Source organism: Moellerella wisconsensis ATCC 35017 (assembly GCF_001294465.1).
GTDB classification, from domain to species: Bacteria; Pseudomonadota; Gammaproteobacteria; order Enterobacterales; family Enterobacteriaceae; genus Moellerella; species Moellerella wisconsensis.
Genome location: NZ_LGAA01000002.1, coordinates 1 through 57,671, shown reverse-complemented (window position 1 = coordinate 57,671; position 57,671 = coordinate 1). Strand labels below are relative to the sequence as shown.

Genomic DNA, 57,671 nt, shown 5'->3' with positions numbered 1-57,671 from the left:
ACGCGGTGTATTGCCTATGTTGCGGGCGGTGATGATCCAGCGCCACATTGCCGAAAATTTATTATCAGCGCCAGAAGGTGAGCGCCGATTAATGGATTTAATGCATATAGGTGAATTACTGCAAGAAATGTCATTACAATTGGAAGGTGAGCACGCTCTAATTCGTTGGTTAGCTCAACAAATATCACGTCCTGATCCTCAGTCTGAACGCCAACAAATGCGTTTGGAAAGTGATAAACATTTGGTACAAATTAGTACTATCCATAAATCTAAGGGATTGGAATATAAAATAGTTTGGCTGCCTTTTGTATGCAATTTTATTCCACAAGCAAAAGCGCTGTACCATGACCGGCAAGATTACCGTACTTATTTCGATCTATCTGGTACTGAGAAAAATATTGAGTTGGCAGATGAAGAACGTCTTTCAGAAGATTTACGTTTGTTATATGTAGCTTTAACTCGCTCTATTTATCATTGTAGCGTTGGTATTGCGCCATTAATTAAGGGGAATCGTAAAAAAAGTGGCGATACTGATCTGCATTTATCTGCCATCGGTTATTTACTTCAGCAAGGTAAAGAAGGAGATATTGAACAACTCAATCGTTGTCTGGCTGAAATCCGCAGTGAATGGGTTGATGTGGCCGAAGTTAAACCACTCGCGATAAGAAGTATTGATTCTCTCAGCCCAGATCGTCAGCCATTAGCAGCTAGAAAATTTACACGGCAATTAAACTCTTATTGGAAAGTCACCAGTTATTCGGGGCTTAGCTATGGTGCGCATCAGCATGAAAATGCTAGCAGTGTTTCCGCGGAAGTTTTAGCAGATTCATTAGCGCCTAAAATGGATATCGATGCGCGCGGTGAAGCGCGAGAACTCGATAGCAGCGAGCAAGTGGCAGAGCAACAATTAACTGCGCATCAATTTCCTAAAGGCGCAATGGCGGGAACATTTTTACATAGCGTATTGGAAGAGGCTGATTTTCAGCAATTGATAGATGAACAATGGCTAGCAGATAAATTATTATCTGCGGGCTTTGACCCCATGTGGGCACCGATATTAAAAACCTGGTTACAAACTATTTTTAATACTCCTTTGAACGAGCAGGGATTAGTTTTATCGCAGCTGAAAGCTGAAGATCAACTTGATGAAATGCAATTTTATTTGCCGATAGATAAATTACTCACCGCGAATGAAGTCGATGAACTAACTCATTATTATGATCCACTCTCATCCCGTTGTCCGCCATTAAATTTTGATGTGGTACAAGGGATCTTAAAGGGATTCATCGATTTAACCTTTTATTGGCAAGGGAAATTTTATTTACTGGATTATAAATCGAATTATCTTGGCGATGGGGTTGAAGCTTATACCCGAGAGGCTATGGAAGAAGCGATGATTGACCATCGTTATGACCTGCAATATCAATTATATAGCTTGGCGCTGCATCGTTACTTACGTCAGCGTTTACCTGATTATAATTATGAACAACATTTCGGTGGCGTTATTTATCTATTTTTACGAGGCATAGATGCTGATTATCCCGGAAATGGTGTGTTCTATTATTTACCGGCTGCGGAGTTTGTCGATAAGTTAGATAGACTATTTAGTCAAGCGGAGGAAAATCAGAAATGCTAAAAATACTCTTCGATAAAGCTATCGATGAACATCTTTTTAGCGCGTTAGATGTGCAGTTTGCCCGCTATCTAATTAAAGATGAAAATCCAGTATTATTATTTGTGGTCGCCTTGCTGAGCGCTGAAACAATGACCGGGCATGTGTGTTTACCGCTAAATCGAATCACGTTAGTAGAGTTATTTTCTGGTCGTCATCCGGATATGGCTGAAAATTTTTGGCGTGCGATAGGGGAGCCGAACGAAGAAACTATTTATCAAACCTTATTGCAATGTGATGCGGTTTCATTGGCGTCTGAACAGCGTAATTCACCGTTAATATTATCGGGTAGAACGTTATATTTACAAAGAATGTGGTTGTATGAAAAACAGATAGCTGAGTATTTTTCTCTGGTAAATATTTCCACTGTCGATCAAGAGCAGATAGCGCCAGTATTAGAACAATTATTTGCTCCCGCAGGCGATGTCGCTCGCGATACTATAGATTGGCAAAAAATAGCCGCAGCGGTTGCAGTTACCAGTAAAACAGCGGTTATTTCTGGCGGGCCTGGTACCGGTAAAACTACCACAGTCGCCCGTATTTTAGCGGCTTTAATAAAACTTAAACCGACGGATTCAGCAGATTTTATTATTGAATTAGCAGCGCCAACGGGTAAGGCTGCCGCTCGTCTTACTGAATCTTTAGGCGCGGCACTGAATTATATTTCATTAACAGATGATGAGCGTCGCATGTTACCGCAACAGGCGAAAACATTGCATCGTTTATTGGGTGCGCAGCCTGAGAGCCAAAAATTGCGTTATCATCGTGATAATCGACTAGCATTAGATATTTTGATTGTTGATGAGGCATCCATGGTAGATATGCCGATGATGGCTAAATTGATCGAAGCTTTACCTGATCATGCGCGGGTGATCTTTTTAGGCGATAAAGATCAGTTGGCTTCAGTTGAAGCCGGGGCTGTATTGGGAGATATCTGCCGTTATGCTAATACGGGCTACAGCCGACAAAGAGCCCAGCAATTATCGCAACTGACAGGTTATGATCTGACACAACACAGTACAGATACTGGACCAGTTATTCGCGATAATTTATGTCTATTGCGCAAAAGTTATCGATTTTCAGCTAATTCGGGGATTGGACAACTCGCTTTTGCCGTCAATAATGGTAATGCTAAACAGGCAGAACGTATACTTAACAGTGGGTTAGACGATGTTATTAGCCACACACTAATGACCGAGCAAGATTACGCAGAATTGCTACTCTCCTCTGCTGAATTTTATCGCCAATATTTACTTAGTGTAAAAGCTAAACTCACGCCGGAGATAATCCTTGAACAATATAACCACTATCGTCTGCTTACTGCGCTACGAGAAGGTCCTTTTGGGATCAGTGGATTAAATGAACGTCTGGAACAATTGCTGCATCGACAAGGCTTAATTCGTCGCCCTATTAATCGGTTGAATAAGCACTATGAGGGTCGACCGATTATGATTTCGAGGAATGATAGCCCATTAGGATTATTTAATGGGGATATTGGTATTTTGTTGAAAGATAGCGATGGTCAATTGCGAGCCTATTTCCAATTGCCAGATGGTACGATAAAAGGCATCCAACCGAATAGATTACCGCAGCATGATACCGCATTTGTTATGACAGTACATAAATCACAAGGCTCAGAGTTTGAACATACGGCGTTAGTGCTACCGAAGGTTTATTCTCCGGTGATCACGCGTGAATTAGTTTATACAGCGATGACTCGAGCGAAAAATAAACTTTCTGTATATGCGGAACCGTGGATTTTACGCAAAGCGATAGAAACCCCAACTCAGCGTCGCAGTGGTCTTGCTGAACAGTTGCTACAATGTTCGGATGTATCGGCTGGGACTTCGAGTAATGGTTGCGCTTAATGGCTCTGATCGCGTTTATTATTAATAGATAGCTTGGATATCATTCATAAAATAAAAAGTTGCTACAGAACGCTAAACTCGGTTTTAGCGGGGCTATTATTTAGAATAACAGTTTAGAATAACTATTTGAGATGGTTGAATATTATTTACTCGTTTTCAACCAAATTAAAAACAGCTCAGTAAAGATTAAAAGGTCAATAATTATGGAATCAAATATCGCCTCATCGGCAGTGACAATCACCTTGAATGCCCGTTTAGAATCTGAACGCAGGATTGATCTGCAAGATGCGATTACTCAAGTTATGGAAAAGCTCGATAAAGAGATTTATGTCATTGGCGGTGAAACATTATTGTCTGAACACGGTGAACCTGAAAAGTGTAAGATCCAATTGGCTGTAGATGATGCTAATGGTGAAAATATTAGTTTAATTTTGCAGATGATTTCTAGCATGATCTCGCCAAAAGGTTCTAAATTACATATAAATAATGATGAAGCTGAAATTGAATTTGGTCATGAAGAAGGCTTAGCTATTTATATTAATGGCTCTGATTTGAGCGAAGATGTCTATCAAAATAGTGATATCAATGAAGTGATCGAGCGTTGTGATGAACTGATTGAAGATATCGGTACTATTCAAGGAACTTGGGACGGTTCAACTGAAACTGCATTGTATTTTTATGGTGAAAGTTTTGCAGCGATGGTGGAATTATTACAACCGTACTTAGATAGTGAACCTTTGTGTCAGAAAGCCCGTTTAGTGCAAATAGCTTAGCGCAACGAATAAAAAGCGCTAATTCAATGGAGAAAATAGCGCTTTTATAGCTGGATAAAGTAGATATGTGCTTACGATTAATTATTCTGTTGGTTGTAAATCTAATATTAAAATTTTAGAACGGCGTTGATAGTTATACAGTTCTTGTTTTTTTAATGGCAACATTTCTATTTCTGCGGGTTTAAATCCACGTTCTTGAAACCAATGAATACTGCGAGTAGTTAACACAAAGAGTTTTTCTAATCCTATTTGCTTGGCATGTGAGGAGATGCGATTTAACAAGACTTCTCCTCGGCAGGAACTGCGATAATCGGGATGAACTGCTACGCAGGCCATTTCACCCAATCCTTCCTCAGGATAAGGATAAAGTGCCGCACAAGCGATTGCTAAGTTATCTCGCTCAATAATAGTAAACTTATCTATTTCCATTTCTAGCTGCTCGCGAGAGCGCCTAACCAATATACCTTGTTGTTCCAGTGGCCGAATAAGCTCTAAAATTCCCCCGATATCATTAATATTGGCTCGGCGGATTTGCTCTGCACTTTCCATCACAATCTGTGTACCGATACCATCGCGAGAAAATAATTCTTGAATTAAAGAGCCATCTTCTTGGTAACTGAGTAGATGGCTACGGCGTACGCCACGACGACAGGCTTTAGCCGCACCTCGTAGAAAACGTACAGTCCCTGAATAATAATCGCCTTGAGATTCTAATTGCTGAATAAGATCTTCGGCTTCGTTCGGTAGTAATTCGGATAAAATATTACCGTGTTTGCCCATAACTCCTTGTGTGGAACAGAAGCCAATCAATTTTTCAGCCTTCATTTTGATCGCCAGTTGGGTGGCAACTTCTTCAGACGTTAAATTAAAGCTTTCACCGGTTACAGATACCGCAACTGGGCCAATGAGTACGATAGAGCCGTTATCTAGTTGACGATTAATCGCATCTTCATCAATTCGGCGGATCCGTCCACTATGATAATAATCAATGCCGTCATCAATACCTAAAGGTTGGGCAATAACAAAATTACCACTGACCACATTAATATGTGCGCCTTGTAATGGAGTATTATTCAGGCTCATTGATAAGCGAGCTGTGATATCTAATTGTAGCGCACCTGAAGCTTGTTTCACATATTCAAGCGTTTTAGCATCCGTGACCCGGGTATTTTTATGGTAAGTGGTTTTATAATTATTCTCTGTGAGAATACCTTCAATTTGAGGTCGAGCGCCATAAACGACAACAATCCGTATTCCAAGGCTATGAAGTAGGCCGATATCATTGACAATATTAGCAAAATTTTCATGGGCAATGGCTTCACCACCTAACATAATGATAAATGTTTTACCACGATGTGCGTTTATATAGGGAACCGAATGGCGGAATCCATCAACCAGTTCGGTGCTACGCTCTTTCATAAACACCCTCTCAAAGTGAATTTTTATTCGTAATTAATGTATTTTTATTCTTTTTAAGGGCAAATATCAAGCAAAAGATCTGATAAGTTTTGTAACATAACTCTGATAGGCCTTTACACATCTCTAGATTTTATTGTGTATTCTTAATGACAGTATGCTAATGATTGGTTAAAGTTCGCAGTCTGGCTGCTATAATTGGCCTTATTGATTATAAATTTCCCCTTTTCATCCGTTCTAGGTTTGGAATTATTTGATGAGTCACCAAGATCACAATCCGTCAAGGCGTCGCCTGTTACAAGGTGCAGCAGCGGTTATGTTGCTGAGTATTAGCCCTTTCGGTTTAGCGGCTGCTGCCAATATTGTTGCGGTACGTATATGGCCGGCTTCAAGTTATACTCGAGTGACACTGGAATCGAATATCCCGCTGAAATACCGTCAGTTTGCCTTAGAAAATCCTGATCGCATTGTTGTGGATTTGGAAGGCGTACAATTGAATAATGTTCTTAAGCAGATGACGAGCCAAATTCAAACTCGCGATCCCTTTCTAAAATTGGTGCGCGTGGGGCAATTTGATCCAAAAACGGTGCGCTTAGTTTTTGAAGTTAAAAGTAAAGTTAAGCCGCAAATGTTTACTATTGCACCGGTATCTGAATTTAAAAATCGCTTAGTTATGGATTTTTATCCGGGGCAGGGGGTGAGTACCACTGACGATCCATTATTGGCATTACTGGAAGATTATAATAAAGGCGATTTAGAAGAAAACTTGCCAATCGAATCGAAAAAACCGGGTAAAGCAGGAACCGATAGACCGATTATTATTATGATCGATCCCGGGCATGGTGGTGAAGATCCTGGGGCGATCGGCAAATATAAAACTCGTGAAAAAGATGTGGTTTTACAGATTGCTCGTCGCTTGAAAAAATTGATTGATAACGATCCTTCAATGCGCGCTTATATGACTCGCAACGAAGATATCTTTATTCCATTAACGGTCAGGGTGGCTAAAGCACGAAAAATGCAGGCAGATTTATTTGTCTCTATTCACGCCGATGCTTTTACTAATCGCTCTGCGCGTGGTTCGTCGGTGTTTGCTTTATCGACGAAAGGCGCGACCAGTAATACTGCGCGTTTCTTGGCTCAAACTCAGAATGAGGCCGATTTAATTGGTGGTGTGAGCAAAAGTGGCGATAAATATTTAGATCATACGATGTTTGATTTACTGCAAACGGCAACAATTAACGATAGTCTTAAATTCGGCGATGAAGTACTTAAACGCATGAAAAGCGTCAATAAATTGCATAAAAATAAAGTGGATCAAGCTGGTTTCGCGGTATTAAAAGCACCAGATATTCCCTCTATTTTAGTTGAAACTGCATTTATCAGTAATTTAGAAGAAGAGCGAAAATTAAAAACGGCAAAATTTCAGCAACAGATGGCCGAATCAATTTTCCAAGGAATAAAAGCTTATTTTCGTAATGGAGGCGATGTCGCACGCCGCCGCTAGTTGAAGCTTACTGTTTAAATCAGTGGTGATAATAAGCTTAGATAATATTGGTTTATGCTATTTTGCCACGGATGGTAATCTTATCGTTTAATTTATATATATTGAATTGCTATCACGCGATGGCAAATTCTATGTAACTTTTTGTATTATAATTATTACATGATTAATAGTTAGCATATTCTTATCCATCGTGAAAAACATTATTTGAATAAGCTAGAAACTGTATTTTTTAAGGGAATTATTTGGAATTATTCTAATTGAAAATATATTAAGAAGGGAAAATTGACTTACAAAATTGGTTGCGGGAGCTGGATTTGAACCAACGACCTTCGGGTTATGAGCCCGACGAGCTACCAGACTGCTCCATCCCGCGACTGATAATAATAACTAATAATATTTTTGGCAATGTGGTTGCGGGAGCTGGATTTGAACCAACGACCTTCGGGTTATGAGCCCGACGAGCTACCAGACTGCTCCATCCCGCGCCTGAAATATTATTTTACTCTATTTATTGCTTTACTGCTTCAGTTTTATCTACCGTGCTGTTATCTATCGTATTAATATATTGGTTGCGGGAGCTGGATTTGAACCAACGACCTTCGGGTTATGAGCCCGACGAGCTACCAGACTGCTCCATCCCGCGACTGATCTATTAATTACTTTAGCATATTACGGTATTTCTCTTTATTGTGTTTCTATTCAATTGAATTTTAGCACTGAATATATTGATACACAATATTGGTTGCGGGAGCTGGATTTGAACCAACGACCTTCGGGTTATGAGCCCGACGAGCTACCAGACTGCTCCATCCCGCGACTGATAGCGGGCACTATACTCAGGATGAGATCTGATGCAAGTTTTTTCGTTCATTTTTTTGATTTTTTTACGTAATTAGCACAAAAAACACACTTTACGCGTTTTTTTTATTCAATTGTAACCCTCGACTTAACAATTATTGTTGCCGAGTATTTTACTGATTTCTTTATGCTTGGCGGTTTGCTATTGTGCGCGACATCGTTAATACGGAGATAATTTCACATGAATTGCTGGCAAAAATGGTTAGTTTCTGGCGTGTTTCTATCTTTACTTGCAGGATGCCAGTCTCATCCCACGGATAAAGGTCAACAATATAAAGATGGCAAGCTAACGAAAGATTTACAGCAAGTCAATCAACTGAATGTTCAAGGGCGACCGATTAATGCGGCTGATTTTAATCAGCAGGTCAGCATGATTGAACAAATGTCGCCAAGATTATTCCGTAATAACAATGATACTTACCACGCGATTGAAAATTGGCTACAAGCAGGTGGCGATCCTGCTCAATTAGCGAATTTCAATTTATCAGCCTTTCAAATGGAAGGTGTTGATAATTATGGAAATGTACAGTTCACTGGTTACTATACTCCAGTTATCGAAGCACGCAGAGTAAAGCAAGGTGAGTTCCGTTATCCGCTGTATGGTATGCCAGCAAAAGGTAAAAAGCGTTTACCAAGTCGCGCCGAAATTTATAACGGTGCATTGAGCGATAGATTAATTTTAGCCTACAGTAACTCAGCCGTAGATAATTTTATGATGGAAGTGCAGGGGAGTGGCTATGTTAATTATGGTGATGGTAGCCCGTTAAGTTTTTATGGCTATGCGGGTAAAAATGGTCACGCGTATAAAAGTATCGGTAAAGTTTTAGTGGATAACGGTGAAGTACCATTAGCTAAAATGTCACTACAAGCGATAAGAGATTGGACTGAATCTCATAGTGAAGAAGAAGTTCGCCAGTTATTGGAACAAAATAGTTCGTTTGTTTTCTTTAAACCAGAAGCCTTTGTGCCTGTAAGAGGCGCAAGCGCGGTACCATTAATTGCTAAAGCCTCGGTTGCTGCAGATAAAACGCTGATCCCGGCGGGCACAACGTTACTGGCAGAAATTCCAATATTGGATAATAACGGCAAATTTACGGGTCGTTATGAAATGCGTATGATGGTTGCATTGGATGTTGGTGGCGCGATTAAAGGCCATCATTTTGATATTTATCACGGTACAGGCCATGATGCAGGCAGAATGGCGGGTTTTTATAATCACTATGGTCGCGTTTGGGTACTGAAAAAAAGTCCGTTAGCGATTAAATAGTTATAGCGATAATTAAGGTATTATTTTTCGATGCAAAATTCTCTTTCTGATGCATGGATGCAGCGCTTTGCGGGGACGGGGCGATTGTACGGCCAATTCGCACTATCACTTTTTGCTCAATCACATATCTGTGTCATTGGTATTGGTGGCGTTGGTTCATGGGCAGCAGAGGCACTTGCTCGCACTGGTATTGGTGCTATTACTCTTATCGATATGGATGATGTATGCGTGACAAATACTAACCGGCAATTACACGCATTGAAGTCAACTATTGGTCAGCCCAAAGTTGAAGTAATGAAACAGCGTATTTTAGCGATAAACCCTGAGTGTCGGGTTACCGTTGTCGATGATTTTATTACTGCGGATAATGCGGCGGAATTATTATCGGTAGGATTCGACTATGTGATTGATGCTATTGATAGTGTTAGACCAAAAGCGGCATTATTAGCTTATTGCCGCCGCTATAAAATTCCAGTAATAACCACGGGGGGCGCAGGGGGACAGATTGATCCGACACAAATTAAAGTGACTGATTTAGCTAAAACCATCCAAGACCCTTTAGCGGCGAAATTACGTGAACGTTTAAAATCAGATTTTAATGTGGTTAAAAATGGTAAGGGTAAATTGGGGATTGATTGTGTCTTTTCGACAGAACAATTAGTTTATCCTCAACGTGACGGCTCTGTATGCGCAGCAAAAAGTACCGCAGATGGCTCTAAACGGATGGATTGTGCTTCAGGCTTTGGCGCTGCAACAATGGTAACCGCCAGTTTTGGTTTTATCGCCGTTTCGCATGCCCTGAAAAAAATGCTGGCTAGAGCTGAACGTAATCGCTTGAAAAAATAAAATGATAGATAGGCGCAGAATATATGCGCCTATCACTTTCGTTGAGTAATGAGAAATCCAAATAGCCGGTGAGAGTTAATTTGTGCTGTTATTGATTTTCTTGGGCGATTTTTTGGATATATTGAATTAGTGCTTGGATCCCATTTAAACGTGAATCGCTCAGTTGCCCTGATAATCCAGTGGCTTGAAAAAACTCAGAGAAATCAATTGATAAAATTTTCTGTGGCGTTTGGTTTTCTATCGCTGTCAGTAATATAGCCAGTAATCCTTTGACAATTCTTCCTTCGCTATCACCAAAAAAGTGTAACGTTCCGTTTTGATTTAGTTGATAGCCAAGCCAAACTCGATTTTCACAACCTTTAACTTCTTGCGCTTGCTGGCGAGTGACTTCGTCTAATACAGGTAATTTACGGGCTAATTTGATTAATAAACGATATTTGTCTTCCCATGCAGATTGCGCTTGTAAGTCACAACGCAGATCTTCAAATGTTATCTCTGAGCCAAATGGGTGAGTTGCTGTCAACGAGGGCATAGTTTAGCTCCTTGATTCTTATAATTAATTATACTATTCATTTAATAATGATAGCGCTGATTTTAGCTCTGAGATAAATCGAATAATATCTTGTTGATTATTATAAGGCATAACAGAGATACGTAAGCAGCTATTTATTCCCATTGCATCCATTAATGGTTGAGCACAATGTTGTCCATGGCGTAATGCGATATTTTGCTCCGCCAGTAAAATGGCTAAATCGCTAGGATGAATATCGGCAAAATTAAATGATAGTAGCGGAGAGTGTGAACAACGATAGCTAATAAAACCGGGCAGCTGCTGCAATTGCTGTTCGGCATAATCGATTAATGAATTAGCATGCAATGCAGCATCTGATCGATGAATAGTTTCAAGCCACGCTAAAGTAGCAGAGAAAGCCAGAACACCCGCAATATTTGGCGTACCAGCTTCAAAACAATGAGGGATTTCTGCTGCAACAAAATTAGAAAAATCAGTTTCAATTAGCATTTTGCCGCCACCATGCCAAGGTGACATTTGAGCGGCTAATTGTGGTTTAATATAACACACTCCTAATCCGGTCGGTCCATACAATTTATGTGCAGAAAAAGCATAAAAATCAATGTCTAGTGCTGTAACATCAATTGAATGGTGAGCTATCCCTTGGGCGCCATCAACCACCATTTTAGCCCCTACTTCTCGAGTCAGTTGACGAATCGCTATGAGATCTGGCTGATGGCCTGTTACATTCGACATTTGGCTCACTGCGACGACCCGAGTACGCTGATTTAATAGGGGCTTTAGGCTATCAAGGCTAATATGATAATTTTGATTAATTGGCCATTTGATTACTGTTGCGCCGGTTTGCTGCGCTAGCATCAGCCAAGGGATCAAATTTGAATGGTGTTCTTGCTCGCTGACAATAATTTCATCGCCGGGTTGTAGTTGTTCTCTAAAATAACTTTGGGCAACAAAATTGATTGACTCAGTTGTTCCTCGTGTCCAAATAATGCTTTTCGCATCAACTGAGTTTATTAATCGGGCAACCTGCTGGCGTGCTAATTCATAATTTTGAGTGGTCTGTAATGCCACTTTTGATTGACCACGATGAACCGAACTACTGGCGTGCCTATAATAGTGATCAGTCGCTTCTATCATGGCAAGAGGCTTCAATGCGGTCGCTGCACTGTCTAGAAAGACGGTTGGGCTGTTTAATGCCGGAAAATGGCTTCTAAAATTAATAGCAGAGAAAGTACTCATTGCGCCTCATTAATAACTAAGATGATTCTTTTTGACTAAATTAGTGGTTTTGTTTCAATTGTAACCTGTTTAGCAGGGAAAGATATTGTTACACTTAGACATGTTTATTGGTACTATTAGTAAAATAGAAACAAAAAATTTAGTCATATTTGATCATTTTGCAATAAATTCATCCAATTTCCTATAGTTATAGAATAAGCGGTTTATAGAATATCAAATTGGATTATTTAGGCAGGGATGAATAGATCTCAATTCATAACATTTACCTGAAGATAAGATATTACGTTATTCTATTCATTTATCGTGGTTTTTTAGTTAATTGTCGTAAGTTATTTGAGTTTTATTTAGCTAAAAAAAAACACCGCCGAAGCGGTGTATTAAAAAATCACTATGGACAGACAGGGTAAATGTACAGGAAGTGAAAAAAAACAGTAGCATAGCTACAAAGTCTAGTATTACTAGACAACTTGCAAACACAACATCACAACCACAAAGCCAAAAGCTCCAAAGTAGCAAAACTTTGAAACTTTTCGTTCCGGCTTAGGAAGTGCGCATACTATAGGTATTTACTGGTATATCCTCAATGGACAAATTATAATGCTTCGGATAAAAAAAACTAATGTATCTAATTGGCCGGAATAGAAGCGATTATGTCTAAACGATTACCTCCCCTTAATGCATTGCGAGTATTTGACGCTGCTGCCCGTCATTTAAGTTTTACTAAAGCGGCAGAGGAGCTGTTTGTTACTCAAGCAGCAGTGAGTCATCAAATGAAAAGTTTAGAGGATTTTTTAGGGCTTAAATTGTTTCGCCGCCGTAATCGCTCATTGTTACTGACGGAAGAAGGGCAAAGTTATTATCTTGATATTAAAGAAATTTTCTCTTCTATAAATGAAGCGACCCGAAAATTACTCGCCCGTAGCGCAAAAGGTGCATTGACAGTAAGTTTGTCGCCTAGCTTTGCTATCCAATGGTTAGTTCCTCGATTATCGGGATTTAACCAAGCTTATCCTGGAATCGATGTGCGCATTCAGGCGGTAGATCGTGAAGAAGATAAACTGTCTGATGATGTTGATGTTGCAATATTTTATGGTCGTGGGAATTGGCCAGGTTTAAGGACAGATCGCCTATATGCTGAGTTTTTAATGCCAGTATGTTCGCCATCATTATTAACTGGAGATCACCCGCTAAAACAGCCGGGAGATCTCGCATTCCATACATTATTGCACGACTCTTCGCGTAGAGATTGGCAAGCCTATACTCGTATGCTGGAGTTGCAGAATATTGTGAATGTACAGCAGGGACCAATATTTAGTCATAGTGCAATGGTGATACAGGCGGCGGTTCATGGGCAAGGAATCGCGTTGACCAATAATGTGATGGCTAAAAATGAAATAGATTCGGGTCGATTGGTATGTCCTTTCAGTGAAGTACTCGTTAGTAAAAATGCTTTTTATCTTGTTTGTCAGGAAAATCAGGCGGAACTGGGAAAAATTGCGGCATTTAGGCAATGGATCCTCGCTCAGGCTGCTAGCGAACAAGAAAAATTAGGCTTTATCACCGGCGATCAAGAAACTACACTACCTGGGCAGTAATTAAAAAGATAAAACAGAAATAAAGGGTATTACTGTGAATAGTCGTTTGATGCTAATTTTTGCTGGGATCAGTGGTTTTTTTTGTGTGGCATTCGGTGCGGTAGGTTCGCATTTATTGTCGCCAGTCATGAGCTCCCATCAAATGGAGTGGATTGATACAGGTTTGCGTTATCAGATGATGCATACTGCTGCTCTAATGGCCCTTGGCGCCATTTTAATCCGTAAAGTTGTGCTTTGGTTTTACTGGTGCGGGATATTTTTCGCTATAGGTATTCTCCTTTTCAGTGGTAGCCTTTATTGTATGGCCTTATTGCAGGTAAAATACTTCGCGTATTTTACGCCGATTGGTGGAGTTTGCTTTCTGATCGGCTGGCTGTTAGTGGTTATCGGCGCTACGCGTCTAAGGAAATCGGCGTTACGCCATGAATAATAAAATTGCATTATATTGTCGCCAAGGCTTTGAAAAAGAATGTGCGTCAGAAATAACAGATAAAGCAAGTCAGAAAGAAATTTTTGGTTTTGCTCGAGTAAAAGAGAACAGCGGCTATGTCTTGTTCGAGTGCTATGAAGCTGGAAATGCGGATCGTCTTGCGAAAGAGATCCCATTTTCTGAGTTGATTTTTGCTCGTCAGATGATTGTAGTTGGCGATCTGTTAAAAGATTTACCAGCAGATGATCGTATTACTCCGGTTGTTGCTGCGCTAAAAACGCAAATAGAGCGTGCTGGTGAAGTTCGTGTTGAAGTTCCAGATACCAATGAAAGTAAAGAGTTATTGAATTTTTGTCGTAAATTTACGGTTCCACTGCGTAATGCATTGCGTCAAGAAAAAATATTATTAGCCAAAGAAAACCTGAAACGTCCGGTGATCCATGTATTTTTTATAGCTCCCGGTTGTTGTTATACAGGATATTCTTACAGCACTAATAACTCTACATTCTATATGGGGATACCGCGTCTGAAGTTTCCTTCTGATGCGCCAAGCCGTTCAACGCTAAAACTGGAAGAAGCCTTTCATGTTTTTATTCCTCACGATGAGTGGGAAGAACGTTTGGCCAGCGGGATGAAAGCAGTTGATTTAGGCGCTTGTCCTGGTGGATGGACCTATCAATTAGTTAAGCGCAGTATGATGGTGCATGCGGTAGATAATGGCCCGATGGCTCAGAGCTTAATGGATACTGGCCAGGTTAGACATCACCGCCTTGATGGTTTCAAATTTCAGCCATTAGTAAATAACATTACTTGGTTAGTCTGTGATATGGTTGAAAAACCAGCAAAAGTAGCGGCGTTGATGACCGAGTGGTTAGTTCAAGGTTGGTGCCGTGAAGCTATTTTCAATCTTAAATTACCGATGAAAAAACGCTATGAAGAAGTTTCCCATATCTTAAATAAGATGGAAATTCAGCTGAAAGAAAACGGTATTAATTCCCGTATTCAAGCCAAGCAATTATATCATGATCGTGAAGAAGTGACTGTGCATGTACAGCGTATTTGGGCGGCTGCCCCTAAACGTGACTGATTTATCAACTTATTGAATATCACTTATTGAGCATACAAATCTAAATATAGTGAGTTCGAATATAAAAAAACGACCTTTGGGTCGTTTTTTTATATTACTATCAATCGATAGTGATCAATTTTGTAATTTATTGGAAACGATACTATTTGATAAAAATGATATTCGACAAGAACGATATAGAGATAAGCCGTATTATGAGCTAGTAGGTGGGATATATCTTAGATCTTTTAAATTACCGTTGAGTTGAAGATCGGTTCTTAGGGTTGATATTTTTCGGCAAATATCTGCGATAGCATATTGATTTTCTAGTTTTTTACGCCATTTATCTGTTACAGACTCTAGATTAGCAAACAGATTATCCAATGTTTCATATTGTTGGAGTAATGCTATTGCGCTTTTGGGACCTATACCTGCTACCCCGGGAATTTTACTGCTACTTACACCAGTTAATCCCCAATAGTCCGGCAATTGATGCGGAGCAACCCCAAATTCTTTGGTGACAAAAGGTAAGTCTAACCATCGTTTTTGAAAATAGTCTCTAATTTGAATTGCGGGTGACAATAATTGGCAATAGCCTTTATCTGTCGAGACAATGGTGACAGCATGGCCGGCTGAGGTTACTTTGCAGGCCAGTGTGGCAGCCAGATCATCGGCTTCATCACCTTGAGAATGCCAGCAACAAATACCTTGTTGCTCAAATAACTGTTTAATCGCTATTAATTCGTGCTGTAAATCTTCGGGCATTGCTTGTCTACCCGCTTTGTAATCGGGTAATAATTGGTGGCGCCAACTATTATGACGATCTTCCTCATCAAATACCGCCACAATATGGCTGGGAGAGGCGTGAGTGATTAATTGTTGAATTGCTGACATGCAGGTAGTCGCACAAGGTGAACCTTGTACGGCATGGATACGACGAATTAAATTTAATGCATCAATAATGAGTAAATGGATCATGAGTATCTTGCCATCCCTGGCGTACGGTTTGATTATTTTACGATTTCGTAGCAAGGCTCATAAGCCGTGCCGCCTGGGAGTTTCATTCGATGTTGATCAACAAATCCACGTAACAATGTATCCATACGACGCATTATTTCAGCATCTCCATGAATTTTAAATGGTCCATGTTGTTCTATCGCTTTCATTCCGACTTCTTTTACGTTTCCTGCCACAATACCTGAGAAGGCTCTACGTAAATCAGAGGCTAATTTTTCTGGTGATTGGCCGGGATACAAATTTAAAGATGCCATATTTTCATGTGTTGGTTCAAAAGGAATTTGAAGTTGATGATTAATCTTGATTGACCAATTGAAGCTATAAGCATCACCGGTACTGCGACGATTATCTTTAACTAGAGGCATATTTTTTTTCATTACTTTCGCCACTTCTTGTGGGTCATCAATAATGATTTGATAATGCTTACGGGCTTCGTCACCCAGTGTATGCTGAATAAAGTCATCTAAAACTTCAAAGTATTCGGCACTCTCTTTTGGCCCAGTGAGGATCAGCGGAAGAACTTGGTGTTTATTTTCTGGATCCATCAAAATACCCAGTAAATACAATAATTCTTCTGCGGTTCCTACACCGCCGGGGAAGATAATTATCCCGTGAGCTAAACGTACAAAGCTTTCTAAGCGTTTTTCAATATCTGGCATAATAATCAATTCATTGACCAGAGGATTAGGTGGTTCAGCGGCAATGATTGAAGGCTCAGTTAAGCCAATGAAACGGCTATTATTATAGCGTTGTTGTGCATGCCCTACGGCAGCGCCTTTCATCGGAGCTTCCATTGCCCCTGGGCCACAACCAGTACAAATATTTAATTCACGAAGACCTAATTCATTACCGACTTTACGGCCGTAAAGATATTCCACTTCGTTAATTGAGTGGCCCCCCCAGCAGACAATCATGCTCGGATCTTCATCAATATGCAGTGCGCGGGCATTACGTAAAATAGAAAATAGCATATTGGTAATATGCGTACCATTGTCCATATTTAAATGATGAACCCGCTCTGCATGGGTGATTTGAGCATGAACAAATAAGATATCGCGTAGAACAGCAAACAGATTGGCTTGAAGGGATCGAATAATTTTACCATCAACAAAGGCATCTTCAGGGGGATTGATTAGTTCAAGTTTAACCCCTCGTTCACGGCGTAATACGTTGATGTCAAAATCAGTATATTTTGACAGTAATTCCTTACTATTGTCAGTTTGGCTACCCGAATTAAGAACCGCCAGAGAGCAATTGCGGAATAAATGGTATAAATGGCTGCTCGCAGTACGCTTGAGCATGTCGACTTCAAGCTGAGACAGCAAATCCATAGATCCTAGTGGACTGATATGAGTAATCAAGTAGGGCTCCTTTGTCCTGAACTGCGACGGTTATTTTTTATATTAAAGTGAAATATAAAATAAAATACAGGTACATTAACCGCCTAATATTGTTTATTGTCGAGCTAATCTAGCGAGTGAAGGCTGGAACGATTCATTACTGCGCCATGGATTAATATCTAATCCCCCTCGCCGTGTATATCGTGCATAGACGGTGAGCGATTCTGGGCGACAAAATTCCATTAAATCATTGAATATACGCTCAACACATTGTTCGTGAAACTCATTATGGTGCCTAAATGAAACCAGATAACGTAACAGCTTTTCACGATCAATTTTGGTACCGCGATAATGAATTTGCACGGATCCCCAATCTGGCTGATGGGTGATGAGACAGTTCGATTTTAATAAGTGACTGACCAGTGTTTCTTCAATAATGGGCTGATGACCATTATTAATATCATTATCCGATATGCTGTGAATTAAGTAGTCACGATTGAATTGATAATCATCAATATTAATATCTTGATTATCAATACATTCTCCTATAAATGTTCCGATCGGCTGTTGAGTAAATTCATCCAGCGCATGCAGTGTAACGCTAACCAAACCTTGAGCACAGTGGGTTAAATCATTTTGCAAAGTGGTTCGCACTTTTTCCCATGAATCAAAATGAGTTTGATTAAAACTGTTTAAATATAATTTAAAACTTTTGGATTCAATTAAATTTTGGCTGGTAGCATCAACACTAACCTGACCGATGGCGACCTGTGGTACACCGCGTGAATTCAGCCATGAAAGTTCATATAATGTCCAAATATCAGCACCATGAAAGGGAAGATTATCGGGATGAATATTTAGCGGCTGGCGATTCAAACTACGAGGAACAGCTTGCAGTAAGTTAGCTTCATATTGATCGTGATAAGCGGTTTTTTTCCCTAGCGTGAGATTGCTAAGCGCTGGGTTATCCTGATACTGTGACATCATAATCCTTTTATATGGGTTATACGGTCTAATTTTATTAATCTATCAATAGAATGTATCGGCCAGAACCTGATTTTATAGCTCTGATGCCTTGCGATGATAGCATTTTATAGTTAGTGACCATAGTTAGTCGCTGTAGTTAGTAGCCACACTAGGTGACTATAGTTTATGACTTTGGTGGTTGCTGATAATTTTACGTGAATTTATTTAAATAAGCCTCTAATTGATATGAAAACAACAATATCATCAGTACTAGAACAATTTACATCAACCTATATAAATAATTGGAAACAACAGACTGGATTCCCTCCAGTTTCCGCAGAATTATACGGTATTCCATCACCTTGTGTTATTCGTACCGGTGATGAAGCAGTGTATTGGGAGCCTCAACCTTTTCCTATTGCAAATGCCACCTTACAGAGTGTAGCTAATGCGTTAGAGATCACATTACAAGAGGATATCCATCCGTTTTATACCTCCCAGCTGGCGGGCGATATGGCGGCTGAATTTGAGGGATTGTCGATTAATTTGCTTCAGGTATGGAGTGAAGAAGATTTTACGCGCTTACAACAAAATCTGATTGGTCATTTAGTTACTCAAAAGCGATTGAAGCTGCCACCTACGTTATTTATTGCCACCATGGAGTCTGATTTAGAAATGGTATCTTTATGTAATATATCAGGTGAAGTTATTGTAGAAAAATTTGGCAGTAAAGAACGTCGAGTTATTGCACCTGATTTAGCGACATTTATCGTGGGATTGATCCCAGTTGTAACAAGTTAATCTTGCGATATCACTCTATAGATATGTGAGATATTACTTACAAATTAATTTATCTATACCTCAACTGGTTATTTGTTTTTTTTACAATGCATTAAATAGCATTTAATTTCAAAAGGTTGTTTTTATTTTAATCCAATCCTGATTTTATTGTGCTTTTAATGTTTTTCTAGGTAGGTTGTTTCGCTAGGTGATTTATAGCATTCTTGTGTGGCTGAAGACGAGAGCGTCCACAGTAAAAAAATTAATAAGGTAGGGTTAAGGATAACCAGAGCAAGTATAAGCTTGGGAAAACTATCTTAACGACAACGGATGTTAAACAGCAGGATGCTGTTATTGCAGGATGCAAATATCTATCTAGATATAATGAGATAAGCCAGTCAAGATTTCTTGGCTGGCTCTTTTTCGTGGATAAATTCAGTCTATTTTTCGCTTATTTTTATAATTATTCATCCTCGTATTATAATTAATGATTCATAATTTGAGCGCATTACACATCATATACATTATGGTGATTAAGTTGCGTTTGGGATCTATTGACTCCATATTGTATTATCTGCTTAACGTAAGGCGATGAATTAGAGGAAAGATTTTCGAACTCTTATTACATCGTTAGAATTTTCGGATACAAAATTTTGTCTGATATTCAAAATCTTGTATCAAATCGCGTAAGAATAATGGTAAAGCATGAAGACATTGATTATAGAAAAATTACAGCATCTAGAACACGAAATGAGAGTTATTGAATTGTGGTCTGAAACACCACCCGCACCAGAAGCTTTTGAAAGTGAGCAGCCTTTTGCGCTTGATACTATGGAACCTGCAGAATGGTTGCAGTGGATATTGATCCCTAGAATGTATGCGCTGATTGAGCAGAATGGAACATTACCCAGTTCATTTTCTATCGCGCCATATTTTGAAGAAGCATATAAATATGAGGATGAAAGTCGTTGTTTGAACTTGCTTACGCATTTGCGTGAACTGGATGCATTCTTCACTAAGGCTAATTAATGCTGGAAATTATATATCAAGACGAATATTTGGTGGCGATCAATAAACCTGCAGGCTGGCTAGTTCATCGCAGTTGGTTAGATAGCCATGAAACTGTTTTCGTGATGCAAACTCTACGAGATCAAATTGGGCAGCATGTTTTTCCGGTTCATCGTCTTGACCGCCCTACATCTGGGGTGTTATTGATGGCGCTATCAAGCGATGTGGCACGTTTGCTCTCTGAACAATTTGAGCTGCATCAGCTAGAAAAAACCTATCATGCGATTGTGAGAGGTTATGTCGAACAGGCAGAAAGATTAGATTATCCCTTATTAGAAGAGTTGGATAAAATTGCGGATAAACATGCAACGCGCGCGCCTGTTCTTCAAGAATGTGTTACGCATTATCGTCCGTTAGCTAAAGTGGAGTGCCCGGTAGCGATTGGGCGTTATCCTACGTCCCGTTTTAGTTTGATTGAGTTGAAACCAGAAACAGGGCGTAAACATCAATTGCGGCGTCATATGTCACATTTGCGGCATCCTATTATTGGTGATTCTAAGCATGGTGATTTACGCCAGAATCGCGGCGTTACTCAACATTTTTCGACTTCACGATTAATGTTGCATGCCAGTGAACTTAATTTAACGCATCCAATTACCCATGAGCCTCTGAAATTACAGGCTAAATGGGATCAACAGTGGATGACATTGATCCAGCAATTCGGTTGGCTAGGCATTGAAAAACAACTAGAAACCATAATTGATAATAGCTGAGGCTGATATGTCAAAAATAGGAATATTTGTTGGTACGGTATATGGCAACTCGCTCGCTGTAGCGGAAGAAGCGCAAACTATCTTTGTTGCACAAGGGCATGAGGTGGTGATCTTTGATGAACCTCAATTAACCGATTGGCAAAATTATAATCAAGACGATAATGTGGTGTTGATTATTACCTCGACAACGGGACAAGGCGATTTACCTGATTCTATCACGCCACTGTTTTATGAAATTCAGGAACAACTAGGCTATCAACCCAATTTACGTTATGGAATTATCGGTTTAGGGGACAGTAGTTATGATAACTATTGCGCTGCGGGTAAGCGTTTTGCTGAGTTATTAAAGGAGCAAAGCGCAAAACAGGTTGGTGAATTATTATTGATTGATGCGATTGAACAGCCAGTGCCAGAAGAGTTTGCACAGCCTTGGTTACAGGCATGGGGCAAATTAATTTAGTTGTTATCGACGACGATAATATTCTACACCGTAGAAAAGCCACGGTGTAGAGCCGGCTCTAATTTGTAACCGTGATAATTAGCGACGCGTCAGTTTCTCGAGATCAGCTTCAATTTCTGCAATTTTGTTTGAAACAACATGCTCTAAATGACGTAAATCGTCGAGAATTTTGTGTTTCAAATCGACTTCTATCTTTTCATGCATGCAAATTTTATCTAATTCTTCAATGGCATAACGAAGATTAGAGTTGATTTCATTTATTTCTTTATAATTATTAGATCCGTCAGTTGCGGCAATAGTTTTACGCTGGCGTGGATATTTGAATTTTACACTTTTAGCAAAAAACTCACCTTTATCCTTGCGGAAATAAATTTTCAAAATATCGTTATTGGCTTCCTGACGTAGGGTATAGCGATCGATATCTTGAGGGTTACTGATGCCTAAACTTTTCAGATTATCGTACATAAATTTCCACCTAATAAGGGAATATAAACGATGAACAGAGTGAGAGTTATAATAGCCGATTGCTAATATAACCGGTGTATTATTTTGTTTTTGACGTTCAAAACAAATAAAAGCAGAAGCGGCTCTACTCAGGTAACAATGAACACTCGATATTATGCGTGATTTAACCTAATTGACAAACGTCTGTTGCATAAAAAATGGCGGGGTGGCGATTATATTTTTAAAATCACAGGCAGCTTACTTTAATTAAGATTGAAAACCATCACCCAATAATTAATTATTCTAGCGTATAAAACGGTATAGAGTGAGCTGCCTGTAATTACTGTCCGTTTAAGCCCCGTATTTATGGCCTATTTGGGCGTATCGATAAGCGATGGACTAATCGATAGAACGTAATAATTCATTGATGCCCACTTTAGCTCGGGTTTTGGCATCAACTTTTTTCACGATAACGGCGCAATATAAGCTGTAACTCCCATCTTTGGATGGTAAATTTCCGGAAACGACCACCGAGCCGGCAGGGACGCGGCCATAATGGATTTCGCCGGTCTCACGATCGTAAATTTTGGTACTTTGGCCAATATAGACGCCCATTGAAATAACTGCGCCTTCTTCAATAATTACCCCTTCGACGATTTCTGAGCGCGCGCCAATAAAGCAATTATCTTCGATAATAGTTGGATTAGCTTGTAATGGCTCCAATACGCCGCCAATACCGACACCACCTGATAAATGTACATTTTTGCCGATCTGGGCACATGAGCCTACGGTAGTCCAAGTATCCACCATTGTGCCTTCATCGACATAAGCCCCGATATTGACATAAGATGGCATTAACACGCTGTTTTTTGCAATATATGCACCTTGGCGTACTGCCGCTGGTGGAACAACACGAATACTTTCGCGTTCAAAACGGGCTTGATCATAATCAGCAAATTTCATCGGCACTTTATCAAAATAGCGACTTTCAGCGCCTTCGATAACTTGATTGTTATTAATACGAAAAGATAATAAAACCGCTTTTTTCAGCCACTGATGAGTAATCCATTCACCATTAATTTTTTCTGCAACACGCAGTTTTCCGCTATCTAAGAGAGCGATAGCGTCATTAACTGCTTGGCGAAGTTCTGCACTTGCAGTTGCTGGAGTAATTTCAGCTCTGTGTTCGAAAGCTTGTTCAATAATATTTTGTAAGTGTTGCATTAAAGTTACTTCTCCTTTTAAGGATGCTTGGGGGTGAAATTAGCGAAATACGTTATATTTTATCCTTCGAGTTTAGGGTATCTGTCAACCTTTGTGATAATTCTTGTTGTAATTTTTTATTTAATGCTCTGTTTTCTTTATCAGCAAGCACAAAAAAATCCTCTACTTTTTCACCTATAGTGGTGATCCTTGCGCCATGCAGTGAGATTTCCATTTGGGCTAATACATGACCTATACGGGCTAATAATCCGGGTTGATCAAGGGCGAAAAGCTCCATATAGGTACGACGTTCATTAGTAGAACTTAGAAAGTTAACCCGAGTTGGTACCGTAAAATGTTTCAATTTAGAGGCTAATTTTTTACTTTGAGGCAATTGTATTTGCGGCTCATTGATTACCGCTAATAAAGAGTTTTTAACATGCGTATAGCGATCTGTGGATAATGGGCGTCCATCAGGCTCCAGAACAATAAAAGTATCCATGGCCATATTATCTTTATGGGTGAAAATTTGGGCACTATGTATACTGAGATTACGTCTATCCAGTTCACCCGCTGCTGCGGCAAACAGGAACGGTCGGTCAGGGCACCAGATAAAAATTTCGGTACCGCCATGTTTGGATTTAGTGCTTATCAGTACCATGGGAGCAGTTAAATCATGTTTTAGCAGATGTCTCGCATGCCAAGCTAATTGTGATGGCGTATGGCGTAAAAAATAATCTGCATGGCAGCGCGACCAAAATTTTTGTAATTTATGCTCATCTATATCTGTTTGGCGCAGTAATAAAAGTGCCTGATTACGGTGATGGCGGATACGCTCCCTTAAATCTGGCGTGTTATGCATACCTTGCTTAAGCTGATGTTCTGTCGATAAATAGAGTTCGCGGATTAGGCTTTGCTTCCAGCTATTCCATAAGGTGTTATTGGTGGCACAAATATCGGCAACGGTTAAACAGAGCAAGTAATTCAAGCGGTTAACGCTATTAACTTCTAAAGCAAATTGCTTAATTACATCGGGATCTTGGATATCTCGTCGCTGCGCGGTAACGGACATCAATAAATGCACTTTAACTAGCCACGAGGCTAGCTCAGCATCGCGTGGAGGAATACCGTGTTGTTGGGCAAATTCTAAAATGAATTCAGCGCCTAATTCTGAATGATCTCCATTACGTCCTTTGGCAATATCGTGAAATAGAGCAGCTAATCGCAGGATCTCGGGTTGAGGTAATTTAGGATACACATTGACACATAGCGGATGCGAGACTCGGTTTTGCTCATTATTAAAACTATCAATTTTTTGCAACACCCGGATCGTATGCTCATCAACAGTATAAGCATGAAATAAATCAAACTGCATTTGCCCGACAATATTGGCCCATAATGGAGTATAAGCGCTTAGAACACTGTGCAGGTGCATAGGCACAAATGCGCCTTTAATGGCTCGAGGATGGCGCAGTATTTTTATAAATAGATGGCGAGCTTCGGCAAGTTCACACAACGGCTGGGTTAGATTTCTACGTGCGAAGCGCAATTGACGCAGCGTGGTCGAATAAATGCCGTTAATATTGGGATGACGAGCCATGAGATAGAACATTCGCATAATAGACGCGGGATGATTTATAAACAGGCTGTCATCAATTACGTCAATAAGGTCGCCGCGTAATTGAAATTGATTATCTAAAGGGCGGGGTTTTTCATCTGGATTTAAGGCGAGAATAGCATCATCAAACAGTTGCAATAACATTTGATTAAGCTCCCGGACACGACGCATAACGCGATAAAAATCTTTCATCATTCGTTCGACCGGCTGATTGCGCTCGCCACGATATCCTAACAACTGAGCCACACTAAATTGTCTATCAAACAGCAGACGGTTATCGTAACGTTTCACGACTAAATGCACTGCAAAGCGAATTTTCCACAGAAAATTTAGACACTCTTTAAGTTCTTGGTATTCTTCTTCAGTTAGGAAATTAAATTCCACCATTTCCCGTACAGTCGGGGCACCAAAGTGACGCCGTCCTACCCACAGTAGGGTATGAATATCTCTAAGCCCTCCAGGACTACTTTTGATATCCGGTTCAAGATTATAGCCGGTGCTATGATAACGTTGATGGCGCTCATTCTGCTCTTCTAACTTCGCCGCAAAAAATTGAGCAGATGGCCAAAATTCATCACTGAAAACATAGGATTGCAGCTGTGAAAATAAGGATGTATTACCACAAATTAAGCGTGATTCTATTAAGTTGGTGGCGATAGTTAGATCAGAAAGCCCGGCATTTATACACTCTTCTAGCGAGCGAACGCTGTGGCCAACATCAAAATGTAAATCCCACAGGAGAGTGATAAATTGTCCAACTTGAGCTGATTGTACTTCGGCTAGCGGTTGTTGGCTTAAAATTAGCAGATCAATATCAGACAGTGGATGAAGCTCTTTGCGCCCATAGCCACCTACAGCAATGAGAGACAGTTCCTCAATGCTATCCAGCTGAAATTCATGCCATAAACGTTGAAGTAATTGATCGAGAAAATTGCTACGAGCCAACAGTAATTCGCTGACGGCAATATTGGCAGAAAAAGCCTGTTCCAACCACTGTTGAAAATCAGCAACATGTTGTTTTAACTTGGCGAGCTGTAAATCGTCGGAGTGAAATAACTCTGGAGAAAGTGGTAAAGAAAGTGGTTTATTCATCCTTTTCCTGCTCAGTTTGGCGGCGTATTAATATATTTTAGCTTACTGAGAAAGAGATCAAATGAACAGTGAAAGATAATCCTCACAATACGAGGATTATCTTTATCTAATCGAAAGGATAAAATTTATTCGTTAATCAGTACGGCAGAAATATGAGGTAATTCTTCTGCTCGTAGTGTCATGATTTCACAGCCATTATCAGTGACAACCAGAGTATGTTCGTACTGAGCAGACCAGCCGCGATCTTTGGTTTTTACCGTCCAACCATCTTTCATGGTGCGAATACGGTAATCGCCAGTATTGACCATTGGCTCGATAGTAAATGCCATGCCTTTTTGCAGAACCACACCATTATCATCTGCATCATAATGCAGAACTTGTGGTTCTTCGTGGAACCCTTCGCCGATACCGTGGCCGCAATATTCTCTAACTACCGATAAATCATGGCTTTCTACATATTGCTGAATAGCTTTACCCAAGGTACGCAGACGAATTCCTGGTTTTACCATACGTAAGGCAAGATACAGGCTTTCTTGAGTGATTTTACACAGACGTTCACCTTGGATAGTTGATTTACCCACGATAAACATGGTTGAGGTATCGCCGTGGAAACCGTCTTTAATTACAGTAACATCGATATTAACCACATCACCGTCTTTCAGGATCTTGTCATCGCTCGGAATTCCATGGCAAATAACATCATTGACTGAAATACAGACTGATTTAGGGAAACCGTGATAATTTAAGCAAGCTGGAATAGCTTGTTGTTTTTCAACAATATGTTGATGGCAAATACGATCTAGTTCGCCTGTGCTAACCCCAGGTTTAACATGGGGAGCGATGATTTCTAATACTTCGGCGGCCAAACGACCCGCAATACGCATTTTCTGAATATCTTCTTCAGTCTTAATGATAATAGCCATGAATTTTGCCTGTGAATGTCCTTAATCAAGAGATATACGACATTGATAAATTAGTAAAAAGGATAATACGACATTGATAAATTAGTAAATTGCAGCGTAATAAACTGCAAATTGCTACTGATAGTAAATATGGTATCAGTCATCGTATTTTCTGCCAACTGGCGTAAACCCGTTGTCGAATAAGCTTTATTGTCTAAATAATACGTGAGCCAGTGATGAGCACTTGTTCAATTTGAGCTATTTTTACTACGTTTTAGGTTTATATAAGCTTAAGTAGCGGCAATATAGCGAAATGTGAATCGCCAGTAGCATATTGAGATCCGAGGCTTAATTTTCTGTTGCTATCGACTTATTAGCATTTTATATCGATTTATTTATAGCACAAATTGCAAAAATAGCCTGAGAACAAAACGTAGAAATTATTAACAGGTTAAATTAATACGAAAAATATGGTTTGGAAATATTTTTATTTATGTCGGTTGATTGATTATTTAACTGATTTTTAATTGAATTATTAAGTTTTTAAGTCGAATTTAACGCCATGAGAATTTAACAATAGTTGGCGTATCAGCGTGTTTTATGATATAAAGCGCGCCGGCATTCCATATATTTCTTTTCCTTTGAGAACACACAGGGTTAAAGAAACGTGGGATGACATAAACTAAACTCAATTGTGTATAACACACACGGGTCGGCACGTACACCGGGGTGCTCTTATGCGATTTATCGCAGCTTTGGAGTCGGTAGTATGGGATCCGTGGAGGCATAACCCCAACTTACTAATATAGAGGTATTAAATGGCAACTGTTTCCATGCGCGATATGCTGCAAGCGGGCGTACACTTTGGTCACCAGACTCGTTACTGGAACCCTAAAATGAAACCTTTCATTTTCGGCGCGCGTAACAAAGTACATATCATCAACTTGGAAAAAACTGTTCCAATGTTCAACTCAGCTTTAGCTGAACTGAACAAAATCGCTTCTCGTAAAGGCAAAATTCTGTTTGTCGGTACTAAGCGTGCAGCAAGTGAAGCAATCCAAGAATATGCGAACAGCTGTGATCAGTATTTCGTTAACCATCGCTGGTTAGGCGGTATGCTGACTAACTGGAAAACAGTTCGTCAATCAATCAAACGTCTGAAAGATCTGGAAGCTCAGTCACAAGATGGTACTTTTGACAAACTGACCAAGAAAGAAGCGCTGATGCGTACTCGTGAACTTGGTAAGTTAGAAAACAGCCTGGGCGGTATCAAAGATATGGGCGGCTTACCTGACGCTCTGTTCGTTATCGATGCAGAACACGAACACATTGCTATCAAAGAAGCAAACAACTTGGGTATCCCAGTATTTGCTATCGTTGATACTAACTCTGATCCAGACGGTATCGACTTCATTATCCCAGGCAACGACGATGCAATTCGTGCAATTAAATTGTATCTGGGTGCTGTAGCTACTGCTGTTACTGAAGCCCGTTCTCAGGATCTGGCTGTTCAAGCAGAAGAAGGCTTAGTAGAAGCTGAATAATAAGGCCCGCTCTATTAAGAGCCCTTATTAACCAGGTATTGCTATATATTGGTTAGAAAGGGGCCTTATGGCCCCTTTTACCTATCTGAATCAGAACTATCAACGCGGATTTTCTCCCGCGAGATATATCGAGGAATAAATCACATGTCTGGAATTACCGCTGCATTGGTAAAAGAACTGCGTGAACGTACTGGCGCAGGTATGATGGAATGTAAAAAAGCGCTGGTTGAAGCTAATGGTGATATCGAATTAGCTATTGATAACATGCGTAAATCAGGTCAAGCAAAAGCGGCTAAAAAAGCCGGTCGTGTTGCTGCTGAAGGTGTTATCCTGGCTGAAGTTTCTGCGGATGCTAAATTTGGTGCGATCGTTGAACTGAACTGTGAAACTGATTTCGTTGCTAAAGATGCTGGTTTCCTGGCATTCGGTAAAGAAGTTCTGGCGTCTGTTGTTGCATGCAAATCTTCTGATATCGAACCACTGAAAGCTAAATTCGAAGAAACTCGTACTACTCTGGTAGCTAAAATCGGCGAGAACATCAATGTTCGTCGTGCAGCTGTTCTGGAAGGCGAAAAAGTAGGTTGTTACCTGCACGGTGCTCGCATCGGTGTGTTAGTAGCTGCTGAAGGCGCTGATGAAGAACTGTTGAAACACATTGCTATGCACATCGCTGCAAGCAAACCAGAATATATTTCTCCAGACCAAGTGCCTGCTGACGTTGTTGCTCATGAGCACCAAATTCAGCTGGACATTGCAATGCAATCTGGCAAGCCACGTGAAATTGCAGAAAAAATGGTTACTGGCCGTATGAATAAATTCACTGGTGAGATTTCTCTGACCGGTCAACCATTCATCATGGAACCAAGCAAATCTGTTGGCGACCTGCTGAAAGAACACAATGCAAAAGTAACTGGCTTCATCCGTTTTGAAGTTGGCGAAGGTATTGAGAAAGTTGAAGCTGACTTCGCAGCAGAAGTTGCTGCAATGAGTAAGTAATCAGCTAATTTAAACAGAGCCGCCAACTTGGCGGCTCTGTTTTATCAAACAAATAATTTATACACTGAGAGAATTTTCTGAGTGTTGTTACCCCAATAAACTATCTGTGTAGGACAGAACACCATGGCAACCAATGCAAAACCCGTTTATCAGCGTATCCTGCTTAAACTCAGTGGCGAGGCCCTGCAAGGCGCAGAAGGTTTTGGTATCGATGCTAGCGTTTTAGATCGTATGGCTCAGGAAATCAAAGAACTCATAGAACTGGGCATACAAGTCGGTGTAGTTATTGGCGGTGGTAACCTGTTTCGTGGCGCGGGTTTGGCAAAAGCAGGAATGAACCGTGTGGTCGGTGACCATATGGGGATGCTAGCTACCGTGATGAATGGTCTGGCAATGCGTGATGCGTTACATCGTGCGTATGTTAATGCGCGATTGATGTCGGCTATCCCTTTAAATGGTGTATGTGATAATTATAGCTGGGCAGAAGCCATTAGCTTGTTACGCCATGGCCGCGTAGTTATTTTCGCGGCAGGAACAGGAAATCCCTTCTTCACCACTGATTCGGCAGCATGTTTGCGCGGTATAGAGATTGAGGCTGATGTTGTATTAAAAGCAACTAAAGTTGACGGTGTCTACTCTGCTGATCCTGCGCAACATCCCGATGCTGTGCTTTACGATACATTAAACTATCAAGATGTTCTTGAGCGTGAGTTAAAAGTGATGGATTTAGCGGCCTTTACTTTGGCGCGTGACCACAGCTTACCTATTCGTGTGTTCAACATGAACAAACCGGGCGCACTGCGTCGCGTTGTAATGGGTGAAAATGAAGGGACGTTAATTTCTCACAATTAATACTCAGAGACATGGCATGATTTTGACGCTATCATCGGTGTCAGAATCAATATAATTTTAGAAGGTCACTTTCAGTGGCTTGTAAATAACCAGTTCCCAAGGGTTGATAACGTGATTAATGAAATCCAAAAAGATGCTAAAGACCGCATGGAAAAAAGCGTCGAAGCATTAAAAAATCAAATTAGCAAAATTCGCACAGGCCGTGCTTCTCCAAGTTTGCTGGATGGTATCATGGTTGAATACTATGGTTCTGCTACGCCTCTGCGTCAATTAGCCAACATTACTGTTGAAGATGTGCGTACTTTAGCGATTAGTGTCTTCGATCGCAGCATGACTCCAGCGATTGAAAAAGCCATCATGTCATCTGATTTAGGATTAAATCCTTCTTCTGCTGGCACTGTTTTACGTGTTCCATTACCCGCACTGACGGAAGAACGTCGTAAAGATTTGATCAAAGTTGTGCGTAATGAAGCGGAACAAGGACGTATTGCGGTACGTAATGTTCGTCGTGATGCTAATGATAAAATTAAAGCATTGCTGAAAGATAAAGAGATAAGCGAAGATGAAGAACGCCGTTCTCAGGATGATATCCAGAAGCTGACTGATGGTTTCATTAAAAAAATTGATGAAGCATTAGCACAGAAAGAAGCTGAGCTGATGGATTTCTAATCCTGCTCTGTTTATAAGCCATACTATATTATTTAGATTATTAACTAATTAGTATGGCTTAATTTATTCCATTTCTATGATTAAAGTCCCGTCCCATTATCTAAGCTGATATAATCTCAGTATTAAATAAATACAGAGCATCTGATCACTATGAAATCTCTTACAATTCTGGGTTCTACAGGATCAATCGGTAAAAGTACACTTTCTGTTGTTAGGCAGAACCCCGGAAAATTCAATATTCTTGCTTTAGTTGCTGGCGCCAATGTGACTGAAATGGCAAGCCAATGCTTAGAATTCCAACCTAAATACGTATCAATGACCGATGAAGCCGCGGCTAAATCTTTGCGTCTGCTATTATCACAGCAGGGCTGCAAGACCGAGGTGTTATCGGGAATAGCTGCAGCGAGCGAATTAGCTGGGCTAGATGAAGCTGATCAGGTTATGTCTGCGATTACTGGTGTGGCTGGGCTTACGCCAACTTTAGCAGCTATCCGCAAAGGGAAAAGAATTCTGCTGGCGAACAAAGAGTCACTGATAACCAGTGGACGTTTGTTTTTTGACGCTATTCGTCAATATAAAGCCAGTGTTTTCCCTATTGATAGTGAACATAATGCTATTTTTCAAAGTCTACCGAGTGAAATTCAAAATAATTTAGGTTTTGCTGATTTAACCACTCATGGTATTTCAAATATTATTTTGACCGGTTCTGGCGGCCCTTTTCGTGAAACACCACTGGCTTATTTAGATAACGTAACACCAGATGAGGCTTGTAATCATCCTAATTGGTCGATGGGACGTAAAATATCCGTCGATTCTGCAACGATGATGAATAAAGGCTTAGAATATATCGAAGCCTGTTATTTTTTTAATGCCAACAATGAGCAAATGGAAGTAGTATTGCATCCACAATCCGTGATCCATTCAATGGTACGTTATAAAGATGGCAGTGTTATTGCACAGTTAGGAACGCCTGATATGTGCACTCCGATATCATACAGTATGGCATATCCTGAGCGTATTCACTCTGGTGCCGCACCATTAGATTTTACTGAGTTAACTTCTCTGACATTTGCTAAACCCGATTATCAACGTTATCCATGTTTAAAATTAGCTATTGAAGCATGCCATGCAGGTCAGGCTGCAACTACTGTATTGAATGCCGCCAATGAAGTTTCTGTAGCTGCATTTTTAGCTGAAAAAATTAAATTTACGGATATTGCTAAAATTAACCAAGATATATTACAAAAAATGGATTTATCTGAACCTGAATCGATTGATGAGGTCTTAGAAATCGATAGAATCGCCAGAGAGAATACCGTTCAGTTGATGACAGAAACTTATCTATAAATTTATAGTAAGTTTGTTTATGCTTTCTTCGGTAAAATGATGCGCTTATTTAGTGCATGTACTATAAAAATAGTGATTATGATACCAGTATGAGAATTTAAAGACGTGTCTTATCAGTAATACAACAAATTCACGTTATTATAATACAAAAATCTCATGCTGTTGACCTAAAGGATTGATTTTAGATGAATTCTAGTAGTGATAACCTAACCGGAATGGTTGTACCACAGCATGTCGCTATCATTATGGATGGCAATGGGCGCTGGGCTAAACAACGGGGTAAACTCAGGATCTCTGGCCACCGAGCAGGGGTTGAATCTGTTCGTAATGCTGTACGTTTTTCTGTTAAACATAAAGTTAAGTCACTGACACTTTATGCATTTAGTAGTGAAAATTGGAGACGTCCAGAAAAAGAAGTTAGTTCATTAATGGAGCTGTTTGTATTTGCTTTAGACAATGAAGTAAAAAGTCTTCATAAACACAATGTAAAATTAAATGTGATTGGTGATATTAGCCGCTTTAGTGAGCGTTTACAAAAACGTATAAAAAAATCTGAACAGCTTACGGCGAATAATACGGGTTTGCGATTAAATATTGCAGCAAATTATGGTGGACGCTGGGATATTATTAATAGCTTGTCTTTAATTGCTGAAAAAGTAAAAAATAATCAGCTCTCAATTGAGCAAATTACTGAAGAAACAGTTAATGCTCATATTTGTTTACACGACCAACCTGAAGTTGATTTAGTTATCCGAACTGGCGGCGAACACCGTATAAGCAATTTCTTACTGTGGCAATCTGCATATGCAGAATTTTTCTTTACAGATGTGCTGTGGCCAGATTTTGATGACCAAGTGTTTGAGCAAGCGATAGAGGTGTTTGGGAAGCGTGAACGACGCTTCGGTGGCGCTAAATCTGACGATGAATTCACTGAATAACAGGAGCCTATTTTGCTGAAATATCGCCTGATAACAGCCATTATTTTAATTCCGCTGGTTATTGCAGCATTATTTTTATTACCCCCAGCCATTTTTGGCTATGTTTTAATTGCTATTTCGGCCTTAGCGGCTTGGGAATGGGCACAATTTGCGGGCTGGATGACACAAGGTAAGCGTGTTGGATTAGCTATTATTTTTGCCGTTGGCTTACTCGCAATGCAATCGACCTTTCAAGACAGCACCGTTTTAATTGATGAACCATTAATTATTTACAGTTTATGGGCTGGATTAGTGTGGTGGATAGCGGCGATACTACTGGTTATTAGTTATCCAGCCTCAGCAGTTTTATGGGGAAAATCAACGCTGATTCGTCTATTATTTGGCGTATTAACCATTGTTCCATTTTATGCCGGTATGATGGCGTTAAGAACCGTTGGTTACCATACCGATACCACCTTCGGTGCATGGTGGCTACTGTATGTCATGCTCTTAGTTTGGGGCGCAGATTCTGGCGCCTATTTATTTGGCCGAACTCTTGGGCGTCACAAAATGGCTCCGAAGGTTTCTCCCGGTAAAACGTTAGAAGGATTAGTGGGAGGATTAATCACCGCGGGGGTTATTTCTTGGTTATTTAGCCTTTATGCGCCTATTCCTATGATGCCTGAATATCTATTATTAACATCGGCAGTGGTGGTCGTGGTTTCGGTATTTGGTGATTTAACTGAGAGTATGTTTAAACGCCAATCAGGAATTAAAGATAGTAGCCATCTAATTCCTGGTCACGGCGGAATAATGGATCGTATTGATAGTTTAACCGCAGCAATTCCTGTATTTGCTGGCATGAACCTGTTAATTTTTAGTGGTTTTGGCTTGTAAGGAATATGATGGGATTTCTTTGGAGTTTAGCCGCATTTATCATCGCTCTTGGGGTGTTAATAACGGTACATGAGTTTGGGCATTTTTGGGTGGCCAGACGTTGCGGTATTTATGTTGAGCGTTTTTCGATTGGTTTTGGTAAGGCGCTATGGCGTAAAGTTGACCGTCATGGAACCGAGTTTGTTATCGCCGCTATTCCTTTAGGCGGCTATATCAAAATGCTGGATGAGCGAGTGGCTCCGGTTGCACCAGAGCTGCGTCATATGGCATTCAATAATAAAACGGTAGGGCAGCGTGCGGCAGTAATTAGTGCTGGCCCACTGGCAAATTTTATTTTAGCGATATTGGCTTATTGGGTTATTTTTATGTTAGGTATCCCATCTGTTAAGCCGATTATTGCCGATATAAAGCCAAATTCTATTGCGGCAGCAGCAAATTTACAGTCCGGAATGGAACTAAAATCAATTGATGGTATCGAAACGCCTGACTGGAATGCAATTCGTTTAGCATTAGTAAGTCGAATCGGTGACAAGCAACTCGTCGCTAATGTACTGCCTCAAGGCTATGCTGATCCGGTGACTAAAACCCTTGATCTGCAGCAGTGGGAGTTTGATCCAGAAACCCAAGATCCTATTTTATCTGTAGGAATTATGCCGGTTTCAGCCCAGATAGATCCCGTGGTTCATAAGGTCTATGAAGGTTCAGCGGCTGAACGTGCGGGTTTACAAACCGGGGATAGGATAGTTAAAGTTAACGGGCAAACTATCGATATTTGGTCTCCGTTTAACGCTTTTATCAGGAATAGTCCGAATATCCCGTTACAATTAACTGTCGATAGACAAGGTCAGATGATTTCTGTCACTCTGACTCCCGATGCGAAAAAAGCGCAGCGTGGACAGCAAATTGGATTTGCGGGAGTGGAACTTTCAGTGATACCGTTAGCGGATGATTATAAAATGGTACAGCAGTACGGGCCATTTTCTGCATTCTATCAGGCTAGCGACAAAACTTGGCAGTTAATGAAGTTAACCGTCAATATGATTGGCAAGCTAATTGTTGGCGATGTAAAGCTAAATAATTTGAGTGGCCCAATATCTATCGCCAAAGGCGCGGGTGTTTCGGCTGAATCAGGCTTGGTATATTATTTGATGTTCATTGCGCTAATTAGCGTGAATTTGGGAATTATTAATCTGTTCCCATTGCCCGTATTAGATGGGGGGCACCTACTCTTTTTGATCATTGAAAAGGTCAAGGGTAGTCCGGTGTCTGAGCGAGTACAAGATTTCAGCTATCGTATTGGTGCTATGGCACTGATATTATTAATGGGACTTGCACTTTTCAATGATTTCTCTCGCTTCTAGAACTAGCAAGTGAGGGACCAGTTAGGAATACGCATAACAACGATGGCGATGAAAAAGTTGCTCATAGCGTCGCTGCTCTTTGGCAGCGCCACTGCATACAGTTCAGACGGATTCGTAGTTCAAGACATTCGATTCGAAGGTCTTCAACGCGTCGCCGTTGGTGCAGCATTATTAAATATGCCCGTTAGGGTGGGAGATTCGGTTGATAACGATGATATTGGTCGTTCGATCCGCTCACTTTTTTCGACCGGCAATTTTGAAGATGTTAGGGTCCTGCGTGATGGAAACACGCTGATAGTTCAGGTGAAAGAGCGGCCAACCATCGCAAGTATTACTTTTACAGGCAATAAGTCTGTTAAAGACGACATGCTTAAGCAGAATCTTGAAGCATCCAACGTCCGAGTTGGAGAGGCGCTAGACCGCACAACGCTCTCTAATATCGAAAAAGCTCTGGAAGATTTTTACTACAGTGTGGGTAAATATAACGCCACCGTGCAGGCTGTTGTTACTCCACTACCGCGAAATCGTGTTGATTTAAAACTGGTATTCTCAGAAGGCGTATCAGCTAAAATTCAGCAGATTAACGTTGTTGGTAACAAGGACTTCACGACAGCGGAGTTGGTGAATAAAATCCAACTGCGTGATGATGTTCCTTGGTGGAACGTTGCCGCGGATCAAAAATATCAGAAACAAAAACTCGCGGGAGATTTAGAAACTCTGCGCAGTTTTTATCTTGATCGAGGCTATGCGCGTTTTAATATTGATTCGACGCATGTAAGCCTGACGCCAGATAAAAAAGGCATCTATATCACAATTAACGTGACTGAAGGCGATCAATATAAGATTTCCGATGTCGAAGTTAATGGTGAAACAGCAGGCCATTTAGCTGAAATTAAAGATCTTATTACTATTACTCCGGGTGAACTCTATAATGGTGCGCAAGTCACCAAAATGGAAAACCAGATAAAAGATCTGCTCGGTCGGTATGGCTACGCTTATCCACGCGTAATGACCCAGCCTGAAATTGATGATGAAGGTAAAACGGTTAAACTGCATGTCAATATTGATGCTGGTAATCGTTTCTATGTTCGTCAAATTCGTTTTCAAGGCAATGACACCAGTAAAGATTCGGTGCTACGTCGTGAAATGCGCCAGATGGAAGGTGCATGGCTAGGTAATGATCAGGTTGAATTAGGTAAAGAACGTCTGAATCGTACTGGTTTCTTTGAAACCGTTGATGTTGAAACTCAGCGTATTCCAGGTGTGCCTGATCAGGTCGATGTCATTTATAAAGTTAAAGAGCGTAATACCGGTTCAATGAACTTTGGTGTCGGCTTTGGTACTGAAAGTGGCGTGAGCTTCCAGGTTGGTGTACAGCAAGATAACTGGATGGGTACTGGTAACTCGGTCGGCGTAAGCGCGAGTAAAAATGATTATTCAACTTATGCTGAATTCTCATTTACTGACCCTTACTTCACTGTCAATGGTGTGAGTCTCGGAGGTCGTGTTTTCTATAATGATTTCCGTGCTAAAGATGCTGATTTGTCTGGATATACTAACAAAACTTATGGTTTAGATAGTTTCTTAAGTTTCCCATTCAATGAAAATAACTCATTCCGCCTTGGTGCGGGTTATGTCCATAACTCGTTATCTGATATGCGTCCTCAAGCGGCAATGTGGGATTATTTGCAGTCAGTAGGGCAAAATCCACCGATTAATGCGGATGGAACAAATAAAGAAAGTTATAAAGCGGATGATTTCACGTTGAATCTAGGGTGGACATATAACAACCTAAACCGTGGGTTCTTCCCGACTTCAGGTAATAAAACTAGCTTCTCCGGTAAAATTACCGCTCCGGGATCAGATAATGAGTATTATAAATTACGTTTTGATTCCGCGCAGTATTATCCAATCGACAGCGATGAAACTTGGGTAATATTAGGCCGTGCACAGGCAGGATATGGTGATGGATTTGGCGATAAACAGATGCCTTTCTATGAAAACTTCTATGCCGGTGGGGCGAGCTCTGTCCGTGGTTTCCGTTCAAATAATATCGGCCCGAAAGCGGTGTATTTAGAACGAAAAGGAAATAATGGTTCTGTAACTCCGAAACCAGGCAGCCCATCAGACGATGCGGTCGGTGGTAATGCCATGTATTCGGCGTCACTGGAATTAATTACTCCAACGCCATTCTTGGACGAAAAATATTCTAATACGGTGAGAACCTCAATCTTTGTTGATGCGGGTACAGTATGGGATACCAATTGGAACAGTATTGACGCTAATTGGCGTAAAGATATGCCTGATTACGGAAAAGCCACCAATGTGCGCGTTTCTTCAGGGGTTGCATTGCAATGGATGTCTCCACTCGGTCCTTTGGTCTTCTCATATGCGAAGCCAATTAAAGATTACGAAGGTGACAAATCCGAAGAGTTCCAGTTTAATATCGGTAGAACGTGGTAATTTATTAGAGTCTTCCAGAATATTGCCCTTATGCATCTTGATAACACATTTTGATAAGGGCAATAAAATTTCCAGCCATAAGTATGGGTTAAGGAGTTTAGTGTGAAAAAATTGTTATGTGCGGCAGGTATGAGTTTAGCTTTAGCGATGTCAGCGGGTGCGTATGCGGATAAAGTTGCTGTAGTTAATGTCGGTGAAATTTTCCAAAATATGCCTGCTAGCGACGCAGTTGCTAAACAGCTCGAAAGTGAATTTAAGAGCCGTGGAACCGAACTACAAAATATGGAAAAAGACCTGCAATCACGTGTTGAAAAATTACGTCGTGACGGTGCAACCATGAAACAAAGCGATCGCGAAAAGCAAGAGAAAGACTTAATTGCTAAACGTGACCAATTTGCTGAAAAAGCACAAAAATTTGAAGAAGACAATCGTCGTCGTCATATGGAAGAGCGCAACAAAATACTTGCTCGTATTCAGGCCTCAATTAAAACTATCGCTGCGAAAGAAGGCTACGATGTTGTTATCGATGCAAATGCAGTTGCTTATGCTAAAGATAGCGTAGACATCACTAAACAGGTTCAGAAACAGGTTAAATAAATAGATGTCTTCAATTCGCTTAGCTGATCTAGCGCAGCAGTTGAATGCAGAGTTACACGGTGATGGCGATATCGTCATCACCGGTATCGCGCCAATGTATTCAGCAAATAACCAGCAGATTACTTTTTTATCTGACAGCCGCTATAGCTCAAAATTAGCCGAATGTCAGGCCGCTGCGGTGGTATTAAAAGCCAGTGATCTGTCAGCGTGTAAAGTCGCGGCTTTAGTCGTTGATAATCCTTATCTAGCCTATGCAAAAATGGCGCAGATTCTGGATACAACGCCAGCACCCGCAGAAAATATTCATGCTTCAGCCGTTATCGCTGAAGATGTTAAGCTGGGTAACAATGTTGCTATTGGAGCCAATGCTGTGATTGAAACCGGCGTTGAGCTTGGCGATAACGTAATTATTGGCGCCGGATGTTTTATTGGTAAAGAGACCAAAATAGGTGCGGGTAGTCGTTTATGGGCGAATGTAACTATTTACCATAAGATCGAAATAGGCGAACATTGTTTAATCCATTCGGGGACAATTATTGGTGCCGATGGCTTTGGTTATGCTAATGATCGTGGTAATTGGATAAAAATCCCTCAGTTAGGCACAGTTATTATTGGTGATCGCGTAGAAATCGGTGCCAGCACCACTATCGATCGCGGCGCTCTCGATAATACAATAATCGGTAATGGAGTCATTATTGATAACCAATGCCAAATAGCGCATAACGTTATTATTGGCGACAATACTGCCGTTGCTGGTGGTGTTATTATGGCCGGTAGCCTGAAAATCGGGCGTTATTGTATGATTGGTGGCGCAAGTGTGATTAATGGACATATGGAAATCTGTGATAAAGTTACGGTTACTGGCATGAGCATGGTGATGCGACCTATTACAGAACCTGGTGTATACTCTTCTGGTATTCCATTACAGACTAATAAAGATTGGCGTAAAACAGCGGCTTTAGTCATGAATATTAACGACATGAGTAAGCGCCTTAAAGCTGTTGAACGTACGTTAGACTGCAAAAATCAAAAAGATCAGTAATAATTAACTATTCAGGTTAAAATGACCTGTTGTGTTATCTATTTTCCGGCCTGCCAATCTAGCCCAAGTTTGGGTTAATAGCAGGCCGATTCATTAATAAATTATATTTATAGACAGGAAGAGTATTTCGATGAGTGATAATCATACTCTGAATATAGAAGAGATTTTAGAGCTGCTGCCACACCGTTACCCATTCCTTTTGGTTGATCGTGTATTGGATTTTGAAGAAGGCAAATCTCTGCGTGCAGTGAAAAATGTCTCTTTTAACGAACCTTTTTTCCAAGGCCATTTCCCTGGCAAGCCCATTTTTCCTGGTGTATTAATCCTTGAAGCAATGGCTCAGGCAACAGGTATTTTGGCGTTTAAAAGCGTGGGTAAATTAGAACCGGGTGAATTGTATTATTTTGCTGCAATTGACCATGCTCGTTTTAAACGTCCTGTATTACCTGGGGACCAAATGATCTTGGAAGTTGAGTTTATCAAAGAACGTCGCGGTGTTGCTCGCTTTAAAGGCGTTGCCAAAGTAGATGGAGAAGTGGCTTGCGAAGCTGAGATGATGTGTGCCCGTCGTCGAGAGGTCTAATATGATTGATAAAACTGCCAGCATTCACCCTTCTTCTATTATAGAAGAAGGGGCGATTATCGGCGCCAATGTTCGTATTGGCCCTTTTTGTTATATTGGTTCACAAGTTGAAATTGGTGAAGGGACTGAATTAAAATCCCACATTGTTATCAATGGGATCACTAAAATTGGTCGTGATAACCAAATTTTCCAATTTTCTACCATTGGTGAAATAAACCAAGATTTAAAATATCAAGGTGAACCAACGCGGGTTGAGATTGGTGATAGAAACCGCATTCGTGAAAGCGTCACTATTCATCGTGGCACAGAACAAGGCGGTGGATTAACAAAAATTGGCAACGATAACTTGCTGATGGTTAATGTCCATATTGCTCACGATTGTATTATTGGTAATCGCTGTATTATTGCTAATAACGGCACGCTCGGCGGCCATGTTACCTTAGGTGATTTCGCCATTATTGGCGGAATGACGGCGGTGCATCAATTTTGTCAAATTGGTGCACATGTTATGGTTGGCGGCTGTTCAGGCGTTGCACAGGATGTTCCTCCGTATGTTGTTGCGCAGGGTAACCACGCCACCCCATTTGGATTGAATATCGAGGGGTTGAAACGTCGCGGATTTGATAAAGCTTCGCTGCATGCGATTCGTAATGCTTATAAAGTGTTATATCGTAGTGGTAAATCGTTGGAAGACGCGCGCGTAGAAATCGCTGAAATGGCGAAAACTAACCAACATGTTAACGTGTTTAGTGAGTTTCTTGAAAATTCAGCTGCCTCTAATCGCGGAATTATCCGTTAGTGCTTCATTGATATGGACAGTCAATGCTGTCAGGAATTAAATAAAGGAGATAACTATGGTCAATAGTGGCTCAGCGGTATCACGTCCACTTACCATAGGTATTGTTGCTGGGGAAACTTCTGGCGACATTCTTGGCGCAGGATTAATCCGTGCGTTAAAGCAAAGCGTGCCTGATGCTCGTTTTGTCGGCGTTGCGGGTCCATTGATGGAAGCCGAAGGCTGTGAAGCTTGGTACGAAATGGAAGAGCTTGCAGTGATGGGCGTGGTAGAAGTCGTAGGGCGACTGCCAAGGCTTCTGAGTATTCGAAAAGATCTTACTCGCCGATTTACTGATTTACAACCTGATGTCTTTATTGGTATTGATGCCCCTGATTTTAATCTCACATTGGAAGGTCGTTTAAAAGCCAAAGGGATTAAAACCATTCACTATGTTAGCCCTTCTGTTTGGGCTTGGCGGCAAAAAAGAGTATTCAAAATTGGTAAAGCTACCGATTTAGTGCTGGCATTTTTACCATTTGAAAAAGCATTTTATGACCGTTTTTCCGTACCTTGTCGGTTTATTGGCCATACGATGGCGGATGCTATTCCCTTGCAGCCGGACAAACTGGCCGCTCGTCAGCGGTTAAATATTCCAGCAGATGCGATTTGCTTAGCTATGCTGCCCGGCAGTCGGCATTCCGAAGTGGAGATGCTCAGTGCCGATTTTTTAATAACCGCTCAACGTCTCTATCAGCAACTGGGTCAATTGCATATTATTGTTCCGCTAATTAATCATAAAAGACGTGAACAATTTGAAGCCATTAAACGTGAGGTTGCTCCTGATTTGCCGGTTTCTTTGCTGGATGGTCAGGCTAGAGATGCGATGATTGCCGCAGATGCAACATTATTAGCCTCTGGTACTGCGGCGCTTGAATGCATGCTAGCAAAATGCCCTATGGTTGTCGGCTATCGAATGAAGCCCTTTACTTTTTGGCTAGCTAAAAAATTGATTAAAACGCCTTATGTCTCGTTGCCTAATTTATTGGCTGGGCGTGAGATAGTTAGCGAATTACTACAAGATGAGTGTCAACCTGAAAAACTAGCCCAAAAATTATTACCCCTGTTAGCTGGTGGAGAACAGGTTGATGAGTTGAAACATACGTTTTTGCAATTGCATGAAAAAATTCGTTGTAACGCGGATCAACAAGCAGCAGATGCGGTATTAGAATTGGCAAAAAATTAATGGAATTTGTTTATCCTCAAGCAAATTTAATTGCTGGTGTCGATGAAGTAGGTCGCGGGCCTTTAGTCGGCGCGGTGGTTACTGCGGCGGTGATCCTTGACCCTAATAATCCGATTATCGGGCTTATGGACTCTAAAAAATTGAGTGAAAAGCGCCGAGAAAAGTTATTTATCGAAATTCAAGAAAAAGCGTTAAGCTGGAGTATTGGACGTGCTGAACCGGAAGAAATTGATAATATCAATATCTTGCAAGCGACAATGTTAGCGATGCAAAGAGCGGTAGCTGGTTTATCGATTCAACCGGATTTTGTGTTGATCGATGGTAATCGTTGCCCCGCATTATCTATGCCATCTCAATCTGTTATCAAAGGTGACAGCCTAGTGCAGGAAATAAGCGCTGCATCAATTTTGGCAAAAGTTACGCGTGATAGAGAAATGGTTGTCTTAGATCAACAATATCCTGAGTATGGTTTTGCCAAGCATAAAGGCTATCCAACGGCACTTCATCTTGAAAAACTAGCGCAATATGGTGCGATTGCAGTTCATCGTAAGAGTTTTGCTCCGGTCCGTCGTGCATTAAATATCAAAGAACGGATATAATCACCATGTCAGATCCTCGTTTTATACACCTTCGAGTTCATAGCGACTATTCAATGATTGATGGATTAGCCAAAATTAATCCATTAGTTAAAAAAGCTGCCTCCATGGGCATGCCAGCATTTGCGATTACTGATTTTACTAACTTATGTGGTTTAGTGAAATTTTATGGTTCAGCGCATAGTGCCGGTATAAAACCGATTATTGGTGCAGATTTCTTTGTAGAAAGTGAGATGCTTGGCGATGATATTGCCCATTTAACCGTGTTGGCTCGCAATAATGAAGGCTATCAAAACCTCACATTATTAATTTCCGAAGCCTATCAAAAGGGCTATGGCCCTATTGGACCCACGATCAAACGCGAGTGGTTAGCGAAGTATAAAGAGGGACTGATTCTACTCTCTGGTGGACGGATGGGTGATGTTGGTCAATTTTTACTGCGGGGTAATCAAGCTTTAGTTAATGAGTGTCTTGCATTTTATGAAACGCATTTTCCCGATAACTATTACCTCGAACTTATCCGCACAGGTCGCCCAGATGAAGAGAACTATTTACATGCGGCGATAGAATTAGCCACTTTGCATGGCTTACCTGTTGTCGCGACCAATGATGCACGGTTTATTGCTAGTCACGATTTTGATGCCCATGAAATTCGGGTCGCTATTCATGATGGATTTACTTTATCTGATCCTAAACGTCCGAAAAAATACAGCCCTCAGCAATATTTACGCAGTGAAGCCGAAATGTGCGAACTGTTTGCCGATATTCCCGAAGCACTGGAAAATAGCGTCGAAATTGCTAAGCGTTGTAACGTGACCATCCGCCTCGGCGAATATTTCTTGCCTCAATTTCCAACTGGGGAAATGAAAACTGAAGATTTTCTGGTCATGCGTTCAAAACAAGGACTAGAAGAACGATTAGAGTTTTTGTATCCCGATGAAAAAGAGCGAGCAGAAAAACGACCCCCTTACGATGAACGTTTGGATACTGAATTAACCGTTATTAACCAAATGGGTTTCCCTGGTTACTTCCTGATTGTTATGGAATTTATTCAGTGGTCTAAAGATAACGGCGTACCAGTTGGGCCTGGCCGCGGTTCGGGGGCCGGTTCTTTAGTTGCTTATGCGCTAAAAATTACTGATCTTGATCCGTTAGAATTCGATCTGCTTTTTGAACGTTTTCTTAATCCTGAACGTGTTTCCATGCCTGACTTTGACGTTGATTTCTGTATGGAAAAACGCGATTTAGTGATTGATCACGTTGCCCAAATGTACGGTCGCGATGCGGTTTCGCAAATTATTACCTTCGGTACGATGGCAGCAAAAGCAGTCATTCGCGACGTGGGGCGTGTATTAGGCCACCCATACGGTTTTGTTGATCGTATCTCTAAATTAGTGCCGCCAGATCCCGGAATGACCTTAGAAAAGGCTTTCGAAGCTGAACCTCAATTGCCTGAAATTTACGAAGCAGATGAAGAGGTTAAGGCGCTAATTGATATGGCGCGTAAACTAGAGGGTGTCACACGAAATGCGGGTAAACATGCCGGTGGGGTCGTTATTGCGCCGACTAAAATTACCGATTTTGCACCGCTGTATTGCGATGCCGAAGGTAAAAACCCAGTTACTCAGTTTGATAAAAATGACGTCGAATATGCGGGATTAGTCAAATTTGACTTTCTCGGATTACGTACACTGACGATTATCAACTGGGCGCTAGAGATGATCAATGCGCGCCGAGCTAAACAAAACTTAGAACCTATTGATATTGCTGCTATTCCTCTGCAAGATAAAAAAAGTTTTGATATGCTGCAACGCTCTGAAACTACCGCGGTTTTTCAGTTAGAATCGCGTGGTATGAAGGACTTAATCAAGCGCCTTCGTCCTGATAGTTTTGAAGATATGATTGCGTTAGTGGCGCTTTTTCGTCCCGGTCCTTTGCAATCGGGGATGGTAGATAATTTTATCGACCGAAAACATGGACGTGAAGCTATTTCTTACCCTGATGTTGAATGGCAACATGAGTCCTTGCAGCCTGTTTTAGAACCTACGTATGGCATTATTCTTTACCAAGAACAGGTGATGCAGATTGCACAGGTACTGGCGGGTTATACACTGGGCGGTGCGGATATGCTGCGCCGTGCTATGGGTAAGAAAAAGCCAGAAGAAATGGCTAAACAGCGTTCTATATTTCAAGATGGTGCAATAAAAAACGGTATTGACGGCGAATTGGCAATGAAAATCTTTGACTTGGTGGAGAAATTTGCCGGTTATGGATTTAATAAATCACACTCCGCCGCTTATGCTTTAGTTTCTTATCAGACGCTGTGGCTTAAAGCGCATTATCCGGCTGAATTTATGGCCGCCGTGATGACCGCTGATATGGATAATACCGAGAAAGTGGTCGGTCTCGTCGATGAATGTTGGCGGATGGGTCTAAAAGTATTGCCTCCAGATATAAATAGCGGCCTATATCATTTTCATGTCAATGACCACGGTGAAATCGTGTATGGTATCGGTGCTATTAAAGGGGTCGGAGAAGGTCCGATTGAAGCAATATTAGAAGCCCGTCAAAAAGGCGGACATTTCAAAGAAATTTTTGATCTCTGCGCTCGGGTCGATACAAAAAAATTAAGTCGCCGAGTGATGGAAAAGCTAGTTATGGCGGGCGCTTTTGATCACCTGGGTCCGCATCGTGCGGCACTTATGTCATCTTTAGAAGATGCGCTTAAAGCAGCGGATCAACATGCGAAAGCCGAGGCAATAGGGCAAGGGGATATGTTCGGGGTATTGGCCGATGCGCCTGAGCAAGTTGAACTTTCTTATGCCAGTGTGCCAAAATGGCCGGATCAGGTGGTACTGGATGGTGAGCGCGAAACGCTGGGCCTTTATTTAACGGGTCACCCGATAACAGGTTATTTGCGTGAAATTGAACGCTATACTAATGGCTTAAGGCTGAAAGATGTGAACCCTACCCCTCGTGGTCAAATGACAACTGTGGTAGGTTTAGTACTTTCAGCCAAAGTTATTACCACCAAGCGGGGCAATCGAATCGGTATTTGTACACTCGATGATCGTTCCGGTCGGCTGGATATTATGCTATTTTCAGATGCACTGGAAAAATACCAACATCTACTAGAGCAAGATCGTGTTTTGATTGCTACCGGACAGGTCAGCTTTGATGATTTTAACGGTGGCAATAAAATGACAGTGCGCGAACTCATGGATATCAGCGAAGCCCGTGAGAAATATGCGCGTGGACTCGCAATCTCACTGTCGGACCGGCAAATTGATGACCAATTATTGAACCGTCTTCGCAGCACTCTTGAACCACACCGTTCAGGAACTATTCCGGTTCATTTGTATTATCAGAGGGAAGACGCTAGAGCTAGATTAAAATTTGGCGTTGCTTGGCGTATTACGCCGACCGATACCCTTCTGACTGATCTGCGAACTCTGCTGGGTACTGAGCAGGTAGAATTAGAATTTGACTAAAATAGGAATATTATGAGTCTGGATTTTCTTGATTTTGAACAGCCGATTGCCGAGCTGGAAGCGAAAATTGATTCGCTGACTGCAGTCAGCCGTCAAGATAACAACTTAGAAGTCAATCTCGATGAAGAGGTTGCCCGTTTACGTGAAAAAAGCCTTGAGCTAACCCGTAAAATTTTCTCTGATCTTGGTGCTTGGCAGATTGCTAAACTGGCTCGCCATCCACGTCGCCCATATACTTTGGATTATATCCAACGTATTTTTACTGATTTCCAAGAGTTAGCAGGCGATCGTGCTTATGCTGACGATAAAGCTATTGTTGGTGGTCTAGCGCGTCTCGATGGCCGACCTGTAATGGTTATTGGTCATCAAAAAGGACGTGAAACGAAAGAGAAAATCCGTCGTAATTTTGGTATGCCAGCCCCTGAAGGCTATCGTAAAGCATTGCGTCTGATGGAAATGGCTGAACGCTTTAAATTACCTATTATTACTTTTATTGATACTCCAGGAGCATATCCAGGCGTGGGCGCGGAAGAGCGTGGTCAATCAGAAGCGATTGCTCGTAACTTACGTGAAATGTCTCGTCTTTCCGTTCCAGTTATTTGTACGGTTATTGGTGAGGGCGGCTCTGGTGGTGCATTAGCTATTGGGGTTGGTGATAAAGTTAATATGCTGCAATACAGCACCTATTCGGTTATTTCTCCAGAAGGTTGTGCTTCTATTCTGTGGAAAAGTGCGGATAAAGCGCCTCTGGCCGCAGAAGCAATGGGTATAATTGCCCCGCGTTTAAAAGAATTAAAATTGATTGATAATGTGGTGCCAGAACCTTTGGGCGGTGCTCATCGCAATTATGATGAGATAGCTGCATCATTAAAAGAGCGCCTTGTTGAAGATCTAAATGAATTAGATGAATTTGATACGGAAGCATTAAAAAATCGGCGTTATCAACGTTTGATGGAATATGGTTATTGCTGATCGCATTATTTATCAGTTAAAAGAAAAAGGAGAATGGCATCGTCACTCTCCTTTTTTTATGATTTAAATTTGTCTTGTTGGTGAACAATCAACTCTAATTAATAATAAGGTGCCGATGAAACAATACAGTTATTTAATCTATGCGTTACTTTGTGTGATTATTTGGAGCTTTATTCCGATTGTTTCCCGTTTTGGGCAGACGACGATGGACAACTTTCAATTTTTATTTTGGTCAAATTTGTTTTCGGCGATAGCGGTATTGGCCGTATCACTATGCTCAGGCCGTGGCTGGCGAAGATTATTTATTTTATCGCGTAAAGAGACTCTCCAAGTTTGCGTACTTGGTATACTTGATTGTTTATTCTATTTGTTACTTTATTATGGTTATTCTATTGAGAATGGTATAGCGGTGCTAGTGATCCAATATAGCTGGCCACTAATTATTATTTTACTCTCGATAGTTTTATTAAAAGAACATTTGTATTTACGTCAGTGGCTGGGGGTTATTATTGGTTTCTGTGCGGTTATTATTACCTTTACTCAAGGCAATATTAGTCAATTGCAGATTGAAAATCCTCAAGCCTTATTATTAGTCTTTGGTGGTGCCTTTTGTTTTGCTCTTATGTCGGTATTATCTAAGCAATTTTCTCTTGATGCATATATTAGTACGTTGTGGTTATTTATTTTTTCAACCGCTGCATCGACAGTATTATTAATCTGTTTTAGCAACTTTTCGCTTCCTAATAAATCCGCATTATGGCCAACATTAATTAATGGTATTTTAATTAATGGCGTATCATATATTCTGTGGTTTAAGGCGATGAGCACCGGTCAATCGGCAAAAATAGCTTCTATTGTATTTTTGTCTCCTGTGCTTTCGGTATTATGGCTGGTGGCTATATTTAATGATGCTTTAGTTATCGCGTATGTTATCGGCTTAGCTTTAGTGATTATTTCTGGAATTCTATGCCTTAAATCACCACAGAACGAAACTGATAATAAAATAGCTAAATGAATGAGAAAAATTTAATGAGTCAATTATCAATGCAAATAATAAATACCGTGGAAGAAAAAATAAAGCACCAGCGGCATATTCTGGTTGGCTTTAGTGGTGGCTTAGATTCAACGGTATTACTGCATTGTTTGTATCAGCTCAGAGAACAACGTTATCCTGATTTACAAATTAGAGCATTACACATTCATCATGGCTTAAATCCAAAGGCGGATTATTGGGTACAGCATTGTGAGCAAATTTGTTTAGAGTGGAAAATTCCTTTTATTTGCCGTCGAGTTGAAGTTGATGCGAGTAAAAAGGGGGAAGAAGCAGCGGCTCGAGAAGCACGTTATCAAGCTTATCGTGCTGTTATTTATCCTAATGAAGTAATGGTAACGGCGCAGCATCTGGATGATCAGGCTGAAACATTTATGTTGGCATTAAAACGTGGTAGTGGCCCGGCAGGATTATCCGCAATGCCTGAATCGATGCCATTTATGACGCATGTTGATGTTGAGAGCGGTGAAAAAATAAATAGCCTGTTATTGCGCCCATTATTAACCTTAAGTCGTTCCCAGTTAGATCATTATGCGCAACAGTTTACTTTGTGTTGGATTGAAGATGATAGTAATCAAGACGATCGCTATGACCGTAATTTTTTACGGTTACATGTCATGCCTATATTAAATCAACGCTGGCCACATTTTGCCAGTGCAGCCGCACGCAGTGCTGCATTATGCGCCGAGCAAGAATCCTTGTTAGATGAATTATTAACTAGCGCATTACAAGAGGCGTTAGATTACCAAGGGGGGCTCTCTATTGAGGTATTGCAAACATGTTCAGCCGAGAAGCGTAATGCACTGATCCGCCGGTGGTTTGGTTATCATAATTTAACGATGCCGGGATATCATCAATTACAACGTATTTGGCAGGAGGTGGCATTAGCACGACAAGATGCTGAGCCTATTTTTCAGTTTGGCTCTTATGATATTCGGCGCTACCAAGGTTATTTATGGTTAGTTCGTAGAATGAAATCTTTAGTTAATCAACAGTTTACTTGGGATTATCCCGCGCCACATATTTTACCCAATTCGTTGGGCTGTCTGGTTGTAATGCACGGTAAAGGACAGATCCGTCCGCCTGCAACTGGCGAAGTCGTCAGTATTCGGTTTGGTTTGCAGCAAACAATTAATATTGTGGGTAGAGAGCATTCTCGTCACAGCAAGAAAATCTGGCAAGAGCTCGGAGTCGCGCCGTGGATGAGGGCGCGTACGCCATTAATTTACTATAATGAACAGCTAATTACTGCGGTAGGTTGTTTTGTTACTCGCCAAGGATTAGTTGATGAAGGAAAGCAGGGAATCGCTATTCATTGGGATAGAAACGATTAACGCATGAATTGGAACCCCTTATAAAGATCATTAATTATAAGGGGGAGAAGAGATATCTCTCGTTGAGACGAGCAGATGACTAGTGGGAGTGATCGATAACAATGGTACCGATCTCAGGGTGGCTGAATGTATTGATGTGATCAAGGCGTAATTCTTTCGCACCTTCAGGTGTACCCACGATCAAGTACTCTACTTTCTTGCGCGTGACGAGATCTTCTGCTTGTACTTCAATTTCACTGCCATCTTGCAATTGGATTTGCAATTTTAGTCGGCGCTGACAAGCTAATTCCAAGTACTCGTAATCATCACAATTGATTGGTTGATATTCAGTATCTGTAGACATAATCCCTCACCACTATGTATGTTAGTGGCGGTTTTTCCGCCGATGATTATTTTGTCACTAAACCCATTTGTCACGAAACTCATTACCCGTTAACCTAAATCGGGTTTTCAATATCATAGCACAGTAATTTTAACAATAATAAGTGCCCCTTAGCTTTTAACATTTTTGTTGAGTATCATTTAATCATTTCTATTATTATAATCTATACTATACTCAGTAAAATCTGAAATCTGACTATACTCACCCTTTTTTATAGAATAAAGTGCTATGATGTTTTATAAAAGATTAACTGTATGAAAGCATTCAAAATCTAAGGGGAAACCGATGAATAAAAAACTCTTAATGGTATTAGCTGCGGCCGGTGTCATCACGCTTGCGGGATGTCAAAATAGTACCACAGCGCCAGAAGTTCGTTATATCGATCGAGCGTTTACCGGGGTGCTTCCTTGTGCGGATTGTTCGGGCATAGAAACCACGATTTTATTTAATCAAGATGGTAGCTATGTAGAAGAGCTGACATATCTTGGTACTCGCGATGGTGATCAAACTATGTTTGAAACGGGTAGCTGGGCAAAAGATGGTGATAAACTACGTTTAACCAATACCCAAGGTGAGCGTTCATATTTTTCACCTTCAGCAGATGATAAATCCGTCACTATGCTAGACAGTGATGGTAATGCGATTGAATCCCAATTTGATTACACGCTAAAGCAAGTGACTCCAAGTAAAAAAATAGGTGAGTATCACTATATGGCTGATGCTGCCACATTTATTGAATGTGGTACTAAGCGTAATTATGCGGCTAGCGGTATTGAATTAGAAAAAAATTATGGTGCGACAGGGGTTAACGGTGGTACACCTGTCTATGCTGAAATTGAAGGTTATTACACTATTCGTCCTTCAATGGAAGATGGTTTATTTGATCCCGCGTTAGTGCAAACGGGCAGCATATTGTTTAACAAAGAGAAATCTTGCCCAACTAAATAACGTATATTTAAATAGATTGAATTAAAAAAGCCCGGCTTGATATTAAGTCGGGCTTTTTAGTCGATAACTTGCTATTTAGCAACTCACTGATTATTGATTTAACTTGCCTTTCAGGAAGCTAACAACATTGTCTAAAGCGACCAGTGATTTTTCTTCACTACGGCGAGCTTTAAACTCAACTTGCCCATTGTCTAAGTTTCTATCACCAATAACGATAGTATATGGCACGCCAATTAATTCCATATCAGCAAACATCACGCCTGGGCGCTCTTTACGATCGTCAAAAATAACTTCTAGACCACTAGCTTTGAGATCAGCATACAGTTTTTCAGCCACTTCTTTAACACGATAAGATTTATGCATATTCATTGGCAAAATTGCGATTTGGAAAGGTGCAATTGAATCTGGCCAAACAATACCGCGCGCATCATGACTTTGTTCAATTGCGGCAGCAACAATACGTGTTATCCCGATACCGTAACAGCCCATAGTGACGATTTGATTATGACCTTCTTCATTCTGAACTGATGCTTTCATCGCTTCAGAATATTTGGTGCCTAATTGGAAGATATGGCCGACTTCGATACCCCGTTTAATTAACAGTGTACCTTTTCCGTCTGGGCTAGGATCGCCGTTAACCACATTGCGTAAATCAAAGATCTCAGGGATCGGCAAATCTCTTTCCCAGTTAATACCGAAATAGTGTTTACCATCGATATTTGCACCGGCGCCAAAATCACTCATGACAGCAACACTGCGGTCAATCACGATAGGGAGAGGCAGATTGATCGGACCTAAAGAACCCGGGCCTGCATTGACAACTGCACGAATTTCTTCTTCAGAAGCAAAGACTAATGGGCTAGCAACCAGTGGATGTTTTTCAGCTTTAATCTCATTTAGCTCATGGTCGCCACGAACTAATAATGCGACGAGAGTGTGTCCACTTTGTTCTGCGGCATGCACAATAAGAGTTTTAACAGTTTTTTCAATGGCTAAATCAAATTGCTCAACTAATTCAGCAATAGTTTTCGCATTAGGAGTATCAACCAGAGTAAGCTCTTCAGATGGTGCGCTTCTTGGTGTCGTCGGAGCAATTGCTTCAGCAAATTCAATATTAGCAGCATAATCAGATTCAGTTGAAAAAACGATATCATCTTCGCCGCTATCTGCTAATACTTGGAATTCGTGCGATGCACTGCCACCAATAGACCCGGTATCAGCTTGTACCGCTCTGAAATCAAACCCAATACGGCTAAAAATTTTACTATAGGCTTGGTACATTGCATCATAGGTTTCTTGCAATGATTGCTGATTAACATGAAAAGAATAAGCATCTTTCATGATAAATTCACGTGAACGCATTACGCCAAAACGTGGGCGGACTTCGTCACGGAATTTAGTCTGAATTTGGAAAACATTCAGCGGCAATTGTTTGTATGAGGTGATTTCATTACGGATCAAATCAGTAATGACTTCTTCGTGGGTTGGGCCGAGAACAAAAGGGCGTTCGCCACGATCAACAAAACGTAATAATTCGGGGCCATATTGCTCCCAGCGACCGCTTTCTTGCCATAAATCAGCAGGCTGAACTACGGGAAGAGAAACTTCGATCGCACCGGCATTTTCCATTTCTTCACGTACGATCTTTTCGACCTTACGCAAAACACGGACTCCAGTAGGTAACCAGTCATAAAGACCAGAAGCAAGTTTACGGATCATGCCTGCACGTAGCATTAGCTGGTGGCTAATAACTTCAGCATCAGCAGGCGTCTCTTTTAGAGTTGAGAGCAAATATTGGCTTGTACGCATTGTTAAGGTTCCATTAGAACAACAAATCACGGCAAACTGAAAAAATATCAGTCTGTCAAAATAACGTTATGCTGCTAAAGCAGCACGATAAAAAGCTAGTCTACCAGTGACTGAGGATTGCCAAAAGAGGAAAACCACTTTTTAGCGCAGGTCAACCGCGAAGACTTCAGTTATATTATTTACTATTCGCCAGCAAACATTAAAATCTAGCAGATGAACCGCATAATCACGGTTTTCGCAAGATTGCTTTTTGTACGCTGGACGGGGATCTTGTGCCAAAACTTGACTGATAAAGCGAGCAAGTTGCGGATATTTGGCTTGATACTGGGTAAGTTGTGCCGATGCCTGTGATGTAAAAATCACTTCCATATCATTCGCGGGAGCCGACTGGGCAAAACCTGCTTTGGCCTCAGGGTGGGATTCAGCAAAGGGTAAGTAAGGTTTAATATCAATAACGGGTGTTCCATCGACTAAATCTAGGCTGCCCAGTTCGAGAGTAACGCTATTCTTTTCAATAGTCACGCCTTTGAGTTCAATCAATGACATACCGATAGGATTCGGCCTGAATGTCGAACGTGTTGCAAAAACACCGATTTTAGCGTTTCCACCTAAACGTGGAGGACGAACTAGCGGTTTCCATCCTCCCGATGCGGTTTGATGAAAAACAAAAATCACCCAAATATAGCTAAATTGTTCTAATCCACGCACGCTATCCGGATGACTAAACGGAGAGTGAAGTACTAAGCGTCCGCCTCCATCCTGAACCAGACCAGGCTGACGAGGGATGGCAAATTTTTCTTTATAAGGCGATTCAATATGACCAATCACCTCAAATTGAACAGTATTCATAATGTTAGTTTATAATCTGTAATGCACTACCTTCACAGATAGCCGCTTGATAACAGCCTACGGCTGACATCGTTTGGCATTGATGCAGCAATACAGCATCAGCCGCAATATAAGCCGCTTTATTTAGCATTTGAATTTGCGCCAATTTAATATTAGTTGGCGGACTTTGTACTGTTTCACGGCAAGTTTGTCCAGAGACAACACCTAAATCTTTGAATGGTTTCCCTAATAGTTCATCTGGGCTAGAAAATAATTTAACCGTAGGAGATTTTGGTATCGCTACTCGAGTCTGTGGTTTGGTTAGTTTCATATCAGTGAAATCAGGTTGGCTATTTTTATGCATATATTGATTTATTCCGCAGCCAGATAAACTTAATGCTGTGAGAGCTAATAGTAGCGTTCTCATAAATAGTGTTTCCTCTAAATAGGGAAATGATTGTTGGTAGTTGTTAGTGTATTTATATAATTATTCTAAATTGGAATGAAATTAATAAAAAATGCTAGGCAGAGGAAATAGCCCGCCTAGCATTCTAATATTATTTTAATCAATAAAAAAGATTACCAACCTTTAACAGCACCACCATCAAACACTTTGTTTGCTGCATTAGATACTTCATCTGATTGATAAGCTTGAATAAATTTCTTCACATTCTCGCTATCTTTATTATCTTCACGAGTAACAATAACATTCACATAAGGAGAGTCTTTGTCTTCAACAAATAAACCGTCTCTTTCAGGAGTTAATTTAGGTGTAGCGCTACTCGCCCAAGTAGTGTTGATAATTGCTAATGCAATTTTTTGATCATCTAAAGCACGAGGTAATTGCGGTGCTTCTAATTCTACAAATTTCAGATTTTTTGGATTTTCAGTAACATCTAAAACAGTAGGTAATAGGCCAACACCCTCTTTTAAAGTAATTAACCCTTGTTTTTCTAGCAATAATAATGAACGACCAAGGTTTGTTGGGTCATTTGGAATAGCAACTTGTGCTCCATCCGCTAACTCATCAACAGATTTAATTTGTTTAGAATACGCCGCAATTGGATAAATGAAGGTATTTCCAACCGGGACTAATTTGTAATTACGATCTTTAATTTGTTGATCAAGATATGGTTTATGCTGGAATGCATTGGCATCAATGTCTCCTTTGCTTAGAGCTTCGTTAGGTAATACGAAATCATTGAAGGCAACGAGTTCAACATTTAGGCCATAATTCTCTTTCGCTACTTTTTGTGCCACTTCAGCAACTTCTAACTCTTTGCCCATAATAACACCAACTTTGATGCTGTTTGGATCTTGTTGCTTTTCGCCACAACCAGTAAGAGCCAATGTTCCTAATAGCGCGCCAACAACTGCAATAGATTTTAACTTAATAGACATATTTATTTACCCCTTTGGAGACTGACTTTATAAGCACCTATATTCGGCATTTGCTAAGTGGCAAGATAAACGATTATCTATTTTGCGGTTATTGTCATGCCTCGAATATTTTGAGGCAGAATATTACTGCGTGTTACCACTGTTACTTATGCTGGCTATAAATGGCGCTGCTATTTATATTTAATGTTACTTATGATTAAAAATACACCATTATTTACGTGATACTCGTTTCATTAAGAGTCCACCGGTGAACTGAATAATGAAGACTAAAATAATAAGTAATACAAGTACGGTGTTCATTACTGCAGGATTATAGGTGTAGTAACCATATTGCATTGCAATCTGACCTAGTCCCCCGGAACCAACGGCACCACCCATGGCTGAATAACCAACCAACATAATCAGAGTAATCGTTGCTGCATTGATTAAACCTGACAATGATTCTGGTAACAGAATTTTGGTAATAATCTGGATTGGTGTAGCGCCCATGGAACGTGAAGCTTCAATAAGACCGCTTGGTATCTCTAATAAGGTATTTTCAACCATACGGGCAATAAACGGTGCCGCACCAATAGTTAAAGGAACAATCGCGGCTTGCATACCAATTGATGTCCCCACTAACAATTTAGTGAATGGAATAATCCATACCAGTAAAATGATAAATGGAATAGAACGGAAAATATTAACTACCGCAGAAACAATCCGGTAAATACTGGTATTTTCCATCACTTGCCCAGGACGAGTGATATAAAGCAGAATACCGATCGGTAATCCCAACACAAATCCTAAAATACCCGAAACAAAGGTCATAATGATCGTGTCGATGGTTCCGCTAATTAATAGTGCAATCATTTTCTCAGACATAACCTAGGACCTCTACTTTGACATGATGCTCAGTTAAAAAATCAATGGTTGATTCAATACCATCATTTACGCCGTGTATTTCAGCTAACATTACGCCAAATTTCACACCGCCGGCATAATCAATCTGCGAGCTTAATATATTGATATCGATATCAAATTTACGTACTACCATTGAAATTAATGGTGCATCAACCGACTGACCGGTAAATTCGAGTTTTAATAATGGTGACAAATTCGGTCCAGAAACTGACTGTAAACGTTCTTTGTAATCCTCAGGAATATCAACAACCAACGTTGATTTAATAAAATCCTGAGCAATAGGGGTTTTAGGGTGAGAAAATACGGCACTCACACTATCTTGTTCGATTAATTTACCGTCACTTATCACAGCGACTTGATCACAGATACGTTTTACAACGTCCATTTCGTGCGTAATAAGAAGGATCGTTAAGCCTAAACGACGATTTATATCTTTTAATAGCTCTAAAATTGAGCGTGTCGTTGCGGGGTCTAATGCACTTGTCGCTTCATCACATAATAAAACTTGTGGAGAATTAGCGAGTGCGCGAGCGATAGCGACACGCTGTTTTTGTCCACCGGATAAATTGGCGGGATAAGCATCTTTCTTATCTGATAAACCTACCAATTCCAATAATTCTAAAACACGTTTTTTAATATCTTCTTTGGGCATATTATCTAACTCAAGCGGTAATGCCACGTTACCAAATACGTTACGCGAAGATAATAAGTTAAAGTGCTGGAAAATCATCCCAATACTGCGGCGTGCGCGAGTCAGTGCTTTCTCTGAAAGTGACGTTAAATTTTGACCGCCAACAATAACTTCACCAGAAGTCGGGCGTTCAAGCATATTAACACAGCGAATTAGGGTGCTTTTCCCCGCACCAGAGGTACCAATGACCCCATAAACTTGCCCGGCAGGTACATGTAGGCTGATATCAGTCAGCGCCTGTATGCTGCGGCTTCCTTGTTGGAAGACTTTATTAATGTTAGATAATTTTATCATTTATTTCTTCTAAATATAAAAGCCATGGGTTAAAAACACTCATTAAGATAATCATGGATGTTAAGGCGTCTAGACGTCTAAGTCAATAAAGATTGTTTCTTTTATTTGATTCTCATTTATTTTCATTTCATGAGATACTAGTTTGAATTTAATTTTTAGGAGTATTCAGGTGAACCAAGGTATCCCCGCTATTTTTTTAGACAGAGACGGCACTATTAATATAGATCACGGATTTGTTCATGAAATCGATAAGTTTGAATTTATCGATGGCGCTATAGAAGCAATGATTGAACTGAAAAAAATGGGCTACGCACTAGTGATTGTGACTAATCAATCAGGTATTGGAAGAGGCATCTATTCAGAAGATCAGTTCCTCCATCTATCAGAATGGATGGATTGGTCATTAGCAGACCGTGGTATCGATTTAGATGGTCTTTATTATTGCCCTCATCATCCTGAAGCAGAAATAGAAGAATACCGTATAGAATGTGATTGCCGCAAACCAAAAGCTGGTATGTTAATAGAAGCACAAGCGCATTTAGCTATAGATATGTCTTCTTCTATTATGGTCGGTGATAAATTAGCTGATATTCAAGCGGGTCAAGCAGCTAAAGTGGGGATGAATATTTTAGTTCGCAGTGGACAAGCGATTACTCCAGAGGCTGAAGCTCAAGCGGATATAGTGATTGATAGCATTGCGAAGCTACCCGAGATACTTAAAAACCTCAAAAAATAATCATTTTGAGCGTAAAAGCAGCGAACAGTAAATTAATTCAAAAAAACAGTTGCCAGAAAAATCTCAGCCCCTATAATGCGCTCCGTTGTCACGACAAACCGGCCGAACGGTTGAGTTTGAAAGTTCCAAAGCGTAGTAAGCGCCTTGAAAAACAGCGGGATGATTGAGGTGATGGTCAAAGTAGTTCGGAAAGAAAGTTGAAAATAAATACTTGACTTCCTGAATGAAAAGAGTAATATACGCCACCTCGCAGCAAGAACCTTAACGAGTTATC

General features: G+C 40.7%; 51 protein-coding genes and 4 tRNA genes (1 of these 55 running past the window's edge). 34 read left to right on the top strand and 21 right to left on the bottom strand.

The genetic code is table 11. From position 1 onward, the window contains the following. The 3 genes from recB to M992_RS00400 all read left to right on the top strand — a co-directional run. A protein-coding gene (recB, locus tag M992_RS00410; protein ID WP_053906917.1) for an exodeoxyribonuclease V subunit beta crosses the window boundary here: on the top strand, window positions 1-1,636 show its final stretch. It extends 1,988 nt beyond the left edge of the window; 1,636 of the gene's 3,624 nt are visible here — the last part of the coding sequence; its start codon lies off the left edge, out of view; it ends in the stop codon at window positions 1,634-1,636. Next, complete coding sequence (gene recD / locus M992_RS00405) at window positions 1,630-3,540, top strand: exodeoxyribonuclease V subunit alpha (RefSeq protein WP_053906916.1); 1,911 nt, start codon at window positions 1,630-1,632, stop codon at window positions 3,538-3,540. The genes recB and recD overlap by 7 nt, the downstream gene beginning before the upstream one ends. Window positions 3,541-3,743: 203 nt before the next feature. Beyond that, the gene (locus tag M992_RS00400; RefSeq protein ID WP_053906915.1) at window positions 3,744-4,313 is read left to right on the top strand and encodes a hypothetical protein; all 570 of its coding nucleotides are present in this window, start codon (window positions 3,744-3,746) and stop codon (window positions 4,311-4,313) included. Between the two features lie 81 nt (window positions 4,314-4,394). Here M992_RS00400 and argA read toward each other — a convergent pair whose 3' ends face one another. After that, complete coding sequence (gene argA / locus M992_RS00395; RefSeq protein WP_053906914.1) at window positions 4,395-5,732, bottom strand: amino-acid N-acetyltransferase; 1,338 nt, start codon at window positions 5,730-5,732, stop codon at window positions 4,395-4,397. Window positions 5,733-5,985: 253 nt separating this feature from the next. Between argA and amiC the strand changes: the two genes are divergently transcribed. Continuing rightward, a complete protein-coding gene (gene amiC / locus M992_RS00390) occupies window positions 5,986-7,236 on the top strand; it encodes an N-acetylmuramoyl-L-alanine amidase AmiC (RefSeq protein WP_053906913.1) in 1,251 nt (416 codons plus the stop codon). A gap of 296 nt (window positions 7,237-7,532) precedes the next feature. Here the strand turns inward: amiC and M992_RS00385 are convergent. The 4 genes from M992_RS00385 to M992_RS00370 all read right to left on the bottom strand — a co-directional run bounded on the left by M992_RS00385 (window position 7,533) and on the right by M992_RS00370 (window position 8,052). After that, window positions 7,533-7,609: transfer RNA gene (locus tag M992_RS00385), tRNA-Met, on the bottom strand. A gap of 35 nt (window positions 7,610-7,644) precedes the next feature. Further along, a tRNA-Met gene (locus M992_RS00380) sits at window positions 7,645-7,721 on the bottom strand. An 81-nt stretch (window positions 7,722-7,802) separates the two neighbouring features. Next, window positions 7,803-7,879, bottom strand: a tRNA-Met gene (locus tag M992_RS00375). A gap of 96 nt (window positions 7,880-7,975) precedes the next feature. Then, window positions 7,976-8,052, bottom strand: a tRNA-Met gene (locus M992_RS00370). 223 nt (window positions 8,053-8,275) lie between these two features. Here M992_RS00370 and mltA point away from each other — a divergent pair. Further along, a complete protein-coding gene (gene mltA / locus M992_RS00365; protein WP_053906912.1) occupies window positions 8,276-9,361 on the top strand; it encodes a murein transglycosylase A in 1,086 nt (361 codons plus the stop codon). A 30-nt stretch (window positions 9,362-9,391) separates the two neighbouring features. Then, window positions 9,392-10,207, top strand: a complete 816-nt coding sequence (tcdA, locus tag M992_RS00360; RefSeq protein ID WP_053906911.1) for a tRNA cyclic N6-threonylcarbamoyladenosine(37) synthase TcdA — start codon at window positions 9,392-9,394, stop codon at window positions 10,205-10,207. Window positions 10,208-10,295: 88 nt separating this feature from the next. Here the strand turns inward: tcdA and csdE are convergent, their stop codons facing one another. Then, complete coding sequence (gene csdE / locus M992_RS00355; protein ID WP_047255133.1) at window positions 10,296-10,739, bottom strand: cysteine desulfurase sulfur acceptor subunit CsdE; 444 nt, start codon at window positions 10,737-10,739, stop codon at window positions 10,296-10,298. A gap of 33 nt (window positions 10,740-10,772) precedes the next feature. Beyond that, window positions 10,773-11,978, bottom strand: coding sequence for a cysteine desulfurase CsdA (csdA, locus tag M992_RS00350; RefSeq protein ID WP_053906910.1), 1,206 nt, complete (start codon window positions 11,976-11,978; stop codon window positions 10,773-10,775). Between the two features lie 650 nt (window positions 11,979-12,628). Between csdA and M992_RS00345 the strand changes: the two genes are divergently transcribed. From M992_RS00345 to rlmM, 3 genes are read left to right on the top strand one after another with little or no spacing between them, the layout of a single operon-like run. After that, window positions 12,629-13,573: a transcriptional regulator GcvA gene (locus tag M992_RS00345; RefSeq protein ID WP_047255131.1), complete on the top strand. Its 945-nt coding sequence runs from the start codon at window positions 12,629-12,631 to the stop codon at window positions 13,571-13,573. Between the two features lie 34 nt (window positions 13,574-13,607). Beyond that, window positions 13,608-14,003, top strand: coding sequence for a DUF423 domain-containing protein (locus M992_RS00340; RefSeq protein ID WP_053906909.1), 396 nt, complete (start codon window positions 13,608-13,610; stop codon window positions 14,001-14,003). Beyond that, window positions 13,996-15,090 carry a 23S rRNA (cytidine(2498)-2'-O)-methyltransferase RlmM gene (gene rlmM / locus M992_RS00335; RefSeq protein ID WP_053906908.1) on the top strand — a complete coding sequence of 365 codons (1,095 nt, stop codon included), beginning with the start codon at window positions 13,996-13,998 and terminating at the stop codon, window positions 15,088-15,090. The genes M992_RS00340 and rlmM overlap by 8 nt, the downstream gene beginning before the upstream one ends. A 192-nt stretch (window positions 15,091-15,282) precedes the next feature. Here rlmM and xni read toward each other — a convergent pair whose 3' ends face one another. The 3 genes from xni to queF all read right to left on the bottom strand — a co-directional run bounded on the left by xni (window position 15,283) and on the right by queF (window position 18,410). Then, the gene (gene xni, locus M992_RS00330) at window positions 15,283-16,047 is read right to left on the bottom strand and encodes a flap endonuclease Xni (protein WP_053906907.1); all 765 of its coding nucleotides are present in this window, start codon (window positions 16,045-16,047) and stop codon (window positions 15,283-15,285) included. Between the two features lie 32 nt (window positions 16,048-16,079). Further along, on the bottom strand, window positions 16,080-17,447 hold the full coding sequence (gene ppnN / locus M992_RS00325) for a nucleotide 5'-monophosphate nucleosidase PpnN (protein WP_053906906.1): 1,368 nt from the start codon (window positions 17,445-17,447) through the stop codon (window positions 16,080-16,082). Between the two features lie 93 nt (window positions 17,448-17,540). Then, on the bottom strand, window positions 17,541-18,410 hold the full coding sequence (gene queF, locus M992_RS00320) for an NADPH-dependent 7-cyano-7-deazaguanine reductase QueF (protein WP_053906905.1): 870 nt from the start codon (window positions 18,408-18,410) through the stop codon (window positions 17,541-17,543). 228 nt (window positions 18,411-18,638) lie between these two features. Between queF and syd the strand changes: the two genes are divergently transcribed. From syd to M992_RS00300, 4 genes are all read left to right on the top strand, one after another. Further along, on the top strand, window positions 18,639-19,193 hold the full coding sequence (syd, locus tag M992_RS00315; protein WP_053906904.1) for a SecY-interacting protein: 555 nt from the start codon (window positions 18,639-18,641) through the stop codon (window positions 19,191-19,193). Window positions 19,194-19,877: 684 nt separating this feature from the next. Continuing rightward, on the top strand, window positions 19,878-20,201 hold the full coding sequence (locus M992_RS00310; RefSeq protein WP_053906903.1) for a YqcC family protein: 324 nt from the start codon (window positions 19,878-19,880) through the stop codon (window positions 20,199-20,201). After that, window positions 20,201-20,953 carry a tRNA pseudouridine(65) synthase TruC gene (gene truC, locus M992_RS00305; protein WP_053906902.1) on the top strand — a complete coding sequence of 251 codons (753 nt, stop codon included), beginning with the start codon at window positions 20,201-20,203 and terminating at the stop codon, window positions 20,951-20,953. The genes M992_RS00310 and truC overlap by 1 nt, the downstream gene beginning before the upstream one ends. A 7-nt stretch (window positions 20,954-20,960) precedes the next feature. Beyond that, the gene (locus tag M992_RS00300; RefSeq protein ID WP_053906901.1) at window positions 20,961-21,413 is read left to right on the top strand and encodes a flavodoxin; all 453 of its coding nucleotides are present in this window, start codon (window positions 20,961-20,963) and stop codon (window positions 21,411-21,413) included. Window positions 21,414-21,491: 78 nt separating this feature from the next. Here M992_RS00300 and M992_RS00295 read toward each other — a convergent pair whose 3' ends face one another. The 4 genes from M992_RS00295 to map form a co-directional block, all read right to left on the bottom strand. Beyond that, window positions 21,492-21,878: a DUF3461 family protein gene (locus M992_RS00295; protein ID WP_047255121.1), complete on the bottom strand. Its 387-nt coding sequence runs from the start codon at window positions 21,876-21,878 to the stop codon at window positions 21,492-21,494. Between the two features lie 378 nt (window positions 21,879-22,256). Next, on the bottom strand, window positions 22,257-23,081 hold the full coding sequence (gene dapD, locus M992_RS00290) for a 2,3,4,5-tetrahydropyridine-2,6-dicarboxylate N-succinyltransferase (protein ID WP_053906900.1): 825 nt from the start codon (window positions 23,079-23,081) through the stop codon (window positions 22,257-22,259). A 52-nt stretch (window positions 23,082-23,133) separates the two neighbouring features. Then, the gene (gene glnD, locus M992_RS00285) at window positions 23,134-25,770 is read right to left on the bottom strand and encodes a bifunctional uridylyltransferase/uridylyl-removing protein GlnD (protein WP_053906899.1); all 2,637 of its coding nucleotides are present in this window, start codon (window positions 25,768-25,770) and stop codon (window positions 23,134-23,136) included. Between the two features lie 125 nt (window positions 25,771-25,895). Beyond that, window positions 25,896-26,693 (bottom strand): type I methionyl aminopeptidase, encoded by a 798-nt coding sequence (map, locus tag M992_RS00280; RefSeq protein WP_053906898.1) that lies wholly within the window; start codon window positions 26,691-26,693, stop codon window positions 25,896-25,898. A gap of 797 nt (window positions 26,694-27,490) precedes the next feature. Here map and rpsB point away from each other — a divergent pair. The 19 genes from rpsB (at window position 27,491) to tilS (ending at window position 49,405) form a co-directional block, all read left to right on the top strand. Continuing rightward, entirely contained in the window at window positions 27,491-28,216 is a 726-nt protein-coding gene (gene rpsB / locus M992_RS00275; protein ID WP_047255117.1) for a 30S ribosomal protein S2, read from the top strand. A 144-nt stretch (window positions 28,217-28,360) separates the two neighbouring features. After that, entirely contained in the window at window positions 28,361-29,212 is an 852-nt protein-coding gene (gene tsf / locus M992_RS00270) for a translation elongation factor Ts (protein WP_053906897.1), read from the top strand. Window positions 29,213-29,335: 123 nt separating this feature from the next. After that, window positions 29,336-30,064, top strand: a complete 729-nt coding sequence (gene pyrH / locus M992_RS00265) for a UMP kinase (protein WP_047255115.1) — start codon at window positions 29,336-29,338, stop codon at window positions 30,062-30,064. Between the two features lie 111 nt (window positions 30,065-30,175). Beyond that, window positions 30,176-30,733, top strand: a complete 558-nt coding sequence (gene frr / locus M992_RS00260; RefSeq protein WP_053906896.1) for a ribosome recycling factor — start codon at window positions 30,176-30,178, stop codon at window positions 30,731-30,733. A gap of 150 nt (window positions 30,734-30,883) precedes the next feature. Continuing rightward, a complete protein-coding gene (ispC, locus tag M992_RS00255) occupies window positions 30,884-32,080 on the top strand; it encodes a 1-deoxy-D-xylulose-5-phosphate reductoisomerase (protein WP_053906895.1) in 1,197 nt (398 codons plus the stop codon). A 185-nt stretch (window positions 32,081-32,265) separates the two neighbouring features. Further along, entirely contained in the window at window positions 32,266-33,018 is a 753-nt protein-coding gene (uppS, locus tag M992_RS00250; RefSeq protein WP_047255112.1) for a polyprenyl diphosphate synthase, read from the top strand. 12 nt (window positions 33,019-33,030) lie between these two features. Further along, complete coding sequence (gene cdsA / locus M992_RS00245) at window positions 33,031-33,894, top strand: phosphatidate cytidylyltransferase (RefSeq protein WP_053906894.1); 864 nt, start codon at window positions 33,031-33,033, stop codon at window positions 33,892-33,894. A 5-nt stretch (window positions 33,895-33,899) separates the two neighbouring features. After that, window positions 33,900-35,255 (top strand): sigma E protease regulator RseP, encoded by a 1,356-nt coding sequence (gene rseP, locus M992_RS00240; RefSeq protein WP_053906893.1) that lies wholly within the window; start codon window positions 33,900-33,902, stop codon window positions 35,253-35,255. Between the two features lie 42 nt (window positions 35,256-35,297). Continuing rightward, a complete protein-coding gene (bamA, locus tag M992_RS00235; RefSeq protein ID WP_053906892.1) occupies window positions 35,298-37,718 on the top strand; it encodes an outer membrane protein assembly factor BamA in 2,421 nt (806 codons plus the stop codon). A gap of 102 nt (window positions 37,719-37,820) precedes the next feature. Next, a complete protein-coding gene (gene skp, locus M992_RS00230) occupies window positions 37,821-38,315 on the top strand; it encodes a molecular chaperone Skp (protein ID WP_053906891.1) in 495 nt (164 codons plus the stop codon). 4 nt (window positions 38,316-38,319) lie between these two features. Beyond that, on the top strand, window positions 38,320-39,357 hold the full coding sequence (lpxD, locus tag M992_RS00225) for a UDP-3-O-(3-hydroxymyristoyl)glucosamine N-acyltransferase (protein WP_053906890.1): 1,038 nt from the start codon (window positions 38,320-38,322) through the stop codon (window positions 39,355-39,357). Window positions 39,358-39,487: 130 nt separating this feature from the next. Continuing rightward, window positions 39,488-39,940, top strand: a complete 453-nt coding sequence (gene fabZ / locus M992_RS00220) for a 3-hydroxyacyl-ACP dehydratase FabZ (RefSeq protein WP_047255106.1) — start codon at window positions 39,488-39,490, stop codon at window positions 39,938-39,940. A 1-nt stretch (window position 39,941) separates the two neighbouring features. Continuing rightward, window positions 39,942-40,739, top strand: coding sequence for an acyl-ACP--UDP-N-acetylglucosamine O-acyltransferase (lpxA, locus tag M992_RS00215; protein ID WP_053906889.1), 798 nt, complete (start codon window positions 39,942-39,944; stop codon window positions 40,737-40,739). Window positions 40,740-40,794: 55 nt separating this feature from the next. Further along, window positions 40,795-41,961 (top strand): lipid-A-disaccharide synthase, encoded by a 1,167-nt coding sequence (gene lpxB, locus M992_RS00210; protein WP_053906888.1) that lies wholly within the window; start codon window positions 40,795-40,797, stop codon window positions 41,959-41,961. After that, complete coding sequence (gene rnhB, locus M992_RS00205) at window positions 41,961-42,560, top strand: ribonuclease HII (RefSeq protein ID WP_053906887.1); 600 nt, start codon at window positions 41,961-41,963, stop codon at window positions 42,558-42,560. Before lpxB ends, rnhB begins: the two co-directional genes overlap by 1 nt. A 5-nt stretch (window positions 42,561-42,565) precedes the next feature. Next, window positions 42,566-46,048, top strand: coding sequence for a DNA polymerase III subunit alpha (gene dnaE / locus M992_RS00200; RefSeq protein ID WP_053906886.1), 3,483 nt, complete (start codon window positions 42,566-42,568; stop codon window positions 46,046-46,048). Between the two features lie 12 nt (window positions 46,049-46,060). Continuing rightward, complete coding sequence (gene accA, locus M992_RS00195; protein ID WP_053906885.1) at window positions 46,061-47,020, top strand: acetyl-CoA carboxylase carboxyl transferase subunit alpha; 960 nt, start codon at window positions 46,061-46,063, stop codon at window positions 47,018-47,020. A 115-nt stretch (window positions 47,021-47,135) separates the two neighbouring features. Continuing rightward, the gene (locus M992_RS00190; RefSeq protein WP_053906884.1) at window positions 47,136-48,035 is read left to right on the top strand and encodes a DMT family transporter; all 900 of its coding nucleotides are present in this window, start codon (window positions 47,136-47,138) and stop codon (window positions 48,033-48,035) included. 14 nt (window positions 48,036-48,049) lie between these two features. Beyond that, window positions 48,050-49,405: a tRNA lysidine(34) synthetase TilS gene (tilS, locus tag M992_RS00185; protein ID WP_053906883.1), complete on the top strand. Its 1,356-nt coding sequence runs from the start codon at window positions 48,050-48,052 to the stop codon at window positions 49,403-49,405. 79 nt (window positions 49,406-49,484) lie between these two features. On the opposite strand, the gene rof is transcribed toward tilS, so the two are convergent. Next, complete coding sequence (gene rof, locus M992_RS00180) at window positions 49,485-49,748, bottom strand: Rho-binding antiterminator (protein WP_047255099.1); 264 nt, start codon at window positions 49,746-49,748, stop codon at window positions 49,485-49,487. Window positions 49,749-50,072: 324 nt separating this feature from the next. On the opposite strand from rof, the gene nlpE reads away from it, so the two are divergent. Continuing rightward, window positions 50,073-50,735, top strand: a complete 663-nt coding sequence (gene nlpE / locus M992_RS00175) for an envelope stress response activation lipoprotein NlpE (protein ID WP_053906882.1) — start codon at window positions 50,073-50,075, stop codon at window positions 50,733-50,735. A 90-nt stretch (window positions 50,736-50,825) separates the two neighbouring features. Here nlpE and proS read toward each other — a convergent pair whose 3' ends face one another. From proS to metN, 6 genes are all read right to left on the bottom strand, one after another. Next, a complete protein-coding gene (gene proS / locus M992_RS00170) occupies window positions 50,826-52,544 on the bottom strand; it encodes a proline--tRNA ligase (protein WP_053906881.1) in 1,719 nt (572 codons plus the stop codon). Window positions 52,545-52,685: 141 nt separating this feature from the next. After that, window positions 52,686-53,393 (bottom strand): tRNA (N6-threonylcarbamoyladenosine(37)-N6)-methyltransferase TrmO, encoded by a 708-nt coding sequence (tsaA, locus tag M992_RS00165; protein ID WP_053906880.1) that lies wholly within the window; start codon window positions 53,391-53,393, stop codon window positions 52,686-52,688. 4 nt (window positions 53,394-53,397) lie between these two features. Next, window positions 53,398-53,799 (bottom strand): Rcs stress response system protein RcsF, encoded by a 402-nt coding sequence (gene rcsF, locus M992_RS00160; RefSeq protein WP_053906879.1) that lies wholly within the window; start codon window positions 53,797-53,799, stop codon window positions 53,398-53,400. Between the two features lie 152 nt (window positions 53,800-53,951). After that, window positions 53,952-54,773 carry a MetQ/NlpA family lipoprotein gene (locus tag M992_RS00155; protein ID WP_053906878.1) on the bottom strand — a complete coding sequence of 274 codons (822 nt, stop codon included), beginning with the start codon at window positions 54,771-54,773 and terminating at the stop codon, window positions 53,952-53,954. 210 nt (window positions 54,774-54,983) lie between these two features. Next, a complete protein-coding gene (gene metI, locus M992_RS00150) occupies window positions 54,984-55,637 on the bottom strand; it encodes a methionine ABC transporter permease MetI (RefSeq protein ID WP_053906877.1) in 654 nt (217 codons plus the stop codon). Continuing rightward, complete coding sequence (gene metN, locus M992_RS00145; protein ID WP_053906876.1) at window positions 55,630-56,661, bottom strand: methionine ABC transporter ATP-binding protein MetN; 1,032 nt, start codon at window positions 56,659-56,661, stop codon at window positions 55,630-55,632. The genes metI and metN overlap by 8 nt, the downstream gene beginning before the upstream one ends. Before the next feature lie 169 nt (window positions 56,662-56,830). Here metN and gmhB point away from each other — a divergent pair, with 169 nt between their 5' ends. Next, a complete protein-coding gene (gmhB, locus tag M992_RS00140; protein ID WP_053906875.1) occupies window positions 56,831-57,397 on the top strand; it encodes a D-glycero-beta-D-manno-heptose 1,7-bisphosphate 7-phosphatase in 567 nt (188 codons plus the stop codon). Window positions 57,398-57,671 lie beyond the last annotated feature (274 nt).

Bases quoted from the DNA above. Each gene is read 5' to 3' on its own strand.
- mltA (WP_053906912.1), top strand. From the start codon at position 8,276: ATGAATTGCTGGCAAAAATGGTTAGTTTCTGGCGTGTTTCTATCTTTA.
- tsaA (WP_053906880.1), bottom strand. From the start codon at position 53,393: ATGAATACTGTTCAATTTGAGGTGATTGGTCATATTGAATCGCCTTAT.
- proS (WP_053906881.1), bottom strand. From the start codon at position 52,544: ATGCGTACAAGCCAATATTTGCTCTCAACTCTAAAAGAGACGCCTGCT.
- uppS (WP_047255112.1), top strand. From the start codon at position 32,266: ATGAATTCTAGTAGTGATAACCTAACCGGAATGGTTGTACCACAGCAT.
- accA (WP_053906885.1), top strand. From the start codon at position 46,061: ATGAGTCTGGATTTTCTTGATTTTGAACAGCCGATTGCCGAGCTGGAA.
- syd (WP_053906904.1), top strand. From the start codon at position 18,639: ATGAAAACAACAATATCATCAGTACTAGAACAATTTACATCAACCTAT.
- M992_RS00295 (WP_047255121.1), bottom strand. From the start codon at position 21,878: ATGTACGATAATCTGAAAAGTTTAGGCATCAGTAACCCTCAAGATATC.
- fabZ (WP_047255106.1), top strand. From the start codon at position 39,488: ATGAGTGATAATCATACTCTGAATATAGAAGAGATTTTAGAGCTGCTG.
- M992_RS00345 (WP_047255131.1), top strand. From the start codon at position 12,629: ATGTCTAAACGATTACCTCCCCTTAATGCATTGCGAGTATTTGACGCT.
- bamA (WP_053906892.1), top strand. From the start codon at position 35,298: ATGGCGATGAAAAAGTTGCTCATAGCGTCGCTGCTCTTTGGCAGCGCC.
- recD (WP_053906916.1), top strand. From the start codon at position 1,630: ATGCTAAAAATACTCTTCGATAAAGCTATCGATGAACATCTTTTTAGC.
- csdE (WP_047255133.1), bottom strand. From the start codon at position 10,739: ATGCCCTCGTTGACAGCAACTCACCCATTTGGCTCAGAGATAACATTT.
- metI (WP_053906877.1), bottom strand. From the start codon at position 55,637: ATGTCTGAGAAAATGATTGCACTATTAATTAGCGGAACCATCGACACG.
- tsf (WP_053906897.1), top strand. From the start codon at position 28,361: ATGTCTGGAATTACCGCTGCATTGGTAAAAGAACTGCGTGAACGTACT.
- metN (WP_053906876.1), bottom strand. From the start codon at position 56,661: ATGATAAAATTATCTAACATTAATAAAGTCTTCCAACAAGGAAGCCGC.
- amiC (WP_053906913.1), top strand. From the start codon at position 5,986: ATGAGTCACCAAGATCACAATCCGTCAAGGCGTCGCCTGTTACAAGGT.
- map (WP_053906898.1), bottom strand. From the start codon at position 26,693: ATGGCTATTATCATTAAGACTGAAGAAGATATTCAGAAAATGCGTATT.
- truC (WP_053906902.1), top strand. From the start codon at position 20,201: ATGCTGGAAATTATATATCAAGACGAATATTTGGTGGCGATCAATAAA.
- argA (WP_053906914.1), bottom strand. From the start codon at position 5,732: ATGAAAGAGCGTAGCACCGAACTGGTTGATGGATTCCGCCATTCGGTT.
- rof (WP_047255099.1), bottom strand. From the start codon at position 49,748: ATGTCTACAGATACTGAATATCAACCAATCAATTGTGATGATTACGAG.
- lpxB (WP_053906888.1), top strand. From the start codon at position 40,795: ATGGTCAATAGTGGCTCAGCGGTATCACGTCCACTTACCATAGGTATT.
- queF (WP_053906905.1), bottom strand. From the start codon at position 18,410: ATGTCACAGTATCAGGATAACCCAGCGCTTAGCAATCTCACGCTAGGG.
- dnaE (WP_053906886.1), top strand. From the start codon at position 42,566: ATGTCAGATCCTCGTTTTATACACCTTCGAGTTCATAGCGACTATTCA.
- nlpE (WP_053906882.1), top strand. From the start codon at position 50,073: ATGAATAAAAAACTCTTAATGGTATTAGCTGCGGCCGGTGTCATCACG.
- glnD (WP_053906899.1), bottom strand. From the start codon at position 25,770: ATGAATAAACCACTTTCTTTACCACTTTCTCCAGAGTTATTTCACTCC.
- M992_RS00310 (WP_053906903.1), top strand. From the start codon at position 19,878: ATGAAGACATTGATTATAGAAAAATTACAGCATCTAGAACACGAAATG.
- lpxA (WP_053906889.1), top strand. From the start codon at position 39,942: ATGATTGATAAAACTGCCAGCATTCACCCTTCTTCTATTATAGAAGAA.
- M992_RS00155 (WP_053906878.1), bottom strand. From the start codon at position 54,773: ATGTCTATTAAGTTAAAATCTATTGCAGTTGTTGGCGCGCTATTAGGA.
- pyrH (WP_047255115.1), top strand. From the start codon at position 29,336: ATGGCAACCAATGCAAAACCCGTTTATCAGCGTATCCTGCTTAAACTC.
- dapD (WP_053906900.1), bottom strand. From the start codon at position 23,081: ATGCAACACTTACAAAATATTATTGAACAAGCTTTCGAACACAGAGCT.
- lpxD (WP_053906890.1), top strand. From the start codon at position 38,320: ATGTCTTCAATTCGCTTAGCTGATCTAGCGCAGCAGTTGAATGCAGAG.
- tilS (WP_053906883.1), top strand. From the start codon at position 48,050: ATGAGTCAATTATCAATGCAAATAATAAATACCGTGGAAGAAAAAATA.
- M992_RS00300 (WP_053906901.1), top strand. From the start codon at position 20,961: ATGTCAAAAATAGGAATATTTGTTGGTACGGTATATGGCAACTCGCTC.
- M992_RS00190 (WP_053906884.1), top strand. From the start codon at position 47,136: ATGAAACAATACAGTTATTTAATCTATGCGTTACTTTGTGTGATTATT.
- tcdA (WP_053906911.1), top strand. From the start codon at position 9,392: ATGCAAAATTCTCTTTCTGATGCATGGATGCAGCGCTTTGCGGGGACG.
- csdA (WP_053906910.1), bottom strand. From the start codon at position 11,978: ATGAGTACTTTCTCTGCTATTAATTTTAGAAGCCATTTTCCGGCATTA.
- xni (WP_053906907.1), bottom strand. From the start codon at position 16,047: ATGATCCATTTACTCATTATTGATGCATTAAATTTAATTCGTCGTATC.
- rseP (WP_053906893.1), top strand. From the start codon at position 33,900: ATGATGGGATTTCTTTGGAGTTTAGCCGCATTTATCATCGCTCTTGGG.
- rcsF (WP_053906879.1), bottom strand. From the start codon at position 53,799: ATGAGAACGCTACTATTAGCTCTCACAGCATTAAGTTTATCTGGCTGC.
- rlmM (WP_053906908.1), top strand. From the start codon at position 13,996: ATGAATAATAAAATTGCATTATATTGTCGCCAAGGCTTTGAAAAAGAA.
- M992_RS00400 (WP_053906915.1), top strand. From the start codon at position 3,744: ATGGAATCAAATATCGCCTCATCGGCAGTGACAATCACCTTGAATGCC.
- rnhB (WP_053906887.1), top strand. From the start codon at position 41,961: ATGGAATTTGTTTATCCTCAAGCAAATTTAATTGCTGGTGTCGATGAA.
- ispC (WP_053906895.1), top strand. From the start codon at position 30,884: ATGAAATCTCTTACAATTCTGGGTTCTACAGGATCAATCGGTAAAAGT.
- rpsB (WP_047255117.1), top strand. From the start codon at position 27,491: ATGGCAACTGTTTCCATGCGCGATATGCTGCAAGCGGGCGTACACTTT.